The organism is Acidovorax sp. (assembly GCF_047607405.1).
GTDB lineage: Bacteria > Pseudomonadota > Gammaproteobacteria > Burkholderiales > Burkholderiaceae_C > Acidovorax.
In genome coordinates this window covers 55,020-110,878 of the sequence record NZ_JASGDA010000109.1, presented here as the reverse complement: position 1 = coordinate 110,878, position 55,859 = coordinate 55,020, and the positions used below count along the sequence as shown (strand labels likewise).

Here is a 55,859-nt window from a genome sequence, read left to right as displayed (position 1 = left end):
GGCTCGTGGTGCTTGCGCTCGGCCTTCGCCCGCTGCTTGTCTTCCTTCTTCTGCTTCTTGGCCAGCTCGCGCTGGCGCTTTTCGTATCCGTAGTTGGGTGTTGCCAAGGTGTTCGCTCTTTCTGTAAATAGAGGCCCACTGTAACAGTCACCCGAAGGCGTGTTCCAGGGCCTGCTGCAGGTCGCACCGCAAGTCTTCCACCGCTTCCAGCCCGATGGAAAAGCGCACCAGGGTGCCCGGCTTGAGGTGCGCCGCAGGGCGGCTGCGCATGCTCGCCAGGTCGTAGGGAACCACCAGGCTCATCGGGCCGCCCCAGCTGTAGCCCAGCTTGAACAGGCGCAGGCCGTCGCAGAACGCATCCACCTGCCGCTGGCCATGGCGCGCGTCGATGACCACGCTGAACAGGCCCGCCGCTGCGGTACACAGCGCCTGCCAGTGTTCGTGCCCAGGCGAGCTCTCCAGCGCCGGGTGCAGCACCTGCGCCACGGCGGGCTGATCGCGCATCCACCGCGCCAGGCTGCGCGCGGCCTCGTCGTGCGCGTGGTAGCGCAGAGCGATGCTGGGCAGGGCGCGCAGCAGGGCCTCGGCATCGTTGGCTGCCACGCCCAGGCCCAGGCGCATGTGGGTGAGCTTGATCTTCATGTGCAGGCCCACGTCACGCGTGATGACGCTGCCCATCAGCACGTCCCCGCCGCCACTGGGGTATTTGGTGAGCGCGTGGGCCGAGATGTCCACGCCCAGGCTGCCGTCCCCGAGCAGGTCGAAGGGCGCGAACGCCAGGCCCGCGCCCCAGGTGTTGTCCAGTGCGGTGGTCACGCCGCGCGCGCGGCAGATGCGCACCTGCTCGCACAGGTCGGGGAATTCCATGGTCACGGAGCCCGCCGCTTCGAGCCACACCAGCCGCGTGGCGGGCGTGATGCGCGCGGCCAGGTCGGCGGGGTCCAGGGGGTCGTAGAACACGGTGCGCACGCCAAAGCGCCGCAGCTCGACCTGGGCGAAGTCCTTGCCCGGGCCATAGGCGTTGTCGGGGATCAGCACCTCGTCGCCCAGCTGCAGCAGCGCCAGCCCCACGTTGGCGATGGCCGCCAGGCCGCTGGGCAGCAGCACGCACTGCAGGCCGCCTTCCAGCGTGCACAGGCGTTCTTCCAGCGTGAAGGTGGTGGGTGTGCCGTGCAGGCCGTAGGTGTAGCCGCTCTTGTCCTTCCAGTCGCGCGCGCGCATGGCCGCGACGTTCTCGAAGATGACGGTGGAAGCCTTGTGGACGGCTGGCTGGGGTGCCGCGAACCCCGCCGGGGGTTCGTAGCCGTGGTGGACGATGCGGGTGGAAAGCCGGGATGCGTCGTGTTGCGTCATGCGGCCATGGTAGCCGCATGACGACGCGATCAACCGGCGGTGACCACGAGCTCGTTCTTCACCGAGGTCACCCCGGCCACGCCCTTGGCGATGCTCTCGGCCCGCTCGCGCGCCACGGCGGACGGCGCGGGCCCTTTGAGCGTGACGGCGCCGTTCACGGTGTCCACGTTGATCTTGAGTGCGCTCAGGTCGGGGTCCTTGGCCAGCCCGGCGTTGACCTGGGCCGTGATGGCGGCGTCGTCGATGGCGCCCTTGGCCGTGGCGGCGCCCTGCTCCACCTTGTTTTCCGCGTTCTTCACCAGGCTCTCGGTCTTGGCGCGGGCCTCGGCCGCAGCCTGCTCGGTCTTCTCGACTGCGGAGTCCAGGCGCTGGCCCACGGTCGGCTCCTCCTTCTTGCCGCAGGCGGACAGGCCCAGGGCCAGGGCGCTCACGGCAAGGGCGCCGACGATGCGGCGGGCGGGGCTCTGCGAATGCTTCAGGGTGTTCATGGCTCAAACTCCTTGCGATGAAAGATGGACGGCCTTCACTGTAGGCAGCGCCGCGTCCGCCCCGGGTCGGACATTGCCGAAGCTGCTGTAGGACCGTGCCGCCCGCCCCCGCGCGACAATCGGCGCATGCTGCCGCTTCGACACTCCCCGCTGGCCCGGCGACTTCCGTTCCTGGCCTGGCCCCGCCCCAGCCGCGAACTGATCCGGGGCGAGTTCTGGGCGGGCATCACCGTGGGGCTGATGCTGGTGCCGCAGGGCGTGGCCTATGCGCAGCTCGCGGGCATGCCGCTCATCACGGGCATCTATGCGTCGCTGGTACCCGCGCTGGTCGCCGTGCTGTTCAGTTCGTCCACGCGCCTGGGCGTGGGCCCCACGGCGCTGACCAGCCTGCTGATCGGCGCCTCGCTCACGGGCCTGGCGCAGCCGGGCAGCGCGCAGTGGGTGGCGATGGCGGCATGGATGGCGCTGCTGTCGGGCCTGCTGCAACTGGCCATGGGGCTGGCACGCTTCGGCTGGCTGCTCAACCTGGTCACGTCGCCCGTGCTCAACGGGTTCACACAGGCGGCGGCGCTGCTGATCCTGGGCTCGCAGCTCGCAGCGCTCACGGGGTTGCGCGCGGACTGGGGCGCCCTGCTGTCCACGCCCTCGCCCGGGCTGTTCGACCTCACGGCTGCGGCGTTCGGCCTGGGCAGCCTGGCGCTGCTGATGCTGGCGCGCCGCTGGCGGCCAAGCTTTCCCGCCGCCATCGTGGTCATCGGCGCCGCCGGGGCGCTCAGTTGGGCGCTGGGATACGCCGACGCGGGCGGCGCGGTGATCGGCGCACTGCCCGCCGGGCTGCCCGCGCCCTACTGGCCGGGCCTGCTGGCCTGGCCGGAGTTCGCGGCGCTGGTGATGCCGGTGCTGGTGGTCACGCTGGTGAGCTTTCTGGAAACCGCGTCCAGCGCCAAGGTGGAAAGCCAGCGCTCGGGCGAGCGCTGGAACGAGAACCAGGACCTCATCGGCCAGGGCCTGGCCAAGATCAGCAGCGGCCTGTGCGGCAGCTTCGCCACCAGCGCCTCGTTCTCGCGCTCGGCCCTCAACCTGTACGCGGGCGCCCAAAGCGGCTGGGCCACGCTGTTCGCCGTGGCCCTGGTGCTGGTGTCGCTGCTGTGGCTGACGCCCGCGCTCTACCACGTGCCGCAGTCGGTGCTGGCCGCCGTGGTGGTGACGGCCATCACCAGCCTCATCAAGCCCCGCTCGCTGCTGCGCCTGTGGCGCGTGTCGCGGGTGGAGGCGGTCATCGGCGGCGTGACCTTCGCGCTCACCCTCGCCACCGCGCCGCGCATGTACTGGGGCGTGCTGGTGGGCCTGCTGATGAACCTGAGCCACTTTCTGTACCAGCGCCTGCACCCGCGCATCATCGAGGTGGGCCTGCACCCCGACGGCAGCCTGCGCGACCGCCACCTGTGGCAGCTGCCCGCGCTGGCGCCCCGGCTGCTGGCGCTGCGTATGGACGCGGAGCTGGACTTCGCCTCGGCCAGCGCGCTGGAGAGGCGCGTGACGGAGGACCTGGCGGCCCGCCCGGAGCTGCTGCACCTGTGCCTGCTGGCCCAGCCCATCAACCGCATCGACGTGACGGGCGTGGAAACCTTCGCCAGCCTGCTGGCCCTGCTGCGGCAGCGCGGCGGCACCCTGCACCTGAGCGGCCTGAAGTTGCCCGTGGAACGGGTGCTGCGCCAGGCCGGGCTGCTGGAGCCCGACCCGGCCCTGGCGATGTACCGCACCGATGCCGAGGCGCTGGCCGCGCTGCAGCAGTTGCCACGGGCCGCATAGCGCGGAGGCACTGGTACACTGAGCGTACTCTTTCTCACAATTTCCGTGTCTGATCCTGCGGCCCCCCACCTGGTAGATCTGCGCGACCTGCGCCTGGACACCGCCCACGCGCTGGTGGCCCAGGCCGGTGGCGCCGAGGCCCTGGCAGCGCCGGGGGACGGCCCGTCGCGCTACCTGCAGGACCTGATCGACGGCCTGTGCGAGCTGTCCCTCAAAGACCCCTTGACCGGCCTGGCCAACCGCCGCCACTTCCGCGCCGTGCTGGAGCGCGAGATCGACCGCGTCACGCGCTCCGGCGAGGCCGCACTGCTGCTGATGCTGGACATCGACCACTTCAAGAGCGTGAACGACACGCACGGCCATACGGTGGGCGACCTGGTGCTGCAGTCGGTGGCACGCACGCTGAGCGCCTGCGTGCGCCCCATGGACACCCTGGCGCGCTACGGCGGCGAGGAGTTCGCGGTGGTGCTGCCCGCCTGCCAGGCCGCCTTTGGCCGCGCGGTGGCCGAGCGCATCCGCCGCGCGGTCGCCGCCACGCCCGTGCAGGTGCCCGGCGCGGGCGCGCTGAACGTCACCGTGAGCATCGGCGGCGCCTTCGCCATGCAATGGATCCGCTCCACCACCCTGCTGTGGACCGACCGGGCCGACCACCAGCTCTACCAGGCCAAGGCAGCGGGCCGCAACTGCGTCAGCATCGAGGAGCAGCCCGACAGCACCGTCAGCGCCGAAGAGAAGAGCCTGTTGTTCGGCCCGCTCTACACCCCATCGAGCTGGGGCGACCTGCCCCCGCTGGACCCGTCTTCCCCCCCAGGCGGCGCCTACTGAAAGTTAGCAAGAAGATGAGCGACGCGCTGTCACCCCCCACCACACCATCGTCGGCCACCCCCGCTGCGCAGCCGCAGGGCGCCCGCATCATTGCAATCACCAGCGGCAAGGGCGGCGTGGGCAAGACCTTCGTATCAGCCAACCTGGCCGCCGCCCTCACCCGCCGGGGCCAGCGCGTGCTGGTGCTCGACGCCGACCTGGGCCTGGCCAACCTGGACGTGGTGCTCAACCTGCACCCCAAGGTCACGCTGCACGACGTTTTCACCGGCAAGGCCGCGCTCGAAGATGCCGTGATCCAGGCGCCCGGCGGCTTCGACGTGCTGCTGGCCGGTTCGGGCATGGTGGAATATTCGCGCCTCACGCCCGAGGTGCGCAGCCAGTTCCTGAGCGTGATCCAGGCGCTCACGCCGCGCTACGACGTGGTGCTGCTGGACACCGGCGCGGGCATCTCCGACGTGGTGCTGTTCTCCATCTCGCTGGCGTCCGAGGTGCTGGTCGTGGCCACGCCCGAACCCACCTCGCTGACCGACGCCTACGCCGCCATCAAGGTGCTGGCCATGCAGCAAAAGCGCCAGCACGTGCGCATGGTCATCAACCAGGCCGCGCGTCCGGGCGACGGGCGCGCCATCACCAGCCAGCTGCAGCAGGTGCTGGACCGCTTCGTGAGCACGGAATCCGCACGCCCCATGCGCCTGGTCCACCTGGGCGACATACCCGCCGACACCTCGGTGCGCGACGCCGTGATGCGCCGCCAGCTGCTGCTGCTGCAAATGCCCGGCTGCCCTGCGGCGCTCGCCATAGCGCAGCTCGCCAACAAGGTCGAGACCACGCTGCTGGCTGCCCCCTGACTGCGGTGGATACCAGCGTTCTCAACGTCTCCTGCTACAAGTTCGTGCCGCTGCCCGACGCGCCAGCGCTGCGCGAGGTGCTGCACGCGCGCGCCGTGGCCGCCGGGCTCAAGGGCACCGTGCTGCTGGCCGAGGAAGGCATCAACTTCTTTCTGGCAGGCCCGGCAGGGGCCGTGCGCGGCTTCGTCGATGCGCTGCGGGCCGACCCGCGCTTTGCCGACCTGGCCCCGAAGGAAAGCTGGTCCGCCGCCGTGCCCTTCCGCAAGATGCGGGTCAAGGTCAAGCGCGAGATCATCCGCATGGACCACCCCGCCATCCGCCCTGCAGCGGGCCGCGCGCCCTCGGTGGCGCCCGCCACCCTGCGCCGCTGGCTGGCCCAGGGCCGCGACGACGAAGGCCGCGAAGTGGTCACGCTGGACACGCGCAACGCCTTCGAGGTGCAGCACGGCACCTTCGCCAACGCCATCGACTGGGGCATCGCCAAGTTCACCGAGTTCCCGCCCGCGCTGCGCGCGCACAAGGACGAGTTGAAGGGCAAGACCGTGGTGAGCTTCTGCACCGGCGGCATCCGCTGCGAGAAGGCCGCCATCCTGATGCGCGAGGAAGGCGTGGAGCACGTCTATCAGCTCGAAGGCGGCATCCTCAAGTACTTCGAGGAAACCGACGGCGCGCACTACGGCGGCTGCTGCTTCGTGTTCGACGAGCGCGAGGCGCTGGACGCGGGCCTGAACGCAGCAGCCCAATCACTACCAAAAGAATAGCTGCCTGCGCTTGCTGGATAAGCGCTAGAGGCCGATTTGACCATTATTGCGGCAGACGCTGCACCGAGGTGCTGATCTGCGTCGCCACCGTGGTCATGAGCTTGTGGACGGGGCACTTGTGCGCCACCGCTTCCAGCTCGGCGATCTGCGCGTCGGTGAGGTCGCCGCTGACCTGCAGCCGCGCCGCCAGCCGGTAGGTGCCCGCGCGCTCGGCCGAGGCGTCGCGCTCCACCACCGTCTGCACGTCCTGCACCGCCCAGCCCTTGCGGCGCGCGTACCACAGCACCGTGAGCGCCTTGCAGGCGCCCAGGGCCGCGTCGTACAGGTCGTGCGGGTTGGGGCCGCCGTCGCCGCCGCCCTCGTCGGCGGTGCCGTCCACCACGAATTCATGGTGGCGGATGCGCACGGTCTGCGCCATGGGCGTGCCGGGAACGCGCTGCAGTTCAGTGGTCGTCATGCTTGTCTCTCCTTCGGGTTTCACCAGCCGGTCAGGCGGCCAGGTCGAACACCAGCACCTCGGCGTCGCGGCCCTGCGCCAGCGACAGGGCGGATTCGCCCTCGATCCGCGCCGCGTCGCCACCCGAGAGCAGGGCTCCGTTGACCTGCAGCTCGCCGCGCACCAGGTGGACGTAGGTCTTGCGCGCAGGGTCCAGCGCCAGCGTGGCGGCTTCGCCCGCGTCGAACAGCCCGGCATACAGGGCCGCGTCGGCATGGATCAGGACGGAGCCCTGCGCGCCGTCCGGCGAGGCCACCAGGCGCAGCGTGCCGCGCTTGTCGGCGTCGGTGAAGGTCTTCTGCTCGTAGCTGGGCGCAATGCCGCGCACGTTGGGCTCGATCCAGATCTGCAGGAAGTGCGTGGACTGGCCCTGGGCGTGGTTGAACTCGCTGTGCATCACGCCGCTGCCCGCGCTCATGCGCTGCACGTCGCCGGGCGGTATGCCTTTGACGTTGCCCATACTGTCCTTGTGCGCCAGCTCGCCCGACAGCACGTAGCTGATGATCTCCATGTCCCGGTGCCCGTGCGTGCCGAAGCCCGTGCCGGGCGCAATGCGGTCCTCGTTGATGACGCGCAGGTTGCCAAAGCCCATGTGCTCCGGGTCGTAGTAGCCAGCGAACGAGAAGCTGTGGAACGAGCGCAGCCAGCCGTGGTCGGCATGGCCCCGGTCCTGCGATTTGCGAACGGTCAGCATGGGGGCAATTCTTTCAACTGAGGGCCTCCACTGTAAGGTGCCGCCTTGGCGCATGGGCGCTGCGGGCTTGATGGCATCATTCAAACGAATTGAATCAACACCGCATGACCATGCAGAACGCCCGCGATGTCCTGACCCCCGACGCCCTGTCCATGCTGCAGGTGATCGCCGAGTCCGGCAGCTTCGCCGCCGCCGCGCGGCACCTGGGCCTGGTGCCCAGCGCCCTGACCTACCGCGTGCGCCAGATCGAGGACGCGCTGGACGTGCTGCTGTTCGACCGCAGCGCCCGCCAGGCCCGCCCCACCGAGGCCGGGGCGGTGCTGCTGCGCGAGGGCGTGCGGCTGCTGGAAGACATCGACGCCGTGGCCCACCGCGTGCGCCGCGTGGCCACGGGCTGGGAGCCGCAGATCACCCTGTCGGTGGACGGCATCATCTCGCCCCACACCCTGCTGGAGCTGGCGGAAGCCTTCTACGCCCTGGGCGTGCCCACGCGGCTGAAGCTGCTGGGCGGCATCATGAACGGCACCCTGGAGGCCCTGACCTCGGGCCGCGCCGACCTGGCCCTCGGCGTGGCCGTACCCGGCGCCAACGTGGCGGGCCTGCAGCAGCTGGCGCTGGGCGATTTGCTCTTCATCTACGTGGTGGCGCCGCACCACCCGCTGGCGTCCGCGCCCGAACCGCTGACCGACGCCACCCTGCGGCAGCACCGCGCCGTGGCCGTGGCCGACTCCGCCACGCGCGGCGGCGCCACCATGGGCCTGCTGGGCGGGCAGGACGTGCTGACCGTGGACACCATGCAGGCCAAGCTGCACGCGCAGCTGCGCGGCCTGGCGGGCGGCTTCCTGCCCGAGCCCATGGTGCGCCCCTACCTCGAAGCCGGCCAGCTGGTGGCGCGCCGCGTGGCCCGGCCCGAGCGCAACGTGCGCGTGTACTGCGCCTGGGGCGGCCCAGGCTTCAGCGCGCCGGGGCGGGCGCTGCAATGGTGGCTGGACCAGCTGCAAAGCCCCGCCACGCGCCGCGCCCTGCTGGAAAACCATCCCGCCTTCTGACCCACGTCCGCGCACCGCGTGTAGAGTGGCGCCAAGCCACCACCGAAAGCCCCCCATGCACCCCACCGCCCCCCTCACCGCCCACCGCAAACACTTCGCCGTCATCGGCGCGGGCATGGCGGGCATCGCCTGCGCCCGCACGCTGGCGCAGGCCGGGCACCGCGTGACGGTGTTCGAGAAGGCCGACCAGCCCGGCGGTCGCACCGCCACCATCGACAGCCCCTTCGGCAGCTTCGACGCGGGCGCGCAGTACTTCACCGTGCGCGACCCGCGCTTCGCCCGCGCCATCGACACCGTACCCGGCGTGTGCAGGCGCTGGAGCGCCAATTCCGTGCGCGTGCTCGACGCTACGGGCCGCGTGGCCGCCGCGGGGCTGGCCAACGGCGAGGCGCACTGGGTCGCCAGCCCCGGCATGCAGTCGCTGGCGGCGGCCTGGGCCGCGCCGCTGGCGCAGGCGGGGCAGCTCGTCACCGGCACCCGCGTCACGCGCATCGAACGCGACACGCTCGACGCGCAAGGCTGGCAGCTGCGCACCGAGGGCGCGGGCGGCGCGCAGCAGGTCTATGCGGGCTTCAGCGCCGTGCTGCTGGCCCAGCCCGCCGTGCCCGCGCAGGCGCTGCTGGTCAGCTCCGCGCTGGACACGCCGCTGGCCGACGCCCTGGCCACCGTCGCCATCGCCCCGTGCTGGACGCTGATGCTCGCCTACCCCCAGGCCGTGCGCCCGGGCCTGACCACCCTCGGCCCGCAGTGGAACGCGGCGCGCAGCACGCACCACCGCATCGCCTGGCTGGCGCGCGAGTCGTCCAAGCCGGGCCGCAGCATCGTCGAGCGCTGGACGGTGCAGGCCAGCCCCGCCTGGTCGGCCGAGCACCTGGAAGACGACGCGGCCCGCGTGCAGGCCAAGCTGCTCAAGGCGTTTGCCGAGGTCACCGGCATCCGCGCCGAGCCCGCCTTCGCCGACACGCGCCGCTGGCGCTACGCCCAGACCACCCACCCCCTGGGCAAGAGCCACCTGTGGGACGCCGCCCTGGGCCTGGGCGCCTGCGGCGACTGGTGCCTGGGCCACCGCGTGGAAGACGCCTTCGTCTCGGGCCTGGAGCTGGCGCTGGCCGTGGCGTGAGCAACTACGCAGGCCGCTTCGCCCCCTCGCCCACCGGCCCGCTGCACGCGGGCTCGCTGGTGGCCGCGCTCGCCAGTTGGCTGGACGCCCGCGCGCGCGGGGGCCGCTGGCTGGTGCGCATCGAAGACGTGGACACGCCGCGCTGCATCCCCGGCGCGGGCGAATTCATCCTGCACCAACTGGCCACCTGCGGCCTGGTACCCGACGCGCCGCCCGTGTGGCAGTCCGCGCGCGGCGCGCTGTACCAGCGGGCGCTGGACCATCTCATCGCGCACAACCACGCCTACCCCTGCGCCTGCTCGCGCAAGGACATCGAAGACGCCCAGGCCGCGCTGGGCCACCCCCGCGAGCGCCACGCCGCGCTGCCCTACCCCGGCACCTGCCGCCACGGGTTGCACGGGCGCGCGGGCCGGTCCTGGCGCTTCAATGTGGCGGATTTCAAGCCAAATCGGCCTCCAGCGCTTGCTGGACAAGCGCAGGCAGCTACATTTTCGATAGTGAAATGCACCGTGGCCTGGCACGACCGCCGCCTGGGCGCACAGCAGCAGGACGTGGCCCAGGCCGTGGGCGACTTCGTGCTGCGCCGCGCCGACGGCCTGTGGGCCTACCAATTGGCCGTGGTGGTGGACGACGCCGAACAGGGCATCACCCACGTGGTGCGCGGCGAAGACCTGGCGGACAACACGCCGCGCCAGATCCTGCTGCAGCAGGCCCTGGGCCTGCCCACGCCCCGCTACCTGCACACGCCGCTGGTGTGCGGCGCCAACGGCGAGAAGCTGTCCAAGCAGAACGGCGCCCAGGCGCTGGACCTGGCGGACCCGCTGCGCGCCCTGTGCGACGCGGCGCAGGCGCTGGGGCTGCCGCCGCCGGAACACCCGTGCGACACGCCCCTGGCGCACGCCCTGTCCGGCTGGGTTGCCGCGTGGCGGCGAACCTACAATGCCGCATCGTGACCGAACAACCCCTTGCTCCCCCCGCCTCTGCCGCCGCGCCCGCTGGCGTGGCCTACCCCAAGACCATCAAGAGCTTCGTGCGCCGCGCGGGCCGCACCACCACCGGCCAGGCCAAGGCGTTCGAGGACTTCGGCCCCCGCTTCGTCCTGCCCTACGCCCCCGCCCCGCTCGATGCCGCCACGGCCTTTGGCCGCAGCGCGCCGCTGGTGCTGGAGATCGGCTTCGGCATGGGCGAGGCCACGGCCCACATCGCCCGCGTGCGGCCTGGCGACAACTTTCTGTGCTGCGAGGTCCACGAGCCCGGCGTGGGCGCGCTGCTCAAGCGCATCGGCGAGCAGGGCATTACCAACATCCGCATCCTGCAGCACGACGCCGTGGAGGTCATCGACCACATGCTGCCCGAGGGCAGCCTGGACGGGGTCCACGTGTTCTTCCCCGACCCCTGGCACAAGAAGAAGCACAACAAGCGCCGCCTGATCCAGCCGCCGCTGGTCGCCAAGCTGGCCGCGCGCCTGAAACCCGGCGGCTACCTGCACTGCGCCACCGACTGGCAGCCCTACGCCGAGCAAATGCTGCAGGTGCTGGGCGCCGAGCCGCTGCTTGCCAACACCGCCGAGGGCTTTGCCCCCCAGCCCGCCTACCGCCCGCTGACCAAGTTCGAAAACCGCGGCCTGCGGCTGGGCCATGGCGTGTGGGACGTGGTCTTTTTGCGGCGCTGATTCATCAAAAATGATAGCGTCTGGCGCTTTACTGCCAAGGGCTAGAGGCCAAAAAGATTTGAAAAAATAGCGCAGGCTATTTTGACGACATGAAATCCAAGGGATAACATTGTTGCAACAGAAGCCCTCGCCATGCACGTCACCATCCGAACCATTGGAAACAGCAAGGGCATCGTTTTGCCCAAACCCCTACTGGCCCAAGCCGGGCTGGAGGGATGCAAAACCGCCGACATCACCTTGGAAAACGGCACCATTGTGCTGCGCAAGCCCGCCACAACACCACGCAGCGGCTGGGCCGAAGCCGCTGCCGCATTGGGCGAAAGTGAATTGCTGATAGGCGAATTTGGCAACCAAGGCGACGCGGAACTGGTCTGGTGAAACGCGGTGACATCTGGCTGGTGAATCTGGCCCCCACCATAGGCAGTGAGATCCAGATGTCGCGCCCCTGCGTCATCGTTTCACCGGCAGAACTCAACGACCACCTGCGCACCGTTATCGTCGCCCCCATGACATCCAAGGGCTTCGCTGCACCTTTTCGCGTGCCCGTCACCCATGCGGGCGTCAAGGGGCTGATCATGCTGGATCAACTGCGCACGGTTGACAAGGTGCGACTGGTCAAAAAGATGGGGGCGGTGTCGGCAAAGACATTAACTGCAACATTGCTGACGCTACAAGAAGTTTTTGCCGATTGAAGCCGTGCGCGCGGGGTTCACGGGCAAGTCGGATCGGCGCAGCCAGAAAATGCGGTTGTCGATTGACTCGGGGGCATTGGTTCTCAAAATCGCGAGCACTGAGAGTTTTGCACCGCGCGTGCAGCGGGCGGCCAACGAGAGTTTGAGAGAGCGCTCATCGAGGTCGGCAGTCATACGGTTCAATTTACAGTCTCGCAAATTGCGATGCCTACCGGATGATGGGGCTGGTGCAATTCCTATTGTTTCAATGACGAGCCATCCCCTCGCGCCATTCCCCAACTCAGATCAACCAGCGCCTGCAGCGCGTTGCCCCACTCCTCTTCCGTCTCCAGCCGCCGCATCGGGGGCAGCGCCGCCAGCAGCCGCTTGCCATAGCCCTTGGCGACCAGGCGCGTGTCGCCCACCACCAGGATGCCCCGGTCGGTTTCATGCCGAATTAAACGCCCCGCACCCTGCTTGAGTGCCACCGCCGCCTCGGGCAAGGCATAGGCCGTAAAAGCCTTGCCGCCCGCTTGCTCGATGCGCTGCGTGCGCGCATCCACCAACGGGTCGCCGGGCGGGGGAAACGGCAGCTTGTCGATCACCACCAGTTGCAGCGCGTCGCCGGGCACGTCGAACCCTTCCCAGAACGTGGCCGACGCCACCAGAACGCAACCCGGCCTGCCCTGCTCCGATCCTTCGCGGAAGCGCTCCATGAGGCGCCGCTTGGGCCATTCGCCCTGCACCAGCACGTCCACGGCGCCGGAAGCATCGAAGCGCTGCCGGAGCGCGTCGCCAATGGTGCGCAGCGCCTTGAGGGTCGTGGTGAGCACCAGCGTGCGCCCGCCCAGTTGCTCCACCGCCGCGCCCAGCCAGTCGGCCAGGGCCAGGCTGTGCGCCGGGTCGGCGGGCGTGGGCAGGTGGCGCGGCACGTACAGCGCGGCTTGGGCGGCATAGTCGAAGGGGCTTGCCACACGCAGGATGCGGGCGTCCTGCAGCCCGGCCCGTTCGGTGAACCAGGTCAGCGCCTCGTCGTCGCCCAGCGTGGCCGAGGTGAAGATCCACGCCTTGCCCGGCCCCGCCGCATGTTCCACGGGCCAGCCGTCGGCCTCTTGCGTTTCGGTCGGCGTGGCGAGCAGGCGCGTGTACATGGCCTCGGCGATGTCCAGCGGTGACTCGATCAGGCGCAGCTGCGTGGCACCCAGCTCCGCCCAGCGCACCGCGTCCGGGTTCGCGGGTCCCGCGAAGCGGGCCAGCCGGGCCAGCAGCCCCGAGCCGCGTTCGTACAGCCGCTCGAAGTCGGGGGCGGTCTCGCTGACCGTGTCGAGCGCTTCCTGCGCCTGGGCGCAGGCCAGTGCAACGGCGCGCAGCGCGGACTGCCATGCATCGCCGGGTACACCGTCGGGAGCCTCGCCGTTCCAGCGCAGCCGGGCTGCGCCACGCGCATCACCGACTACCAGCCTCCAATCCTGCACGGCCCGCTCCAGGGCGCGGGACAGGCCGCTCCAGTCGGCCAAGCCACGCGCATGCTGCAACCCCACGGCCAGCAGGTCGCGGCCAAAGTCCATCAACTGCCCCGTGGACAGTTGCGTGCCCAGGAACTGCACGCCGGTTTCGTTGATCTGGTGCGCCTCGTCGAACACCACCACGCGCACCGAGGGCAACAGCTCTGCCATGCCCGATTCGCGCACGGCCACGTCGGCAAAGAACAGGTGGTGGTTGATGACCACGATGTCCGCCGCCAGCGCCTCGCGCCGCGCAAGGTACACGTGGCATTCACGAAAGCGCGGGCACTGCGCGCCCAGGCAGTTCTCGCGGGTCGAGGTGACCAGCGGGATCACGGGCGAGCGCTCGTCCAGCCCCGTCAGCTCCGCCAGGTCGCCCGAGCGCGTGCCGCGCGACCAGTCCTCGACCTTGGCGAGCACCCACGCCACGCCACGGTCGTGGGCGGACGGGTCCTGGCGCGCCTGCGCCATGCGGTGCAGGCACAGGTAGCTGGCCCGCCCCTTGAGCAGGGCCGTGCGCACGGGCACGCCCAGCACCTGGGCCAGGCGCGGCAGGTCGCGCGCGAAAAGCTGGTCCTGCAGCGCCTTGGTGGCGGTGGACAGCAGCACGCGCTCGCCGCTGAGCAGCGCGGGCACCAGGTACGCATAGGTCTTGCCCACGCCCGTGCCTGCCTCCACGACCAGCGCGCCGCCTTGCTGCAGCGTTTCGGCCACCGCCACGGCCATGGCGCTCTGCCCTTCGCGCGGCGTGAAGTGCGCGTCGGCCCGTGCCAGCACACCTTCGGGCGCGAACACTTCACGCACCATCTCGGCCAGGGACATCAGGCGGGCTCTTGCGGGAGAAGCGCTCGCTCCAGCCGGGCGATGGCGTCGCGCAGCGCGAGGCGGCGTTTCTTCAGGCGGCGCAGCGCCAGTTCATCGGGCGTGCCATCGGGGGGGCAGCGGTCGATGAGGGCGTCCAGGTCGGCATGCTCGATGCGCAGGGCAATGAGCTGTCGGCTGGGAGAGTGGAGGTCGGTGGGCAAGGCAGGGGCAGCGTGGGATGGCAGAAATGCCACAGGCGGGCAGATAATAATAAGGGTTCGGCGCGCACGAGCCTTCACAATCAGCAGCATGACCAAAGCGTTTCGCCTCATTGCGTCCACGGGCATCCACAAGGGCGACCGGGAGTACCAGCAGGACCAGGTCACCCTGATCGCGCACGAACGGCACAACGGCTGCGTGCTGGGTGTCATCGCCGACGGCATGGGTGGCCGCAGCGGCGGGCGCAAGGCGTCTGACCAGGTCATGATGACCGCGCGCCAGTTGTTCGAGCGCTATTCCCCCGACTCCGATGACCCGGTCGCCATGCTCAAGAGCATGGTCGAAGAAGCGCACATCGTCATCCGCCTCACGGCCATCGCGGCCGAGCAGGAACCGCACAGCACCATCGCGGCGTTTCTCATCAACCCCCGGGGCGACTGCCACTGGGTACACGCGGGCGATTCGCGCATCTACCACTTCCAGGGCGCTCGCATGGTCACGCGCACCAGCGACCATTCGTACGTGCAGGCCCTGGTGGACCGGGGCGAACTCACCGAGGCCGAGGCCAACAACCACCCGCACTCCAACATCCTGGTGGGCTGCCTGGGCACGGAAAGCGACCCGCCCATCACCACCCACCTGATCTCGCAGCTGCAGCCAGGCGACGTGCTCATGGCCTGCAGCGACGGCGTGTGGCATTACTTCTCGCCCACCGAGCTGGGCTCCGTGGTCGATTCGCTCTCGCCGCGCGAAGCGACGGAGTTCCTGATCGAAAAAGCCCGCTCCCGCGCCCGGGGCGGCGGCGACAACCTGTCGCTGGCGATCGTGAAGATCGAGGCGCTGGTGGAAGAAAAAAAGAATGCCACCCGAGCCGCCCCAGAGGCGGACCGCGCCTGACCAGTCACTGGGTTTGTGAGCTGGCGGGCAGCGGCGCCGCAGGCTTGCGTCCTTGCGCGGCGGCAGTGGCGCGGGCTTTCTCCACACGCGCACGGTGCTCCTCGGCGGCCTTGAGCGTCTGCGCCCGGCGCTCGCGGGCCCGGGCGGCGCTTGCCGCGCTGCCGGCCTGCCGCTGGGCCTTGGCGCTGGCCTGATTGCGGATATGAGCGCGCTGCTGCTGCGCTCGCTGTGCGGCGTCACGGTCGCGCTGGGCCTGGATGGCCTGCGCATTGTGCGGCGCGGCCACGTCTGTGGATGGCTGGGCGGGCGTGGGCGGCTGCTTCTGCTCGATGGCCTTCAGGCGGTCGGCGGCCTTCTCCCGGCGCTCGGCATCGTTGAGCGCGATCTCGCGCGCGCGCAGGCGGGTCGCGGCGTCGCGCACCCCGGCGCGAACGCCCCGCAGGCAGTCCTCCACCGCGAAGCGCTGGTAACAGGCCGCCTCTTCCTTTAGCTGCCGGGCTTTGAGGGCTTCGCGCTCATGTTGGATTTGCTGGCGCTGCGCCGTGCGCTCGGTCATGGCGGCGGCATGGGGGTTGTCCGCAGCCTCTTGCGCATTGGCAAGGGACGCCGCCCACAGTGCTGCGAAGAGTGTGAAGGCCAGGCGCATCAGGTCAATCCGGTATCGACGTTGCGGCGTTCCAGCGCCAGGAATTCCTTGGACTGCATTTCGTTCAGGCGCGACACCGTGCGCGGGAACTCGTGCGCCAGCGGCCCTTCGGTGTAGAGCTGCTCCGGCGGCACCTCGGCGGACAGGATGAGTTTGACACGCCGGTCATACAGCACGTCCACCAGCCAGGTGAAGCGCCGCGCAGGCGAGGCCATGCTGACGGGCATGTAGGGCACGCCAGACAGCAGCACGGTGTGGAACTGCGTGGCGATCTCCAGGTAGTCGTTCTGCGAGCGCGGGCCGCCGCACAGTTCGCGAAAGTCGAACCACACCACGCCGCCCGCACGCCGCCTGGCGCGAATCTCGCGCGCCTCGATGCGCAGCAACGGGTCTTCGTCGCGGGCCTCGGCGAGTTGGTTGAAGGTTTGCTCCATGGCCGCATCGGCCTCGGGCCCCAGGGGTGTGTGGTAGAGCCGGGCGCTCTCCAGCGTGCGGCGGCGGTAGTCGGTGCCGTTGTCCACGTTGACCACTTCCATGCGCTCGTTGAGCAGCGCGATGGCGGGCAGGATGCGGTCGCGGTGCAGGCCGCCGGGGTACAGCCCGTCGGGCTCGAAGTTCGAGGTGGTGACGAAGCCCACGCCGTTGTCGAACAGCGCCGCCAGCAGGCGGTGCAGGATCATGGCGTCCGTGATGTCCGCCACGTGGAACTCGTCGAAGCAGATGAGCTTGTAGCGCTTGGAGATGCGCTCGCCCAGCACATCCAGCGGGTTTTGCGTGCCCTGCAAGGCCGCCAGCTCACGATGCACCTCGCGCATGAACTCATGGAAATGCAGGCGCACCTTGCGCTTCAAGGGCACGGCGTTGAAGAAGCAGTCCATGAGAAAGCTCTTGCCGCGCCCCACCCCGCCGTACATATAGACGCCGCGCGGAATGTCAGGACGGTTGATGAGCTTCTTGAGCGCGTTGGAGCGCTTGTCCTTGTATGCCGCCCAGTCATCGGCACAGCGCTGCAAGGCGTCCACTGCGCGCAACTGGGCGGGGTCGCTCTGGAAGCCCTTGGCGGCCAGTTCGGCCTGGTATGCCTGTTTGACAGTCGTCACGTCGCGGACCTCCGATACTATGAATTTAATAGCTACCAGCGCTTATCCAATAAGCGCTGGAGCCCATTTTTATTCAAAATATCAGAAGTTCAGCGTGCGCTTGTCCACGGCCAGGGCCGCTTCCTTGGTGGCTTCGCTCAGGGACGGGTGCGCGTGGCAGATGCGCGCGATGTCCTCGGCGCTGGCCTTGAACTCCATCGCAACCACGGCTTCGGAAATCAGCTCGCTCGCCATGGGGCCAACGATGTGTACGCCCAGGATCTCGTCCGTGGCCGCATCCGCCAGGAACTTGACCATGCCCGTGGTGTCGCCCAGCGCGCGCGCGCGACCGTTGGCGAGGAACGGGAAGGTGCCGGCCTTGTACTTCACGCCATCGGCTTTGAGCTGCTGCTCGGTGCGGCCCACCCAGGCGATCTCGGGGCTGGTGTAGATGACCCAGGGAATGGTGTTGAAGTTGACGTGCCCGTGCTGGCCCGCGATGCGCTCGGCCACGGCCACGCCCTCTTCCTCGGCCTTGTGCGCCAGCATGGGGCCGCGCACCACGTCGCCCACGGCCCACACGCCCTTCAGGTTGGTCTTGCAGTCGGCATCCACCACGATGGCGCCGCGCTCGTCCAGTTGCAGGCCCACGGCCTCGGCATTGAGGCCGATGGTGTTGGGCACGCGGCCGATGGAGACGATGAGCTTGTCAGCGTCCAGCGTCTGGCCTTCGCCCTTGGCGTTGGTGTAGGCGATGCTCACGCCCTTCTTGCCGGTCTTGACCTCGCCGACCTTCACGCCCAGCTCGATCTTCAGGCCCTGCTTGTCGAAAGCCTTCTTGGCCTCCTTGGCGATCTGCTCATCCACCGCGCCCAGGAAGGTGGGCAGACCCTCCAGAATGGTCACGTCCGCGCCCAGGCGGCGCCAGACGGAGCCCATCTCCAGCCCGATCACGCCCGAGCCGATCAGTGCGAGCTTCTTCGGCACCGCGCCGATGCGCAGCACGCCGTCGTTCGACAGCACGTTGACCTCGTCGAACGGCACGCCGGGCAGCGCGCGGGCGTTGGAGCCGGTGGCGACGATGATCTGCTTGCCCACCAGGGTCTCGTCGCCCGCCTTGATCTCGTAGCCGCCTTCGACGGCCTTGGAGAACGAACCCCGGCCATGGAAGAAGCTGACCTTGTTCTTCTTGAACAGGTACAGGATGCCGTCGTTGTTCTGCTTCACCACGGCGTCCTTGCGGCCCAGCATCTTCGCCACGTCGATCTTCACGCCCGTGGCAGTGATGCCGTGCTCGGCGAAGTGCTTGTTGGCGTGCTCGAAGTGCTCGCTGGATTGCAGCAGCGCCTTGCTGGGAATGCAGCCCACGTTGGTGCAGGTGCCGCCAGGAGCAGGGCCGCCCTTGTCGTTCTTCCACTCGTCGATGCAGGCCACGTTGAAGCCCAGCTGCGCGGCGCGGATGGCGGCGATATAGCCGCCGGGGCCGCCGCCGATGACGATCACATCAAATTGCTTGCTCATGAGAAATCTCGCTCCGGTCAGATGTCGAACAGCAGGCGCGAGGGGTCTTCCAGCGCATCCTTCATGGCGACCAGGCCCAGCACGGCCTCGCGACCGTCGATGATGCGGTGGTCATAGCTCATCGCCAGGTAGTTCATCGGGCGCACCACGACCTGGCCGTTCTCGACCATGGCGCGGTCCTTGGTGGCGTGCACGCCCAGGATGGCCGACTGCGGCGGGTTGATGATGGGGGTGGACATCATCGAGCCGAAGGTGCCGCCGTTGCTGATGGAGAAGGTGCCACCGGTCATCTCCTCGATGCCCAGCTTGCCTTCGGCAGCCTTCTTGCCGAATTCGGCGATCTTCTTCTCGATGTCGGCAAAGCTCATCTGGTCGGCATTGCGCAAAATGGGCACCACCAGGCCACGCGGCGAACCCACGGCGATGCCGATGTCGAAATAGCCGTGATAGACGATGTCGTTGCCGTCCACCGAGGCGTTGAGCACCGGAAACTTCTTGAGCGCATGCACGGCAGCCTTCACGAAGAAGCTCATGAAGCCCAGCTTGGTACCGTGTTCCTTGGTGAAGCTGTCCTGGAACTTCTTGCGCAGCTCCATCACCGGGGCCATGTTCACTTCGTTGAACGTGGTCAGGATGGCGTTGGTGGACTGCGATTGCAGCAGGCGCTCGGCCACCCGGGCGCGCAGGCGGCTCATGGGCACGCGCTGCTCGGGGCGGTCGCCCAGGTCGTCCTTGGGTGCGGGGGCTGCCACTTGCGGCAGGGCCTTGGTGGGCACGCCGGTGGGGATCACGCTGGGGGCTGCGGCAGCGGCCTTGGCACCACCGGCCACGGCGGCCAGCACGTCGCCCTTGGTCACGCGGCCATCCTTGCCCGTGCCGACCACGGCGGATGCGGAAAGGTTGTTCTCGGCCAGCAGCTTGGCGGCGGCGGGCATGGCCACGTCGCCCTTGGATGCAGCCGCAGCCGCCGGAGCTGCGGCAGGCGCAGGCGAAGCAGCAGCCGGGGCGGCAGCCGAAGCAGCGGCGCCCGCCACAGCCTCGGTGTCGATCTTGGCGATGAGCTGCTCGGCCACCACGGTGGCGCCGTCGCCCTGGATGATTTCGGCCAGCACGCCTGCGGCAGGCGCAGGCACTTCAAGCACAACCTTGTCGGTTTCGATTTCGATCAGGATTTCGTCCACCGCCACGGCTTCGCCCGCCTTCTTCTTCCAGGTGAGCATGGTGGCTTCGGCCACGGATTCGGACAACTGCGGGACTTTGACTTCTACGATTGCCATTTTGAATTCTTTCGGTAGGGGTTCTGTTCTGTGTTCGTTCGGGTTTCCGGCCTTACTTGGTCAGGACAAAACCCTTGAGCTTGGCGAAGGCGGCATCGACCAGGTTCTTTTGCTGTTCCTGGTGCAGGTGTGCGTAGCCCACAGCGGGAGATGCCGAGGCGGCGCGGCCCGCGTAGCCGAGCTTTTGGCCATCGAGCATGTTTTCGTGGATGTAGTGCTGCACGAAGAACCAGGCACCCTGGTTCTGCGGCTCGTCCTGGCACCAGACAACGTCGGCGGCGTTGGGATACTTCTTCAGCTCGGCGGCAAACGCCTTGTGCGGGAACGGGTAGAGCTGCTCCACGCGCAGGATCGCCACGTCCTCGGCCTCGTTCTCGGCGCGCTTCTTCACGAGGTCGTAATAGACCTTGCCCGAGCACGCGATCACGCGCTTGACCTTGGCGGCCTTCTTGGCGATGGCCTCGTTCTGCTCGGGAATCACCGTCTGGAAGCTGCCCTTGGTGAACTCCACCAGCGGCGAGGTGGCGTCCTTGTTGCGCAGCAGCGACTTGGGCGTCATGATGACCAGCGGCTTGCGCAGGTTGCGCACCATCTGGCGGCGCAGCACGTGGAAGATCTGGCTGGCCGTGGTGGGCTGCACGATCTGCATGTTGGTGTCTGCCGCCAACTGCATGAAGCGCTCCAGGCGGGCCGAGCTGTGCTCGGGGCCTTGCCCCTCATAGCCGTGCGGCAGCAACAGCGTGATGCCGTTGACGCGGCCCCACTTCACTTCACCAGAGGCGATGAACTGGTCGATCACCACCTGCGCGCCATTGGCGAAGTCGCCGAACTGGGCTTCCCAGATCACCAGGGTGTTGGGGTCGTTGGAGGCATAGCCGTACTCAAAGGCCAGCACGGCCTCTTCGGACAGGATCGAGTCGATGACGACGAACGGGGCCTGGTTCTCGGCCACGTTTTGCAGCGGGATGTAGGTGCCTTCGTCGTACTTCTCGCGCTTCTGGTCGTGGATGACCGCGTGGCGGTGCGTGAAGGTGCCGCGCCCGCAGTCCTCGCCCGACAGGCGCACCGGGTAGCCCGAGGCAACCAGCGACGCGAACGCCATGTGCTCGCCCATGCCCCAGTCCACGGGAATGTCGCCCCGGCCCATGGCTGCACGGTCGTCATAGACCTTCTTGACGAGTTGGTGCGGCGTCACGCTCTCAGGGATGGTGGAGATCCTTTCAGCCAGGCGCTTCCACTCGGCCAGCGGAATGGCGGTGTCGCCCGCGTCCGTCCACTTCTTGCCCAGGAAGGGGCTCCAGTCCACGGCGTACTGGCTCTTGAAATTGGTCAGCACCGGGTCCACCGTGTGCTTGCCCGCGTCCATGGCGGCGCGGTAAGCCTTGGCCATGTCGTCGCCCAGCGTTTCACCCAGCCCTTGCGTTGCCAGCTTGTCGGCGTACAGCTTGCGCGTGCCCGGATGCTGGCCGATCTTCTTGTACATCAGCGGCTGGGTGAGCGCGGGGGTGTCCTGCTCATTGTGGCCCAGCTTGCGGAAGCAGATGATGTCCACCACCACGTCCTTGCGGAACTCCATGCGGAACTCCAGCGCCAACTGGACGGCCAACACCACGGCCTCGGGGTCATCGCCGTTGACGTGCAGCACGGGCGATTCGACCATCTTCACAATGTCGGTGCAGTACAGCGTGGAGCGCGCATCGCGCGGGTCGGACGTGGTGAAGCCGATTTGGTTGTTGATGATGAGATGCACCGTGCCGCCCGTGGAGTAGCCACGGGTCTGCGCCAGCGCCAGCGTCTCCTGGTTCACGCCCTGGCCCGCAAAGGCCGCATCCCCATGCACCAGCACGGGCAGCACCTGCTTACCCTGCGGGTCGGCGCGGCGATCCATGCGAGCGCGCACCGAGCCTTCGACCACAGGGTTCACGATTTCAAGGTGCGAGGGGTTGAAAGCCAGCGACAGATGCACCGGCCCGCCGGGCGTGGTCACATCGGAGCTGAAGCCCTGGTGGTACTTCACGTCGCCAGCAGGGAGATCTTCAGGCGCGGTATGGTCGAATTCGGCGAACAAATCCTTGGGCATCTTGCCCAGGGTGTTGACCAGCACGTTCAGGCGGCCCCGGTGGGCCATGCCGATCACGATCTCCTGCACGCCCTTGGCGCCGGCAGACTGGATCAGTTCGTCCATGGCGGCGATGAAACTCTCGCCGCCCTCCAGGGAAAAGCGCTTCTGCCCCACGTACTTCGTGTGCAGATAACGCTCCAGGCCCTCGGCTGCCGTCAGACGGTCAAGGATGTGCTTTTTCTTGTCGGCGTCGAAGTTGGGCTTGCTGCGGATGCTTTCAAGCTTTTCTTGCCACCAGCGCTTCTGGTTCTGCTCAGTGGCATACATGTATTCGGCGCCGATGGAGCCGCAGTAGGTTTCGCGCAGCGCGTTGATCAGCTCGCGCAGCGTCATCGACTCTTTGCCGAAGAACGTGTTGCTGGTGTTGAACACGGTTTCCTGGTCGGCATCGGTGAAGCCGTAGAACGACGGCTCCAGCTCGGGAATTACCGGGCGCTCAGTGCGCTTGAGGGGATCGAGGTCTGCCCAGCGCTGACCCACGTTACGGTATGCGGCGATGAGCTGCTGCACGGCGGTGCGCTTGCGGCCCAGTTCTGAATCGGCCCCCGTGGCAACGACGACCTTGGTGCCGCCCTGCTTGGCGCGTTCAGCGAAGGCGTTGATGACAGGAAGGTGGGGAACGTCCTTGGCATTGCTGCCGTCCACCGCGGGCACATGCTGAAGCGCGTCAAAGTATTCGCGCCACGAGTCGGGCACGCTGCCGGGGTTGGCAAGGTAGTTTTCGTACATCTCCTCGACATAGGGCGCGTTGCCGCCGAAGAGATAGGTATTGCCTTGATAGGCTTGGTAGACGGACGTTGTCTCGCTCATATTCCGCTGACCTCCGCTTTCCTTGGGAAAGCATTAGCTGGTTGAGAAACCTTCCGCGACACGGCTGAACCGGTTGGCGGATGCGACTGTGGCTGGGAAGGGCCTGGGGTTGCATCCGCCATTGTGCCACCGAATGCAAGGGCATAGGTCGGACGGCATGGCTCGCTTACAGTGCAAGGTCATCCATTGCCGCGCCACAACAACACATGATGCCCGCCAATCTCCAGTCCAAAGCCTTCCTGCTGCTGCTGGCCCTCGTCACCATCGCCTTCGGGGCCATCCTGTGGCAGTTCCACGGAGCCGTGTTCTGGGGCGTCATCCTCGCCATCCTGTTCACCCCCCTGCACCGCAGGCTGCTGCAGCGCATGCCCAGGCGCCACACCCTGGCCGCGCTGTGTACCTTGGGGATTTGCCTCATCATCGTGATCCTGCCGATGACGGCCATCACGCTCTCGCTGATCCAGGAAGCCACGGCCATCTACGAGCGCATGCGCTCCGGGCAGCTCAATTTCGGCCTGTATCTTCAGCAAGTGATCGCCGCCCTGCCCGCCTGGGCGGCCCACCTGCTCGACCGGCTGAACCTCACGTCCATCGCGGACCTGCAGGAAAGGTTCTCGTCCGTGGCGGTGCAGGCCAGCCAGTTCGTGGCCGGGCAGGCCCTGAACATCGGCCAGAACACGCTGCAGTTCCTCGTGAGCTTCGGCATCATGCTCTACCTGCTGTTCTTCCTGCTGCGCGACGGTCCCAGCCTCGCCCTGCGCATAGGTCAGGCCATCCCGCTGGAAGACTCCCACAAGCGCCAGCTGGTGGATAAGTTCACCACCGTGATCCGCGCCACGGTCAAGGGCAACATCGTGGTCGCTGCCTCGCAAGGAGCGCTGGGCGGGCTGATCTTCTGGATCCTGGGCATCCAAGGGCCCGTGCTGTGGGGCGTTCTGATGGCCTTCCTGTCGCTGCTGCCCGCCGTGGGGGCCAGCCTCATCTGGGGGCCCGTCGCCATCTATTTCTTCGCCACAGGCGCCATGTGGCAAGGGGTAGTACTCGCCGCCTTTGGCCTGTTCGTGATCGGCCTAGTGGACAACGTTTTGCGCCCCATCCTGGTGGGCAAGGACACCAAGATGCCCGACTATGTGGTGCTGATCTCCACCCTGGGCGGAATGGCCTTGTTCGGTCTGACGGGCTTCGTGATCGGTCCCGTGATCGCCGCGCTGTTCATAGCCACCTGGGACCTGTTCGCGTCAGGGCAGGTCAGCAAACCTGCAGAGTAATTTGAGCAGGCAAAAGACGCTATAATTCAAGGCTTTGCAACCACCCGCCAGGTGGCCTGCAACAGGTTGGGACGTTAGCTCAGTTGGTAGAGCAGCGGACTTTTAATCCGTTGGTCACAAGTTCGAATCTTGTACGTCCTACCAAGCCTCACAATGAAAGCCCGCTATCAGTACGATAGCGGGCTTTTCTTTTTCTGTTCGATATAACGGTGGATGCAAGGGAACCGCTGATCAACGCTGCATCCAGCACCATCGTACACGAGTTGGCGAGCTGATTTCACGATGCGGCAAGCTCAGCGTCGATTCGTCTGGTTTGCGGGCTCTTCGACCCGGTTTTGATGCCCTTGCCGATGCGGAATCTGGCGGCAATGTGGCGGACGCTGCATCCCGCCGAGCGGCATCGGCCCGGCAGCTTCGGCGCGGAATTGCAGGAACTGGAAGCGGTGGGCGTATGAAGAACAAGCCCAAGATCAAGGCCACGGGCTGAGCGGCCACGCTCGAGCGGCGCGACGGCAACGGAATCCGGCTGACGACCTTCTTCCTGATCAAAATCAGGAAGCGTGGTGGACGCACCTTGGTGGCGCGACCTTCGGTGGCGGAAGTGAAGGCCAAGACCGCCACCGTCCACGACAAGCCCTTGCTGATGGCGCTGTCGCGGGCGTTCTACTGGCAACAATTGCTCAACGATGGTGTGGCTGAAACTGGGAGTGAGATCGCCAAGCGCGAAGGACTGCGCCATTCCACGGAGAACGAACTGCTGCAGCTTGACGAGGTCTTGCGCTAGGACTTGCCCACAGGCTTTTTTGCGACACGCACGCCGTAGTCCTTCTTCAGCACGTCCACCACGGCTTCGAAGAACTTGGCTCTCTCTTGCGCTTGCTCAAGCTGCACCTGCAGCGACTTGATCTGCTGCTGCGGCGTCAGCGGCTTGGGGGTCTTGTCTATGGGCATCACTGCCGATGATGCCGTACGCCCCCATCCCTGGCGACCGTGCTTGCGCATCCACGTCAGAACCGTCGTGCGCCCCTGAATGCCGTACTTGGCTTGGGCCTGTTTGTACGTCAGCTCGCCTTTTTCCACCTGCTCGACCACCGCCAGCTTAAAAGCCATCGTGTAGTCGCGCTGTGTTCGCTTGACCCTTGTATCCATCGCACATGCCCATTCTCGGAGGCAAATGTGTCAACGCAGGTCAGGACGGGGCATCCCAAAGAGAAAGGGCGTCCGCCGGATGTTGGCGGACGCCCTTGGATGTTGATGTGGTGGAGCTGGCGGGAATTGAACCCGCGTCCGTAAGCCTTCACCGGGCAGATCTACATGTTTAGCGGTCTGTTTTGAATCTCGCCGCCGGTGTCGCGCAGTCGCACGCTACACAGGCCGCCAGCACCCTTTTTTCTCGCCCCGACCCAAGGTACCCGGATCGGAGCCAGCCCATGTAATTATCCTTGCAGCCGGGAGGTGCTGATTGCTCAGAACCCCCTTGCCCAGCCCATCGGCCAACTGTTGCAAGGCTCACTGGCAATTAAGCAGCGAGTGCGAAACGTTCGTCGTTTGCAGTTAGTTTGTTAAATCGAGATTTACGAGCGTGACTCAAGCTCGACATGCACCACACCGATTCCGAACCCACGTCGAAACCAGGACAGCCCCAGGCCCTCTATTTTAGGCGCACCCAAGCAATTGCAAGAGCTCCGAGGGGGATTTAATTGCCGCATGCGCGCCCCAATCCATCGGGTCGGCCTTGGCGCCCAGGTAGCCGTAGGTGGCGGCCACCGTTCCCATCCCAGCGGCAAGCCCTGCCGCGATGTCCCGCTCATCGTCCCCCACGTAGATGCATTGTTCTGGGGGCAGGCCCAGGCGCAAGGCAGCTTCCAGCAACGGGGCAGGATGCGGCTTGGCGTGGGGCGTGGTGTCTCCGCTCACGACGGCTCCCGCCGTGGCGAATAAGGGGATCGCGCGAGTCAGGGGTTCTGTGAAACGCGCTGCCTTGTTAGTGACGACGCCCCACGCCAGATTGCGTTGCAGGATTTGATCGACCAACTCGGGAACGCCGTCGAAGATGCTGGTGCGCTCTGTCATGCGCGACTCGTAGTTCACGAAGAACTCCTCTCGCATGCGCGGGAAATCCGGGTGGTCGGGCTCCATGCCGAACGCTTCCCCGAGCATGCCACGGGCACCAGCGCCCGCCATGGGGCGGTAACGCTCCAGGGGCAGCGAGGGCAGGCCCCGGTCGGTGCGCATCTTGTCGGCGGCGGCGCCCAGGTCGGGGGCACTGTCGATGAGCGTTCCGTCCAGGTCGAAAAGCACGGCGCGGATGTCGTGGAACATGGGTGATGCTCTCAGGCTGTGCGCTGCGTCGCGAAAAGATAGTTCACGCTGGTATCCGCGCTCAGGCGGTAGCGCTGGGTCAGCGGGTTGTATTCCAGTCCCCGGGTGCCTTGGACATCCAGGCCCGCCTGGCGGCAGCTGGCCGCCAGTTCGTTCGGGCGGATCATCTTGGCGTATTCGTGCGTTCCCCGAGGCAGCATGTTCAGCACGTATTCGGCGCCCACGATCGCCAGCATGAAAGCCTTGGCGTTACGGTGGATGGTGGAGAAGAACACCCAGCCACCCGGCTTGACCAGTGCAGCGCAAGCACGTACCACCGATGCGGGGTCGGGCACGTGCTCCAGCATCTCCATGCAGGTGACCACGTCGAAGCTCGCTGGCTGCTCCTGGGCCAAGGCTTCCGCGCTGACTTCGCGGTACTGTATCTGGCTGGTCTGGGCTTCCAGCGCATGCAGCTGGGCCACCCGCAGGGCCTTGGATGACAGGTCGATGCCCGTAACGTGAGCGCCTTTGCGGGCCATAGAGTCCGCCAGGATGCCCCCGCCGCAACCCACGTCCAGGACGCGCTTGCCCGCCAGAGGGCACAGCCCGTTGATCCAGTCGAGCCGCAAGGGGTTGATCTGGTGCAAGGGGCGGAACTCGCTGTCCGGGTCCCACCAGCGGTGGGCCAGTTCGGAGAATTTGGCCAATTCGGCCGGGTCTGCATTGACGACGGTTTCTTCACTCATGCCAGTGATTGTCCACATTGAAAATGTCCCAGACGCAAAAAAGCCCCGTTGCCGGGGCTTTTTTTGAAGTAATCCAAAGATGGATTAGTTGGCGCGGGTACCAACCACTTCGATTTCCACGCGACGGTTCTTGGCGCGGCCTTCGGCGGTCTTGTTGTCGGCCACGGGTTGCTTTTCACCCTTGCCTTCGGTGTACACGCGGTTCTTTTCGATGCCCTTGGACACCAGGTAAGCCTTCACGGCTTCGGAACGGCGCACGGACAGCTTCTGGTTGTAGGCGTCGGTACCGATGGAGTCGGTGTGACCCACGGCGATGATCACTTCCAGGTTGATGCCCTTGACCTTGGAAACCAGGTCGTCCAGCTTGGCCTTGCCTTCGGGCTTGAGCACCGACTTGTCGAAGTCGAAGAATGCGTCAGCAGCGTAGGTCACCTTGGTGGCCACGGCGGGAGCCGGAGCAGGGGCGGGAGCAGGTGCTGCGGCAGGAGCCGGAGCAACAACCGGGGCCGGAGCAGCAGCGGCGGGAGCAGGTACGACCAAGGCACCATCGCAGCCAGGAGCAGCCGTTGCGGGCGTCCAGAAGGCATCGCGCCAGCAGTATTCGTTGGTGCCGTTCTTCCAAACGGTAGCGCCATCGGCAGCGCGCCAGTTGTCAACGGTTTGTGCGCCAGCGGCGGTTGCGAGCGCTGCAGAGGCAAACAACATCGCCACTTTGTTCAGTTTCTTCATGGTTCTCCTCTTGGGGAAAAAGCCGCAGCCGCGCTGCGAATCAGGACGCTTTGGATGACCACCACCCTAAGCGTTCAGTCGATTGTGCCATACGTAACAGGGCAAAAGCGGCGGCAGGGTACCGGGGCCCGTAGGACAAAACCTGAATTGCCGCGATATGTTGCCAAAGCGCTACACAGCCTTGCCCCTAAAATGATTTCCCTTTGCCGCCACCGCCGTGCCCAATGACCCAGTTTGCCAAAGAAACCCTGCCGATCAGTCTTGAAGAGGAGATGCGGCGCAGTTACCTCGATTACGCCATGAGCGTGATCGTGGGCCGCGCCCTGCCCGACGCGCGCGACGGCCTCAAGCCCGTGCACCGGCGCGTGCTGTTTGCCATGCACGAGCTCAACAACGACTGGAACCGGCCCTACAAGAAGTCGGCCCGTATCGTGGGGGACGTGATCGGTAAATACCACCCGCACGGCGATTCGGCGGTGTACGACACCATCGTGCGGATGGCGCAGGACTTTTCGCTGCGCCACATGCTGGTGGACGGCCAGGGCAATTTCGGCTCGGTGGACGGCGACAACGCCGCCGCCATGCGGTACACCGAAATCCGCCTGGCCAAGATTGCCCACGAAATGCTGGCGGACATCGACAAGGAAACCGTCGATTTCGGCCCCAATTACGACGGCAGCGAAAAAGAACCGCTGGTTTTGCCCAGCAAACTGCCCAACCTGCTGGTCAACGGCTCGGCGGGCATTGCAGTGGGCATGGCGACGAACATTCCGCCGCACAACCTCAACGAAGTGGTGGATGCCTGTCTGCACATGCTGCGCAACCCGGAAGCGTCCATTGACGAATTGATGGAGATCATCCCCGCCCCCGACTTCCCCACCGCCGGGATCATCTACGGCATCAACGGCGTGAAGGACGGCTACCGCACCGGGCGCGGCCGCGTGATCATGCGCGCCAAGTGCCATTTCGAGGACATCGACAAGGGCCAGCGCCAGGCCATCATCGTGGACGAGCTGCCCTACCAGGTCAACAAGAAGACGCTGCAGGAGCGCATGGCCGAGTTGGTCCATGAGAAGAAGATCGAGGGCATCAGCCACATCCAGGACGAATCCGACAAGTCCGGTATGCGTCTGGTGATCGAACTCAAGCGCGGCGAGGTGCCCGAGGTGGTGCTCAACAACCTGTACAAGCAGACGCAGTTGCAGGACACCTTCGGCATGAACATGGTGGCGCTGGTGGACGGCCAGCCGCGCCTGTGCAACCTCAAGGACCTGATCGTCGTCTTCCTGCAGCACCGCCGCGAAGTGGTGACGCGCCGCACGGTGTTCGAGCTGCGCAAGGCGCGCGACCGGGGCCACGTGCTCGAAGGGCTGGCCGTGGCGCTGGCCAACATCGACGACTTCATCGCCATCATCCGCAACGCGCCCACGCCGCCGGTCGCCAAGGCCGAGCTGATGAGCCGTTCCTGGGACAGCAAGCTGGTGCGCGAAATGCTCACCCGCACGCGCGAGGACGGCGGCGTGGTCAACGCCGACGACTACCGCCCCGAGGGCCTGGAGCGCGAATTCGGCATGGGCCAGGACGGCCTGTACCGCCTGTCGGACACCCAGGCGCAAGAAATTTTGCAAATGCGCCTGCAGCGCCTGACCGGGCTGGAGCAGGACAAGATCGTGGCCGAGTACAAGGAAGTCATGGCGGTCATCGAGGACCTGCTGGACATCCTTTCCAAGCCCGAGCGCGTCTCGACCATCATTGGCGACGAGCTGACTGCCATCCAGCAGGAGTTCGGCCAGCACAAGCTGGGCGCGCGCCGCAGCATCGTCGAATACAGCGCGCAAGACCTGTCCACCGAAGACCTGATCACGCCCACCGACATGGTGGTCACGCTCAGCCACACGGGTTACATCAAGAGCCAGCCGCTCTCCGAATACCGCGCCCAGAAACGCGGCGGGCGCGGCAAGCAGGCGACGAGCACCAAGGAAGACGACTGGATCGACCAGCTCTTCATCGCCAACACGCACGACTACATCCTGTGCTTCTCCAACCGGGGCCGCCTGTACTGGCTCAAGGTGTGGGAGGTGCCCGCGGGCTCGCGCGGATCGCGCGGCAGGCCCATCGTCAACATGTTCCCGCTGGCCGAGGGCGAGAAGATCAACGTGGTGCTGCCACTCACGGGCGACATGCGCAGCTTCCCGGCCGACCGCTACGTGTTCATGGCGACCAGCATGGGCACGGTCAAGAAAACTGCGCTGGACGAATTCAGCAACCCGCGCAAGGGCGGCATCATTGCCGTCAACCTGGACGACGGCGACTACCTGATCGGCGCGGCGCTGACGGACGGCAAGCACGACGTGATGCTGTTTTCCGACGGCGGCAAGGCCGTGCGCTTTGACGAGAACGACGTGCGCCCGCTGGGCCGCCAGGCGCGCGGCGTGCGCGGCATGATGCTGGAAGATGGCCAGAGCGTGATCGCCATGCTGGTGGCCGAGGACGAGACGCAAAGCGTGCTGACCGCCACCGAGAACGGCTACGGCAAGCGCACCAGCATCACCGAATACACGCGCCACGGTCGCGGCACCAAGGGCATGATCGCCATCCAGCAAAGCGAGCGCAACGGCAAGGTCGTCGCCGCCACGCTGGTGCATGCGGACGACGAGATCATGCTCATCACCGACAAGGGCGTGCTGGTGCGCACCCGGGTGAGCGAGATCCGCGAACTGGGCCGCGCCACGCAGGGCGTCACGCTGATCGCGCTGGACGAGGGCGCGCAACTGAGCGGCCTGCAGCGCATCGTGGAGAACGACGCCAACGGGGCCGACGACGGCGACGCCGCAGCAGACACCGCACCCGACGCTTGATGGCTGCGGCGCATTGCGCCGCAGCATTTCGCTACCAAACTAATAGCTATAAGCGATTGCTGCATAAGCGCTAGATGCCAATTTGATTCATATTCCATGAACCGCCCCTACAACTTCTCCGCAGGCCCCGCCGCCATTCCCACCGAGGTGCTGGAGCGCGCCGCCGCCGAAATGCTGGACTGGCACGGCAGCGGCATGGGTGTGATGGAGATGAGCCACCGCGGCAAGGAGTTCCTCGCCATCTACGAGCAGGCCGAGGCCGACCTGCGCGAGCTGCTGGCCGTGCCCACGCAGTTCAAGATCCTGTTCATGCAGGGCGGCGGCCTGGCCGAGAACGCCATCGTGCCGCTGAACCTGTCGCGCGCGGGCGTGGTGGACTTCGTGGTTACGGGAAGCTGGAGCCAGAAGTCGCACAAAGAAGCACGCAAGTACGCATCCGAGGTGAACGTGGCGGCTTCGGGCGAGGACAGCGGTTTCACCACCCTGCCCGACCCGGCCAGCTGGAAACTCAGCCGGGGCGCGAGCTACCTGCACCTGTGCAGCAACGAGACCATCCACGGCGTCGAGTTCCACGAGCTGCCCGACCTGAAGGCGCTGGGCAGCGATGCGCCGCTGGTCATCGACTTCTCGTCCCACGTCGCTTCGCGCCCCGTGGACTGGAGCCGCGTGGGCCTGGCTTTTGGCGGTGCGCAAAAGAACATCGGCCCGGCGGGGCTGACCATCGTCATCGTGCGCGAAGACCTGCTGGGCCACGCCCTGCCCGCCTGCCCCAGCGCCTTCGATTACAAGACCGTGGCCGACAACCAGTCCATGTACAACACCCCGCCCACCTGGGGCATCTACGTGGCGGGCCTGACCTTCCAGTGGCTGAAGGCGCAGCGCGAAGGCGCGCTGACCGGCGTGGCCGCCATGGAGCAGCGCAACATCGCCAAGGCCAAGCTGTTCTACGACTACGTGGACGGCTCGCAGCTCTACGTGAACAAGGTGGCGGCCCACTGCCGCTCGCGCATGAACATCCCGTTCTTTTTGCGCGATGAAAGCCGCAACGACGCCTTCCTGGCAGGCGCCAAGGAGCGCGGCCTGCTGCAGCTCAAGGGCCACAAGTCGGTGGGCGGCATGCGGGCCAGCATCTACAACGCCATGCCGCTCGCGGGTGTGCAGGCGCTGGTGGACTACATGCGAGAATTTGAACAAAAACACGCCTGAAATCGCACGACCGAGCGCATTCCGCCCCCTCATGAACAATCCGCAAGCCTCCCCCGACCTCGCCAGCCTGCGCGTGCAGATCGACAGCATCGACCAGCAACTGCTCACGCTGCTGAACCAGCGTGCGCTGGTGGCCGAGCAGGTGGGCGAGGTCAAGAAGCGCGAGGGCACGCCCTTCTTCCGCCCCGACCGCGTGGCCCAGGTCATCGACAAGATCACCACCGCCAACCCCGGCCCGCTCAAGGGGGCGCACGTGGCCGCCATCTGGCGCGAGATCATGTCCGCCTGCCTCGCGCTCGAATCGCCCCAGCGCGTGGCGGTGCTCGGCCCCGAGGGCACGTTCTGCGAGCAGGCGGCCATCGAATACTTCGGCGGCGCCGCCGACCTGATGTTCTGCAACAGCTTCGACGAGGTGTTCCACGCCACGGCGGCAGGCAGCGCGCAGTACGGCGTGGTGGGTGTGGAGAACTCGAACGAAGGCGTGGTCACGCGCTCGCTCGACATGTTTTTGCACACGCCCTGCCACGTGGTCGGCGAAGTCAGCCTGCTGGTGCGCCACAACCTGCTGCGCACCAGCAATTCGCTCGACGGCATCGAGGCCGTGCTGGCCCACCCACAGGCGCTGGCGCAGTGCCACGCCTGGCTGGCCAAGCACCTGCCGCACGCCGAACGCCGCCCGGTATCGAGCAACGCCGAGGGCGCGCGCCTGGCCGCCGCCAACCCGGCCTGGGCGGGCATTTCGAGCGAGCGCGCGGCGCAGCAGTACGGCCTGCACGTGGTGGCCCACGCCATCCAGGACGACGCCTACAACCGCACGCGCTTCGTCGTCATCTGCCTGCCCCACACGCTGCAGACGCCGCCGCCCACGGGCAAGGACTGCACCAGCCTCGTGGTGTCGGTACCCAACCGGCCCGGCGCGGTACACGACCTGCTGGTGCCGCTCAAGACCCACGGCGTGTCCATGACGCGCTTCGAGTCGCGCCCCGCGCGCACCGGCCAGTGGGAGTACTACTTCTACATCGACCTCGACGGCCACCCCGCCCAGCCCCACGTGGCGCGGGCGCTGGAAGAACTGCGCAGCCTGTGCGCGTTCTACAAGGTGCTGGGCACCTACCCTGTCTCGCCCTAAGGAGCCGTCGCCATGTTTGAACAATTGGGACTGATCGGCTGCGGGCTCATGGGCGGCTCGTTCGCCCTGGCCATGAAGCAGGCTGGGCTCGTCAAGCGCGTGGTGGGCTACAGCAAGTCGCCGTCCACCACCGACCGCGCGCGCCAGCTCGGCGTGATCGACGTGGAAGCCCCCTCGGCCCTGCTGGCCGTGGCAGGCGCCGACATCGTGCTGCTGGCCGTGCCCGTGGCCGCCACCGAAGCCACGCTCAAGGCCATCAAGCACCTGGTCACGCCGCAGATGCTCATCATGGACGTGGGCTCCACCAAGGCCGACGTGGTGCAGGCCGCGCGCCGCGCGCTGGCGGGCAACGTGGGCTCGTTCGTGCCCGCGCACCCCATCACGGGGCGCGAGGTGTCGGGCGTGGAGCATGCCGAGGCCGACCTGTACAGCGGTCGCCAGGTCATCCTGACCCCCATCGAGCGCACCCTCACCGCCCAGCTGCAAAAGGCCGAGGAAGTCTGGACGGCCCTGGGCTGCCGCGTGAGCAGCATGTCGCCCGAGTCGCACGACGCCGCCTTCGCCGCCGTCAGCCACCTGCCGCATTTGCTGGCATTTGCCATGATGAACAGCATCACGGGCCAGACCACGGGCGACGAATTCCTGTCGCTGGCGGGCCCGGGGTTCCGGGACTTCACGCGCATCGCGGCCAGCGACCCCAAGATGTGGCGCGACATCCTGCTGGCCAACCGCGAGGAACTGCTCGCACAGTCCCGGCTGTTCCAGCAGGCGCTGGCCACCATCGAGCAGGCCATGCAAAAGGGCGACGCCCAGGCGCTCGAAGACATGCTGACCCTGGCGAGCGAAACCCGCGCCCACTGGCGCATGGGTGCGCAGAGGAAGAAGTAACCCCCCTGAGTCGCCTGCGGCGCCTTCCCCCGAGGGGGACGCCCCCAGTGGCCTGGCGAAGCCAGTCCCACGGGTGCCCTGGCCTGGAGCGCGTCAGTTTTTCAGGCCAGGAGCCTTAACGATGTACAGCACTGCATTTCTCGACCTCCCCCCGCTCGACGGCGCTGCGGGCACCGTCACCCTGCCCGGCTCCAAGAGCATCTCCAACCGTGTTCTGCTGCTGGCCGCCCTGAGCCACGGCACCACCGCCGTGCATGACCTGCTCGCGTCGGACGACACGCGGGTGATGCTCGACGCGCTGCGCCAGATCGGCTGTGGTGTGGAAGAAAACGGCAGCACCGTACACATCACTGGCCTGGGCGGCTATGCGCCGCGTTCGCCTGCGAAACTGTTCCTGGGCAACGCGGGCACGGCCATGCGCCCGCTGACGGCAGCACTGTCGCTGCTCGGCGGCGAGTTCGAGCTGTCCGGCGTGCCGCGCATGCACGAGCGCCCCATTGGCGACTTAGTGGATGCCCTGCGCCAACTGGGCTGCCGCATCGACTACCTGGGCAATGACGGCTACCCGCCTTTGCGCATCGCCCACGCGGGCGGTGTGCCTGCGCTGGCGCTTTCCGCGCCGATTCGCGTGCGCGGCGACGTGTCCAGCCAGTTCCTGACTGCGCTGCTGATGGCGCTGCCGCTGGCGGCAGGCCAGCAGGACGTGGCGATCGAAGTGGTGGGCGAGCTGATCTCCAAGCCCTACATCGCCATCACGCTGGCGCTGCTGGAGCGTTTCGGCATCGTGGTGGCGCACGACAACTGGCAGCGCTTCACCATCCCCGCAGGCAGCCGCTACCAGTCGCCGGGCAGCATCCATGTCGAGGCCGATGCCTCATCCGCTAGTTATTTCATAGCACTTGGTTCAATTGCAGCAAGCGCTGGCGGCCAAAAAGGCATCAAAATCCAGGGCGTGGGGCTGGACTCGATCCAGGGCGACATCCGCTTCGTCGAAGCCGCGCGCGCCATGGGTGCCGCCATCACGGGCGGGCCGAATTGGCTGCACATCGAGCGCGGCGCGTGGCCGCTCAAAGCCATCGACCTGGACTGCAACCACATCCCCGACGCCGCGATGACGCTGGCCGTGATGGCGCTCTACGCGCAGGGCACGACGGTGCTGCGCAACATCGCCAGCTGGCGCGTGAAGGAGACCGACCGCATCGCCGCCATGGCGGCCGAGCTGCGCAAGCTGGGCGCTGCGGTGGACGAAGGCGCGGACTTCATCCGCGTCACGCCGCCTGCACAGCCAGGGGGCTGGAAGGCCGCCAGCATCCACACCTACGACGACCACCGCGTGGCGATGTGCTTCTCGCTTGCGGCCTTCAACCCTGCCGGGCTGCCGATTCGCATCGAAGACCCGAAGTGCGTCGCCAAGACCTTTCCGGACTACTTCGAGGCGCTGTTTTCCGTCGCCCAGGCGGCCACCGAACGCATCCCCGTGATCTGCATCGACGGCCCCACGGCCTCGGGCAAGGGCACGGTGGCCGCAGCCGTGGCGCAGCGGCTGGGCTACCGCTTTCTGGATTCGGGCGCCATGTACCGCATCACCGCGCTGGCGGCGGTGCGTGCGGGCCTTTCCATCGACGCGGAGAACGAAGCCCGCATCGCGGAGATGGCGCAGACCCTGCCCGTGCGCTTCGAGGACGGCCACGTGCGGCTGGGCGGCGACGACGTGACCGAGGCCATCCGCACCGAGGAGGCAGGCATGAACGCATCCCGCGTCTCCGCCCTGCCCGCCGTGCGCACGGCGCTGGTCGCGCTGCAGCACAGCTTCCGCCGCCTGCCGGGGCTGGTGGCGGACGGGCGCGACATGGGCACGGTGATCTTCCCCGGGGCCCCCTTGAAGGTCTATCTCACGGCCAGCGCCGCCTGCCGCGCCGAGCGCCGTTATAAACAGTTGATTTCAAAGGGTTTTTCTGCTAGCATCGACAGTCTTCGCGCGGACCTGGAAGCCCGCGACGCAAGGGACAGCTCCCGCAGCGTTGCGCCGCTCAAGCCCGCAGAGGACGCTCTGGTCCTGGACAACTCCGATTTGACGATTGATGAAGCCGTCGAGCAGGTATTGAACTGGTGGCAAGAGCGGCAGCCCTTCGCAACCATTGCACGGGGCTGAACCGGCCCACCCGGCCCCCTTCGCGCCGTCAGGCGCACGGCCAGGTGGTTCATTAACTTAAACCCTGCGGAACCCCCGCAAAACCACCGCAAGCAGCTATAAAAACGACAGCAACGGTGCTGCCGGAATCCTGTTTGTGGCAAGGAAACACATGTCCGAATCTTTTGCCGCCCTTTTTGAAGAATCCCTGCAGCGCACCGAAATGCGTCCGGGCGAAGTCATCACCGCCGAAGTCGTGCGCGTGGAACACAACTTCGTCGTGGTCAACGCCGGCCTCAAGTCCGAAGCCTACGTGCCGCTGGAAGAGTTCAAGAACGACAAGGGCGAAGTCGAAGTCCAGGTGGGCGACTTCGTGTCCGTGGCCATCGGCTCCATCGAAAACGGCTACGGCGACACCATCCTGTCGCGCGACACCGCCAAGCGCCTGGCTTCGTGGATGAGCCTGGAAAAGGCCCTGGAATCCGGCGAATTCGTCACCGGCACCACCAGCGGCAAGGTCAAGGGCGGCCTGACCGTGCTGGTCAACGGCATCCGCGCCTTCCTGCCCGGCTCGCTGATCGACACCCGTCCGATCAAGGACCTGACTCCGTACGAAAACAAGACGATGGAGTTCAAGGTCATCAAGCTTGACCGCAAGCGCAACAACGTGGTGCTGTCGCGCCGCGCCGTGGTCGAAGCCTCGATGGGCGAAGAACGCGCCAAGCTGATGGAAACCCTGAAGGAAGGCTCCATCGTGCAGGGCGTGGTCAAGAACATCACCGAATACGGTGCGTTCGTGGACCTGGGCGGCATCGACGGCCTGCTGCACATCACCGACATGGCATGGCGCCGCGTGCGTCACCCGTCCGAGGTGGTCACGGCCGGTCAAGAAATCACCGCCAAGATCCTCAAGTTCGACACCGAGAAGAACCGCGTCAGCCTGGGCCTCAAGCAAATGGGCGACGACCCCTGGATGGGCGTCAACCGCCGCTACCCCCAAGGCACCCGCCTGTTCGGCAAGATCACGAACATCGCCGACTACGGCGCGTTCGTCGAGCTGGAACCCGGCATCGAGGGCCTGGTTCACGTCTCCGAAATGGACTGGACCAACAAGAACATCGCTCCCTCCAAGCTCGTGTCGCTGGGTGACGAAGTCGAAGTCATGGTTCTCGAAATCGACGAAGACAAGCGCCGCATCAGCCTGGGCATGAAGCAGTGCAAGGCCAACCCCTGGCAAGAGTTCGCGCAAGAGACCAAACGCGGCGACCGCGTGAAGGGTCCCATCAAGTCCATCACCGACTTCGGCGTGTTCGTGGGCCTGGCTGCCGGTATCGACGGCCTGGTACACCTGTCCGACCTGTCCTGGAACGAACCCGGCGAATCCGCCGTGCGCAACTACAAGAAGGGCCAGGAAGTCGAAGCCATCGTGCTGGCAGTCGATGTGGACCGCGAGCGCATCAGCCTGGGCATCAAGCAGCTCGACGGCGACCCGTTCACCACCTTCGTGACGGTGAACGACAAGGGCCAGACGGTGACCGGCAAGGTCAAGTCGGTGGACGCGCGTGGTGCCGAGATCGACCTGGGCGAGGACATCGTGGGCTACCTGCGCGCTTCGGAAATCTCCCGCGACCGCGTGGAAGACGCCCGCAACGTGCTCAAGGAAGGCGACGAAGTCACGGCCGTGGTGGTGAACGTCGATCGCAAGACCCGCAACATCCAGCTGTCGATCAAGGCCAAGGACGCCGCCGACCAGCAGGAAGCCATGGCTTCGCTGTCGCAGCAATCGGCCCGCGAAAGCGCTGGCACGACCAGCCTGGGCGCCCTGCTGCGCGCCAAGCTGGACACGTCGGAAAAGTAAGACCGGTTGACGGTTGAACGGCGGGCGCTTCATGCGCCCGCTCTTCTTTGGAAAGCACCATGCCCCAAGACTCCATGACCCGTTCGGACCTCGTCGAAGAACTGGCAGCGCGTTTCAGCCAGCTCACGCACCGCGACGCCGAGTTCGCCGTCAAGACCATTCTGGACGCCGTGGGCGAGGCCCTGGTGCGCGGGCACCGCATAGAGATTCGGGGCTTCGGCAGCTTCTCGGTCAACCGCCGCCCACCGCGCATGGGCCGCAACCCGCGCAGCGGCGAGGCCGTCGCCATCCCTGAAAAGCGTGTGCCCCACTTCAAGCCCGGCAAGGCCCTGCGCGAAGCGGTGGACAGGCGCACGGCGGAGATGGAAGACGAAAAAACTCAAAATTGATAGCTGCTTGTGCTTATCTGGTAAGCGCTAGAGGCCAATTTGATTCATATTCCACCCGCTAACGCTTAGAATCGCCCCACCACCGGGGAGACCGATGAAATACTTCCTGTGGCTGCTCAAGGCAGCCATTTTTTTTACCCTGTTCGCCTTCGCCCTGAACAACCAGCAGGACGCCACCGTGCATTTCTTCTTCGGCACGCAGTGGCGCGCGCCGCTGGTGCTGGTGGTACTGACCGCCTTTGCGCTGGGGCTCATCGTGGGCGCACTGGGCATGGTGCCGCGCTGGTGGAAGCACCGCAGCGCCGCCCGCAAGGCGCAGCAAGCGGTCGCCAAGGCGCCTACACCCGCGCCTGCAGCGACCACCGCCGCGCCACCCCCGCCGCCCGACCTGCCCTCCATCCATGGAATTTGACCCGACCTGGATCCTGCTGGGTCTGCCCCTGGCCTTCGCGCTGGGCTGGCTGGCCTCGCGCTTCGACCTGCGCCAGCTGCGCGCCGAGAACCGCCGCGCACCCAAGGCGTACTTCAAGGGCCTGAACTTCCTGCTCAACGAGCAGCAGGACCAGGCCATCGACGCCTTCATCGAGGCCGTGCAGAACGACCCGGACACGTCCGAACTGCACTTCGCCCTGGGCAACCTGTTCCGCCGCCGGGGCGAGTACGACCGCGCCGTGCGCGTACACGAGCACCTGCTGTCACGCGGCGACCTGTCGCGCACCGACCGCGAGCGCGCCCAGCACGCGCTGGCGCTGGACTTCTTGAAGGCCGGTCTGCTCGACCGCGCCGAGGACGCTCTGCAGCGCCTGGAAGGCACACCCTTCGAGGCCCAGGCGCGGCTGGCGCTGCTGGCCATCTACGAGCGCTCGCGCGACTGGCCGCACGCCGCCGCCATCGCCCGCAGGATGCATGACGACGCCCAGGGCGACTTCAGCACCCGCCAGGCGCATTACCTGTGCGAGCAGGCGCAAGCCCTTTCCGCCCAGGGCGACCTGCCCGGCGCGCAGGCACTGCTGGAGCAGGCGATTGCCGCCGCACCCGGCGCCGCGCGCGCCCGCATCGACATGGCGCGGCTGCAGCGCCTCATGGGTCAACCCGCCGACGTGCTGGCAACGCTCAAGACCCTGGGCGAGCGCAACCCTGCCGCCCTGCCCCTGGCCGCGCCCCTGCTGGTGGAAGCCGCCACCGCCGCGGGCCGCGCGCCCGAGGCCCATGCGCTGTTGCTGGACCACTATGCGCAATCGCCGTCGCTGGACGTGCTCGAGAGCATCGTCGCGATGGAATCCGCCGACGAGGCCACGCGCGCCACCGCCCGCCAGCGCTACGTGCAGCACCTGGACAAGGAGCGATCCCTGACCGCCGCGGCCAAGTGGCTCGCCAACGAGAAGCTGGAGCATGAGGAGTTCCACCCCCAAATCCAGCGCACGCTGGAGCATGCCGTCAAGCCGCTGACGCGCTACCGCTGCGCCGCCTGCGGCTTCGAGGCGCGGCAGCACTTCTGGCAATGCCCGGGCTGCCAGACCTGGGACAGCTATCCGGCGCGGCGGGTCGAGGAGTTGTGATGAAGAAATTCCTGACCCTCGTCGCCACGCTGTACGCCGCTGCATCGTTCGCGGCGCTGGACGTGAACCAGGCCACCGAGGCGCAGCTCGACGGCATACGCGGCATCGGCCCGGGTCTGTCGTCGCGCATCCTGGATGAACGCCAGCGCCACGGCGCATTCCAGGACTGGGCCGACCTGATCCGCCGCGTACCCGGCGTGGGCGCAAAAAGCGCCGCGCGGCTCTCCGCCGAGGGGGTCACGGTGAACGGCGAGGCGTTCGGCACGCCACCCGCCTCTGCTACCAAAAACTAAGCGCACTTCGCAGCAGCCGCGCCGCGTGGGGTCATTGGTGGTGCCCTCTAAAATGGGCCGCGCATGGATCTCATCACGCTCATCCTCCTACCTTTCATCGGCAGCCTGCTGGCGGCAGTGCTGCCCTCGAACGCGCGCAATACCGAATCCACGCTGGCCGGGCTGATCGCGCTGTTCTGCACCGTGCAGGCGGCCCTGTACTTCCCGCAGGTCGCGGACGGCGGCGTGGTCCGCCAGGAATTTCTCTGGCTGCCCGCCTTCGGCCTGAACTTCGTGCTGCGCATGGACGGCTTTGCGTGGATGTTCTGCATGCTGGTGCTGGGCATCGGCTCGCTGGTGGTGCTGTACGCGCGCTACTACATGTCGCCCGCAGACCCGGTGCCGCGCTTCTTCTCGTTCTTCCTGGCCTTCATGGGCGCCATGGCAGGCGTGGTGCTGTCGGGCAACATCATTCAACTGGCCTTTTTCTGGGAGCTGACCAGCCTGTTCTCGTTCCTGCTGATCGGCTACTGGCACCACAACAAGGACGCGCGGCGCGGCGCGCGCATGGCGCTCACGGTGACGGGCACGGGGGGGCTTGCCATGCTGGGCGGCATGCTGCTGGTGGGCCACATGGTGGGCAGCTACGACCTGGACCACGTGCTCGCGGCGGGCCAGCAGGTCAAGGACCACCCGCTGTACCTCACGGCCCTGGTGCTGGTGCTGCTGGGCGCGTTCACCAAGAGCGCGCAGTTCCCCTTCCAGTTCTGGCTGCCGCAGGCCATGGCCGCGCCCACGCCGGTGTCGGCCTACCTGCACTCGGCCACCATGGTGAAGGCGGGCGTCTTCTTGCTGGCGCGCATGTGGCCGGTGATGGGCGGCACCGAGCCGTGGTTCTGGCTGGTGGGCGGCGCGGGGCTGGCGACGCTGCTGGTGGGCGGCTACGCGGCCATGTTCCAGCACGACCTGAAGGGGCTGCTGGCGTACTCCACCATCTCGCACCTGGGCCTCATCACCCTGCTGCTGGGGCTCAACAGCCCGCTGGCCGCCGTGGCCGCCGTGTTCCACATCATGAACCACGCCACGTTCAAAGCCTCGCTGTTCATGGCGGCGGGCATTGTCGATCACGAAAGCGGCACGCGCGACATCCGCCGCCTGTCGGGCCTGCGCACCATGATGCCCATCACCGCCACGCTGGCCATGGTGGCCAGCGCCGCCATGGCGGGCGTGCCGCTGCTCAACGGTTTCTTGTCCAAAGAAATGTTCTTTGCCGAGACGGTGTTCCTGCACACCACGCCGCTCGTCGGCACGGTGCTGCCGATTGCCGCCACGGTGGCGGGCATGTTCAGCGTGGCGTATTCGCTGCGCTTCGCGGTGGACGTGTTCTTCGGCCCCCCGGCCACCGACCTGCCCCACACGCCGCACGAGCCGCCGCACTGGATGCGCGTGCCGGTCGAATTGCTGGTGCTGGCCTGCCTGGTGGTGGGCACCCTGCCCGCGTGGGCGGTGGGCAAGTACCTCAACGCCGCCGCGCTGCCCGTGGTGGGCGGCGAGCTGCCCGTGTTCAGCCTGGCCGTATGGCACGGCTTCAACACCCCGTTCGTGATGAGCCTCGTCGCGCTGGGCGGCGGGGTTGCGCTGTACCTGCTGCTGCGCTCGCTGCGCAGCGCGGGCAAGGTGGACGCGCCGCCCGTCATGCACCGCATCAGCGGCCTGCGCGCCTTCCAGGCCACGCTGGCCGTGGTCACGCGCACCGGGCGCGCGGGCCGCCGCCTGCTGTCCACGCAGCGCCTGCAATGGCAGATGCTGTGGCTGGTGTGCGCCGCCCTGGTCGCGGGCGTGCTGCCGCTGTACAAGCAGGGCCTGACGCTGGGCGACCGGGGCACGCTGCCGCTGTCGCCCGCCTTCGTGCTGCTGTGGGGCCTGGGCATCGTCTGCGCCGTGGCAGCCGCCTGGCAGGCCAAGTACCACCGGTTGGCTGCGCTCACGCTGCTGGGCGGCGCGGGGCTGTGTACCTGCATCACCTTCCTGTGGTTCTCGGCGCCCGACCTGGCGCTGACGCAGATCGTGGTGGAGATCGTCACCACGGTGCTGATTCTGCTGGGCCTGCGCTGGCTGCCAAAGCGCGACGAAAGCCTGCGCCTGCCCACGCTGGCCGAGCGGCGCACCACGCAACTGCGCCGCACCCGCGACATGGCGCTGGCCCTGACGGCGGGCGCCAGCATGGCGTGGCTGGCCTTCACCATGATGAGCCGCCCCTTCCCCGAGAGCACATCCACCTTCTTCCTGGAGCGCGCGCTGACCGAAGGCGGCGGCACCAACGTGGTCAACGTGATGCTGGTGGACTTCCGCGGCTTCGACACCTTCGGCGAGATCGTGGTGCTGGGCATCGTGGCCCTCACCGTGTATGCGCTGCTGCGGCGCTTTCGCCCCGCGCGCGAGAGCATGGACCTGCCCGAGCAGCAGCGCAACCTGCCCGCCGACCTGGCGACCGACCTGCTCAACCCGCGCCACGCCGCCGACACCGCCGTGGGCTACCTGATGGTGCCCGCCGTGCTGGTGCGCCTGCTGCTGCCCTTTGCCGTGCTGGTGGCGTTCTACCTGTTCATGCGCGGCCACAACGAGCCGGGCGGCGGCTTCGTCGCGGGGCTGGTGTTCGCGGTGGGGCTGCTGCTGCAGTACATCATCTCGGGCACGGAATGGGTCGAGGCGCACCTGCCGCTGTACCCGCGCCGCTGGATCGCCGCCGGCCTGCTGTTCGCGCTGGGTACGGGCCTGGCCGCCATCGCCGTGGGCTACCCCTTCCTGACGAGCCACACCTTCCACTTCAGGCTGCCCTTGGTGGGCGAGGTCCACGTCGCCAGCGCCATGTTCTTCGACATCGGCGTGTTCGCGCTCGTGGTCGGCTCGACCCTGCTCATCCTCACCGCCATTGCCCACCAGTCGGTGCGCGGGCACCGTTACCACGCGCGGCTGGCCGAGGAGACCGCCGAACGCGCCGCCCGAGCCGAAGGAGGCGCCGCCTGATGGAAATCGTCCTCGCCATCGCCATCGGCGTGCTGACCGGCGCGGGCGTGTGGCTGCTGCTGCGGCCCCGCACCTTCCAGGTCATCATGGGGCTGTCGCTGCTGTCCTACGCCGTCAACCTGTTCATCTTCAGCATGGGGCGGCTGGGCCTGGCCATCGACAAGGAGCCCGTGCTGCGCCCCAACCGCCCGCAAGATCTGCTGCACTATGCCGACCCCATGCCCCAGGCGCTGGTGCTGACAGCCATCGTCATCGGCTTTGCCATGACGGCGCTGTTCCTGGTGGTGCTGCTCGCGTCGCGCGGCATCTCGGGCACCGACCACGTGGACGGATCGCATTCCAACGACGCCCAGGAGATGCCATGAACCTGGTGCTGGACATCGTCTCGCCCTGGATGCCGCACCTGATGCTGGCGCCCATCGCCCTGCCCATGCTCACCGCCGCGCTGATGCTGCTGCTGCGCGAGGAGCGCCAGCGCCTGAAGCTCACGCTCAACATGCTGTCCACGCTGCTGGGGCTGGTCGTCGCCATTGCCCTGCTGCTGTGGGCCCACCAGCCGGGCACGGCCAGCGCCATGGGCGTGTACCTCGCGTCCAACTGGCAGGCGCCGTTCGGCATCGTGCTGGCGCTCGACCGGCTCTCGGCCATGATGCTGGTGCTGAGCAGCACCGTGGCCCTGGCGTCCATCGTGTTCGCGGCGGCGCGCTGGCACCGGGCGGGGGTGCATTACCACCCGCTGTTCCAGTTCCAGTTGATGGGCCTGTCGGGCGCGTTCCTGACCGCCGATCTGTTCAACCTGTTCGTGTTCTTCGAGATCATGCTCGCCGCGTCCTACGGGCTGCTGCTGCACGGCTCGGGGCGGCAGCGCGTGCAGTCGGGCCTGCACTACATAGCCATCAATCTCGCGGCCTCGTCGCTGTTCCTGATCGGCGTGTCCATGCTCTACGGCATCACGGGTACGCTGAACATGGCCGACCTGGCGCGCAGCATCGCGCTGGTGGCCGACGCCGACCGGGGCCTGCTGCACGCGGCGGCGGCCATCCTGGCGACGGCCTTTCTCATCAAGGCGGCGGTGTGGCCGCTCAACTTCTGGCTGGTGCCCGCCTACGGCGCGGCCACCGCGCCCGTGGGCGCGCTGTTCGCGCTCATGACCAAGGTGGGCATCTACACCATCCTGCGGCTGTGGACGCTGCTGTTCGGCAGCGAGGCCGGGGCGTCGGCGCTGTTCGGCAGTGCGTGGCTCATCGGCGGGGGCATGGTGACGATGGCGTTCGGCGCCATCGGCATGCTGGGATCGTCGCGCCTCACGCACATGGCGGGCTTCGCGGCCATTCTGTCGTCGGGCACGCTGCTGGCGGCCACGGGCTTCGGCCAGAACCTGCTGACAGCCAGCCTGCTGTACTACCTGCCCAGCTCCACGCTGGCCGTGGCCGCGCTCTTTCTGGTGGCCGACCTGGTGGAGCGCTGGCGCAGCGAGGACGCCCGCCACGCCGCGCCGGACGATGACGACGACGACGCCCCCTTCCTCGCCCCCGACCTGAAGACCTACGTGGGCCTGCGGCTGGACGTGAGCGACGAGGTGCTGATCGGCCGCGCCATCCCCGCCGCCGCCGCGCTGCTGGGCCTGGGCTTCATGGTGTGTACGCTGGTCATCGCCGGGCTGCCGCCGCTGTCGGGCTTCGTGGGCAAGCTGGCCATGCTCACGGCCCTGCTCAACCCGCTGGGCCTGGGCTCGTCGGCAGGCCACCAGCCCGGGGCGCAGGGCTGGATGCTGTTCGGCCTGCTCATCGCCACCGGCCTGCTGGCGCTGATCGCCCTCACCCGCGCGGGCATACGCACCTTCTGGGCCGAATCCGGCCGGGGCACACCCCAGCTGCGCGTGGCCGAGGGCCTGCCCATTGCCGTGCTGCTGTGTGCCTGCGCCGTGCTGGCGGCCCAGGCCGACCCTGTGATCCGCTACACCCAGGCCACGGCCAACGCGCTGCACGCGCCCGCCACCTACATCGACGCGGTGATGTCCGCCGCGCCCAAGCCCGGCCCCGTGACACCCGCGCCGGAGGACGCGCAATGATCCTCAAGCGCCTGTTCCCCGCCCCCCTACTGTCCGCCGGGCTGTTCGCGGTGTGGCTGCTGCTGAACCAATCCGTCAGCGCGGGCCAGATCGTCATGGGCGTGCTGGTGGCGCTGGTGGTGCCCGCACTCACCGCCGGGCTGCGCCCGCGCCGGGTGCGCGTGCGCCACCCGCTCACCGTGCTGCGCCTGGCGCTGACGGTGGCGGCCGACGCCACCCGGTCGAACCTGCAGGTGGCGCGCTTTCTGCTGCTGCCGTCTCAGCGCAGGCACGCGGCGGACTTCGTCACCATCCCGCTGGAGTTGCGCGACCCCAACGCGCTGGCTGCGCTGGCCGTCATCGTCTGCATCACCCCCGGCACGGCCTGGGCCGAACTGTCGCTGGACCGCTCCATGCTGATGCTGCACGTGCTGGAAGTGGACGACCGCCAGGCCCTCATCGACCACGTCAAGCAGCGCTACGAGCGCCCCCTGATGGAGATCTTCGAGCCGTGAACCACCCCATCCTCTCCTGGGCGCTGCCCATCGCCCTGTGCCTGCTGGCGCTGGCCATGGCCTGCTGCCTGGTGCGCCTGCTCAAAGGCCCCTCGGCGCAAGACCGCGTGCTGGCGCTGGACTGCATGTACTTGAACGGCATGCTGCTGATGCTGGTGCTGGGCATCGTCTATGGCAGCAGCAACTACTTCGAGGCCGCGCTGCTGATCGCGCTGTTCAGCTTCGTCGGATCGACGGCCATGGCCAAGTTTTTGCTGCGCGGCGAGGTGATCGAATGAGCGGCCAGCCCATGGCTTTGTGGATCGAGATCATCGTCGCCGCCCTGGTGCTGCTGGGCGCGGGCATTGCGCTGCTGGGCTCGCTGGGGCTGCTGCGCCTCCAGAGCTACTTCGAGCGCGTACACGCCCCCTCCATCATCGCCACCATGGGCTGCTGGAGCATCATGCACGCCACCTGGGTCTATTTCTCGGTGCAGGGGCACGGGCTGGCGGTGCATGTGCTGCTGATCGCGCTGTTCATCGCCATCGCCGTGCCGGTGACCAATATCTTCCTGATGCGCGCCGCCCTGTTCCGCGCCCGCCGCGCGGCGCGCGACGTGCCGGGAAGCCTGAGCAACAACATCACCGCGCCGGGCAAGGACTCCTGAATTAATAGCTATCTGTGCTTGATGGACGGGCGCTGTAGCCATATTTCACTATTAATCCATGATGACAAATACCATCGGTACCGACGATCTGGCCGCATCCGCTGTGCAAAGCATCGGACTGGCGATCGTCACGCTGCGCGGGCAGCGGGTGATCATGGACAGCGACCTGGCAGCGCTCTATGGCATACCGACCAAGCGCTTCAATGAAGCCGTCAAACGCAATTCCGCGAAGTTTCCAGAGGACTTCATGTTCCAACTCTCCCCCGAGGAATGGGTCATCTTGAGGTCGCAAATTGCGACCTCAAGTCTGGCGACTCCTCAGCATGGCGGCAGACGCTATTCGCCCCGTGTATTTACCGAGCATGGAGCGCTGATGGCAGCGATGATCCTGAACAGCCCGCGCGCGGTACAAGTGTCGGTGTATGTAGTGCGCGCCTTCGTGCGGCTGCGCGAGGCAGCTTTGCAGCATGAGGATTTGGCCCAACGGCTTGATGCCCTGGAAGACAAGACCGAACGCCTGTCCATCGGCCACGAGCAGTTCAGCCGCAATACCCGCGCCCAGCTCAAGCAAGTATTCGATGCCCTGCGCGAACTCATGACTCCGCCCGTGCCACCCAGGCGACCCATTGGGTTTGTCACGCCCGAGGACAAGAAAGACGACGCACCCGACCGTGGGAAGAAACTCTCAAAAGAATAGCTGCCAGCGCTTGATGGACAAGCGCTAGCGGCCATTTTGACCATTATTCCGGTTGGCCAAACCCGCCGCCCCCGGGTGTGTGAATCTCGAACACGTCGCCCGGCTGCATCTCGGCCTGGCCGATGTGTTCCAGCAGCTCGGTTCGTCCATCGGCCCGCACCACGCGGTTGATGCCCACGGCCCCCGGCTGACCGCCTGCCATGCCGAAGGTGCCGTGGATGCGCCCGTTCGAGAGGATGCTGGCCGTCATCGGCTCCAGGAAGCGCACGCGGCGGATGCCGCCGTCGCCCCCCTTCCACCGCCCAGCGCCGCCCGAGCCCTTGCGGATTTCGTAGCCGTCCAGCCGCACGGGGAAGCGGAACTCCAGCACCTCGGGGTCGGTCAGGCGCGAGTTGGTCATGTGGCACTGCACCACGCTGGTTCCGTCGAAGCCCCCGACGACGCGGCCCGCGTCGTCCGTCAACACCCCTGCGCCGCTGCCGCCGGAGATGGTTTCGTAGTACTGGTGGCGCGCGTTGCCGAAGGTGAAGTTGTTCATGGTGCACTGGCCCGCGCCCATGAGGCCCAGCGCGCCGTACAGCGCATTGGTGATGCAGGTGGAAGTCTCCACGTTGCCCGCCACCACCGACGCGGGCGGGTGGGGGTTGAGCATGCTGCCGGGCGGGATGATGACCTTGAGCGGCTTCAGGCACCCGGCGTTCAGTGGAATGTCGTCATCCACCAGCGTGCGGAACACGTACAGCACCGCCGCCATGCACACGGCCGTGGGCGCGTTGAAGTTGTTGGTCTGCTGCGCGCTGGTGCCGGTGAAGTCGATGGTGGCGCTGCGGCTTTGCGCATCCACCCGCACGGCCACGCTGATCTGCGCGCCGTTGTCCAGCGGCAGGGTAAAGCGGCCGTCCTTCAGGCGCGTGATGACGCGGCGCACGGATTCTTCGGCGTTGTCCTGCACGTGGCGCATGTACGCCTGCACCACGTCCAGGCCGAACTCGGCGGCCATGCGGCGCAGCTCCTGCTGGCCTTTTTCGTTGGCCGCTATCTGCGCCTTCAGGTCCGCCAGGTTCTGCTGCGGGTTGCGGCTGGGGTATTCGCCGCTTTGCAGCAGGGCGATCATCTCGGCCTCGCGCAGCACACCGCGCTCCACCAGCTTCACGTTGTCGATCTGCACGCCCTCTTGCTCGATGCGCGTGGAGAACGGCGGCATGGAGCCGGGCGTGGTGCCGCCCACGTCCGCGTGGTGGCCCCGGCTGCCTACGTAGAACGTGGGCGCGGCTTCATCGGCCAGATAGACGGGCGTGATGACGGTGATGTCCGGCAGGTGTGTGCCGCCGTGGTAAGGGTCGTTGAGCACGTACACGTCGCCGGGCTGCATGCTGCCCGCGTTGCGCTGGATGACGGTCTTGATGCTCTCGCCCATGCTGCCCAAATGCACGGGCATGTGCGGCGCGTTGGCGATGAGGTTGCCCTCGGCGTCGAACAGCGCGCAACTGAAATCCAGCCGCTCCTTGATGTTCACCGAATGCGCCGTGTTCTGCAGTTGCAGCCCCATCTGCTCGGCGATGTTCATGAACAGGTTGTTGAACACTTCGAGCAGCACGGGATCGACGGTGGTGCCCACGGCGTGCTGCACGGCGCGGGCAACGCGGCGGTTCAGGAACAGGTGATCCAGCTCCGTCAGCTGCGCATCCCAGCCGGGCTCGACGACGGTGGTGGCATTCTTCTCGGCAATGATGGCCGGGCCGGGGACCACGTCGCCGGGGCGCAGGTCTTCGCGCACCACCAGCGCGGCGCCGTGCCAGGCGGGCATGCCGTCCACGCCGCCGGTGTACATGCGCACGGTGCCACGGCGCGGCACGTCCCGCGCGGGGTGCAGCGCGTGGCGCGGCTCCTTGGGGGCGTCGCCGGGCAGCACGGCCTCGACCGAGACGGCCTCCACCACCAGGCCCTTGCCTTGCATCAGAAAGGCGAAGCGCTGGCGGTAGGCGGCCTCGAAGCTGGCGGTGATCTCGGCCAGCGTGCCAAAGGGGACGATCAGGGCCGAGTCGCTGCCCGCGTAGCGCACGTGGATGCGGCGATGCACCCAGGCGGCGCTGCCCGCGTGCTGGCGCTCCAGGTCGGTGCGCGCCGTGGCGGCCAGCGCGTTCAGCGTGGACTCGATACCGGGCAGCGCATCGGGCGTCAGCGCGGCTTCCACGGCCTGCTCGCGGATCACGCTCTGGTCGGCCAGGCCCATGCCGTAGGCGCTCAACACGCCCGCCAGCGGGTGGACGAAGACCCGCGTCATGCCCAGCGCATCCGCCACCAGGCAGGCGTGCTGCCCGCCCGCGCCGCCAAAGCATTGCAGCGTGTAGCGCGTCACGTCATAGCCCCGCGCCACGCTGATCTTCTTGATGGCGTTGGCCATCTGCTGCACGGCGATCTGGATGAAGCCGTGGGCCACGTCCTCGGCACTGCGGCCCGTCTGCGCGGCCATCTCGCCAAACCTGGCCGCCACCACGGCGTGGTCCAGCGCCTCGTTGGCGGCGTGGCCGAACACCTGGGGGAAGTGCGCGGGCTGGATCTTGCCCACCATCACGTTCGCGTCCGTCACGGCCAACGGGCCGCCGCGCCGGTAGCTGGCGGGGCCGGGGTTGGCGCCCGCGCTCTCGGGGCCGACGCGAAAGCGCGCGCCGTCGAAGCCCAGGATGGAGCCGCCCCCCGCCGCCACGGTGTGGATGCTCATCATGGGCGCGCGCATGCGCACGCCCGCGACCTGGGTCTCGAACTCGCGCTCAAACTCGCCCGCGTAGTGGCTCACGTCGGTGCTCGTGCCGCCCATGTCGAAGCCGATGACCTTTCCGTGCCCCGCAAGCTGCACCGTTCGCGCCATGCCCACGATGCCGCCCGCCGGGCCGCTCAGGATCGCGTCCTTGCCCTGGAAGGCACCGGCGTGCGCCAACCCGCCCGAGGACTGCATGAAGAACAAGGGCACGCCCGGCATCTCGCCCGCCACCTGGTCCACGTAGCGGCGCAGGATGGGCGACAGGTAGGCGTCCACCACGGTGGTGTCGCCCCGGCTGACGAACTTCATCATGGGGCTGACGGCGTGCGAGGCGCTGACCTGGGTGAAGCCCACATCGCGGGCGATGCGCGCGGCGGCCTCCTCGTGCGCCGTGTAGCGGTAGCCGTGCATGAAGACGATGGCGACGCTGCGCAAGCCCGCATCATGGGCGGCCCACAGGCGTTCCTTGAGATGCGCCTCGTCCAGCGGTTCGATCACCTCGCCCTGCGCGCCCATGCGCTCCTGCGCCTCGATCACGCGGCTGTACAGCAGCTCGGGCAGCACGATGTGGCGGTCGAACAGGCGCGGGCGGTTCTGGTAGGCAATGCGCAGCGCGTCGCGGAACCCGCGTGTGGTGACGAGCAAGGTCGGCTCGCCCTTGCGCTCCAGCAGCGCGTTGGTGGCCACCGTGGTGCCCATCTTCACGCACTCCACCAGCTCGGGCGTCACCGGCTGGCCGGGCGCCAGGCCCAGCAGGTGGCGGATGCCCGCCACGGCGGCGTCCTTGTACTGCCCGGGGTTCTCGCTCAATAGCTTGTGCGTGACCAGGCTGCCGTCGGGCCGCCTGCCGACCACGTCGGTGAAAGTGCCGCCGCGGTCGATCCAGAACTGCCAGCGGGGAGTGGATGTGGGGGCCATGGCCTGGGTCTCGTTTACTATCATTTAAATAGCTAATGGTGCTTATCAGATAAGCGCTGGAGGCCGATTTGATTGAATTTTCAAAGCGAAGCCGCCGAGCGCGCCGCCTGGTCGTACATGCCCGAGAGCACACGCAGCAAACGGGCCAGCTCGCCAATGTCGCGGTTGAGGGCGTCGTCGGCGTGCAGCGCGTCGATGAGGCAGCTTTCGCGGATCTCGCGGTAGCGCTGCACATGGGCACGGCCAGCCTCGGTGGCGGCATAGGTCACCTCCTTGCCGTTCTTCTGCGACGCCACCACGCCCAGGTTCAGCAGTTTCTTGAGCGCGTAGTTCACCAGATGGGTGTCCTCCACGTTCATGATGAAGCAGATGTCGGCCAGCCGCTTGTCACGCGCGCGGTGCGTGACGTGGTGCAGTACCAGCACGTCGAGCGGCGTGAGGTCCTTGAGCCCCGCCGCAGCCATGCAATGCACCACCCAGCGGTGAAAGGCATTGCCCGCCACGATCAGCCCGAACTCGAACTCGCTCATCTCCGCACTCTGCGCCGACACCAGGTGCGCAGACGACACGATGGGGCCGGAGTCGCCCTTGGCCACGGCCTTGGCCCGAGGTTTCGTCATGAACACCACCTTTGCAACAGTCGAATCTGGCACGGAATATGCATGTGCGATTGTAGGCAAGTCGGCGATGATTTGTTGGCAATTTGTCAGCATTCAGGCAAAACACCTAGGGCGCCACGGGTCGTTTTCTATACAGTCGCCGCCAGCCCCATCCACCCACGCCACCTATTTGCGGAGCATTCCATGAAGCGTCGAATCTTTCCCGTCACTGCGCTGGCCCTGGCGCTGGTCTGCGGCTTCAGCGCCACGTCATCCCTGGCCCAGGCCAGGTGGGACCTGGCGACGGCCTACCCGGCGGGCAACTTCCACACGGAAAACCTCGCGCAGTTCGCCAAGGACGTGGACGCCGCCACCGGCGGCAAGCTCAAGATCACCGTGCATGCCAACGCCTCGCTGTTCAAGGCCAACGAGATCAAGCGCGCCGTGCAGGGCGGGCAGGCACCGGCCGGCGAGGTGCTGCTGGGCAACTTCGAAAACGAGAACCCGCTGTACGGCGTCGATGGAATCCCCTTCCTGGCCGCCTCGTACGCGGAGTCCCGGCGCCTGTACGAAGCGCAGAAGGCTTCGCTGGACAAACTGCTGGGCACCCAGGGCATGAAGCTGCTGTACGCCGTGGCCTGGCCGCCCCAGGGCATCTACGCCAAGAAGGAGCTCGGCTCGGTGGCGGACCTGCGCGGCATCAAGTGGCGCGCCTACAGCCCCGCCACGGCCAAGATCGCCGAGCTGATCGGCGCCCAGCCCGTGACCATCCAGGCGGCCGAACTGTCGCAGGCGCTGGCCACCGGCGTCGTCGAGGCCACCATGACCTCTGGCTCGACAGGCTATGACAGCAAGATCTACGAGAGCATCAAGTACTTCCACGACACCCAGGCTTGGCTGCCCAAGAACGCGGTCATCGTGAACAGGAAGGCGTTCGACGCGCTGGACAAGCCGACGCAGGACGCGCTGCTCAAGGCATCGGCCGAGGCCGAGTCGCGCGGCTGGAAGGTCAGCGAAGAAAAAGCCGAGTGGTACAAGAAGGCGCTGGCCGAGAAGGGCATGAAGATCGTGCCGCCCTCGGCCAAGCTCATGTCCGACATGCGCCAGGTGGGCGAGATCATGCTGGCCGACTGGCTCAAGAAAGCCGGGCCTGAGGGCGAGGCCATCGTCGCCAGCTACCGCAAGAGCAGCCCCACCGCCAAGAAGTGAGAAGACGGCACGATGCTGCGCCGCTGGCTTGACCGCATCTACCTGGCCGCCGGAGCCCTGGGCGCCGCGTTCATCGCGCTGATCTGCATCCTGATGGTGGCGCAAAGCATCATGCGCGAGGCGGGCCTGCGCACCGGGGCCATCAACGACGTTGTGGCCTGGTTCTGTGCGGCGGCGGCGTTCTTCGCCATGGCCCACGCCTTCAAGCACGGCGACTTCGTGCGCGTGACGCTGCTGCTGGAGAAGCTGCCCCCGCGCCGCTGCCGCCAACTGGAGGCGGTGGCGCTGGCCATCGGCGCCGTGGCCGTGGGCTACCTCACGTGGGCCGCGTGCAGCTACACCTACGAAAGCTGGGAGTTCAACGACATCGCGCAAGGGCTGCTGCCCCTGCCACTGTGGATTCCGCAACTGAGCTTTGCCATCGGCTCGGTGCTGCTGTGGGTGGCGGTGGTGGACGAACTCGTCATCGTGCTGCGCGGCGGCGTGCCCACCTTCGTGCGCGCCGTCCAGGAACGCCACGCCATGGGCGACTTCTCCTCCGACATCTGAGAGCACGACATGGACATCCTGACGGTGGGCGGCATCCTGCTGCTGCTGATGCTGGTGCTGCTCTCGGGCGGCGTCTGGATCGCCATGACGCTGGCGATCTGCGGCTGGGTGGGCCAGGCGTTTTTCACCTCCACGCAGCCGGCCAAGAACCTGTTCTCGGCCTTCTGGGAAAGCAACGCAAGCTGGGAATTGGCGGCGCTGCCACTGTTCATCTGGATGGGCGAGATCCTGTTTCGCACCAAATTGAGCGAGGAGATGTTCGAGGGCCTGCGCCCCTGGCTCAACCGCGTGCCAGGGCGGCTCATGCACACCACCATCCTGGGCTGTGGCATCTTCGGCTCGGTCTCTGGCTCGTCGGCCGCCACCTGCGCCACCATCAGCAAGGTCGCCCTGCCCGAGCTGATGAAGCGCGGCTACGACGAGCGCCTGGCGCTGGGCTCGCTCGCCACGGCGGGCACGCTGGGCATCCTGATCCCGCCCTCCATCACCATGGTGGTGTACGCCGTGGCGGCGGACGCCTCCATCATCCGCATCTTCCTGGCGGGCTTTCTGCCCGGGCTGCTGCTGATGGGGCTGTTCTCTGGCTACATCGGCTGGTGGAGCCTGCGCAACCCCGGCAAGGTGCCCGCCGCCGACCCGCCCTCCACGCTGCGCGAGAAGATCCGCACATCGGGCAACCTGATCCCCGTGGGCGCGCTCATCGTCTTCATCGTGGCCGTGCTCGTCACCGGCTACGCCACGGCCACCGAATGCGCGGCATACGGCGTGCTCGGCTCGCTGGGCCTGGCGCTGTGGAGCCGATCGCTCACCTGGCAGAACTTCAAGGACGGGCTGATGGGTGCCACGCGCACCAGCTGCATGATCATGTTCATCCTGGCGGGCGCGGCCTTCCTCACCAAGACCATGGCCTTCACCGGCATACCGCGCGAGCTGGCCGAATGGGTGAACGCCATGCACCTGTCGCCCTTCGCGCTCATCAGCGTGCTGGTGATGGTGTACCTGGTGCTGGGCACGGCGCTGGACGGCATCAGCATGATCGTGCTGACCAGCGCCGTGGTGCTGCCCATGATCCAGCAGGCCGGGTTCGACCTGGTCTGGTTCGGCATCTTCATCGTCCTGCTGGTGGAGATCGCCGAGGTCACGCCGCCCGTGGGCTTCAACCTGTTCGTGCTGCAGAACATGACGGGCAAGGACAGCAACACCATCGCGCGCGCGGCCATCCCGTTCTTTCTGTGCCTGGTGATCTGCATCGCCATCATCACCGCCCTCCCGCAGATCGTGACCTTCCTGCCAGACCTGGTGATGGGCGCCGAGAAATAGCCCCTCCGTGGGCCACAATAGCGCCCGCAACCATATTTTTCGGGGGTCTGAACGCACATGCTCGCCGTCGTCACCATATGCATCGGGGCCTGCGTGGGGGCCCTGGCCCGTTGGCGCATGGGCCTGTGGCTCAACGCCCCAGGCGCCCTGCTGCCCTGGGGCACGCTGGCCGTCAACCTCATCGGCGGCTACCTCGTGGGGGTCTGCGTGGCCGTCTTCCAGGCGCTGCCGCAGCTCGATCCCCTGTGGCGCCTGGCATTGGTCACGGGCTTCCTGGGCACGCTCACCACCTTCTCCAGCTTCTCGGCCGAAGTCGTGAACATGCTGCTGCAACAGCGCTACCTGCTGGCGCTGGGCACCACGGGCCTGCACCTGATCGGCTCGCTCGCGCTGACCATCGTCGGCATGCAAACTGCTACATTTTTCATAGCTTCTCGTGCCTGATGGCAAAGGGCTGGAGGCCAATTTCATTCAAAAAAATTTCATGGACGCCAACACCCAACTCAACGAACGCCGCCTGGCCGACGCCTGGGCCGAACTGCAAAGCCACGCCGCCAGCGGCAATCCGCTGCATGCCGACGCCTACCGCCTGGCCTTTGCCGACCCCGAATTCATGTTCCGCCGCGAGACGCGCGGCATCCGCTTCCAGCTCGAAATGCTCAAGCCCGACCTGGGGCAGATGGAGCAAGGCATCGAGAGCACCATCGTCGTCTATGGCAGCGCCCGCTTCCTGGCGCCCGACGAGGCCCAGGCCCAGCTTGCCGAGGCCGAGGCCAGCGGCGACGCAGTGCGCCTGACCCGCGCGCGCCTGGCCGTGCGCAACGCCCGCTACTACGACCTGGCCCGCCAGTTCGCCCGCCTGGTGGCCGAGCACAGCGAGCGCCAGCCCGTGGCCGACCGCATCTACATCTGCACCGGCGGCGGCCCGGGCATCATGGAGGCCGCCAACCGGGGCGCGCACGACGTGGGCGCGCTCAACGTGGGCCTGAACATCGCCCTGCCCCACGAGCAAAGCGGCAACCGCTTCATCTCGCCCTCGCTGTGCTTCAAGTTCCACTACTTCGCGCTGCGCAAGATGCACTTCATGATGCGCGCCAAGGCGCTGGTGGCCTTCCCCGGCGGCTTCGGCACGCTGGACGAACTGTTCGAGGTGCTCACCCTGGTGCAGACCAAGAAGGCCAAGCCCGTGCCCATCGTGCTGTTCGGCACGGACTACTGGAAGCGGCTCATCAACTTCGAGCTGCTGGTGGAAGAAGGCACGATCTCGGCGCAGGACCTGGGCCTGTTCCACTACACGGACGACCCCGCCGAAGCCTGGGGGCTGATCAAGTCGTTCTACGGGCTGTAACGGGGCGCCGACGCCGCCCTGGTCAGTCCTGTCCAGGGGCCGCCTGGAGCCGCCAGGCAATGCGCGCGCCTGCCCCGACGATGGCGCCCACCACCCAGAACAGCCCGCCCACGCCGATCACCGCCCCGGCGGAGCCGAACAGCATGGGCATGAGCACGCTGGACGCGTTGATCGACATCAGCCGCAGCCCCAGGGCCTCGCCGTGGCGGTGGGG

At 67.1% G+C, this 55,859-nt stretch carries 54 protein-coding genes, 1 tRNA gene, 1 other RNA gene and 1 pseudogene (2 of these 57 cut by a window edge); 36 read left to right on the top strand and 21 right to left on the bottom strand.

Annotated elements, in window-relative coordinates; translation table 11 throughout:
- The 3 genes in view from QM569_RS13585 to QM569_RS13575 are tightly spaced (at most 40 nt apart) and all read right to left on the bottom strand, a layout consistent with a single transcriptional unit that may run on beyond the window.
- Positions 1 to 107 carry the 5' portion of a hypothetical protein gene (locus tag QM569_RS13585; RefSeq protein WP_414987760.1) on the bottom strand. It extends 55 nt beyond the left edge of the window, so only the first 107 of its 162 coding nucleotides appear in the window; the start codon lies at positions 105 to 107; its stop codon lies off the left edge, out of view.
- Positions 108 to 147: 40 nt separating this feature from the next.
- Positions 148 to 1,353: a PLP-dependent transferase gene (locus QM569_RS13580; protein ID WP_414987759.1), complete on the bottom strand. Its 1,206-nt coding sequence runs from the start codon at positions 1,351 to 1,353 to the stop codon at positions 148 to 150.
- 29 nt (positions 1,354 to 1,382) lie between these two features.
- Positions 1,383 to 1,841, bottom strand: coding sequence for a BON domain-containing protein (locus QM569_RS13575; protein WP_414987758.1), 459 nt, complete (start codon positions 1,839 to 1,841; stop codon positions 1,383 to 1,385).
- 126 nt (positions 1,842 to 1,967) lie between these two features.
- Here QM569_RS13575 and QM569_RS13570 point away from each other — a divergent pair, with 126 nt between their 5' ends.
- From QM569_RS13570 to QM569_RS13555, 4 genes are read left to right on the top strand one after another with little or no spacing between them, the layout of a single operon-like run.
- Positions 1,968 to 3,653, top strand: coding sequence for a SulP family inorganic anion transporter (locus QM569_RS13570; protein ID WP_414987757.1), 1,686 nt, complete (start codon positions 1,968 to 1,970; stop codon positions 3,651 to 3,653).
- Positions 3,654 to 3,698: 45 nt separating this feature from the next.
- Entirely contained in the window at positions 3,699 to 4,478 is a 780-nt protein-coding gene (locus QM569_RS13565; protein ID WP_414987756.1) for a GGDEF domain-containing protein, read from the top strand.
- Between the two features lie 14 nt (positions 4,479 to 4,492).
- The gene (locus QM569_RS13560; RefSeq protein ID WP_414987755.1) at positions 4,493 to 5,326 is read left to right on the top strand and encodes a MinD/ParA family protein; all 834 of its coding nucleotides are present in this window, start codon (positions 4,493 to 4,495) and stop codon (positions 5,324 to 5,326) included.
- Between the two features lie 5 nt (positions 5,327 to 5,331).
- Positions 5,332 to 6,087, top strand: a complete 756-nt coding sequence (locus QM569_RS13555) for a sulfurtransferase (RefSeq protein WP_414987754.1) — start codon at positions 5,332 to 5,334, stop codon at positions 6,085 to 6,087.
- A gap of 43 nt (positions 6,088 to 6,130) precedes the next feature.
- Here the strand turns inward: QM569_RS13555 and QM569_RS13550 are convergent, their stop codons facing one another.
- Positions 6,131 to 6,544, bottom strand: coding sequence for an OsmC family protein (locus QM569_RS13550; RefSeq protein ID WP_414987753.1), 414 nt, complete (start codon positions 6,542 to 6,544; stop codon positions 6,131 to 6,133).
- Positions 6,545 to 6,575: 31 nt separating this feature from the next.
- On the bottom strand, positions 6,576 to 7,277 hold the full coding sequence (locus QM569_RS13545) for a pirin family protein (protein WP_414987752.1): 702 nt from the start codon (positions 7,275 to 7,277) through the stop codon (positions 6,576 to 6,578).
- A gap of 110 nt (positions 7,278 to 7,387) precedes the next feature.
- On the opposite strand from QM569_RS13545, the gene QM569_RS13540 reads away from it, so the two are divergent.
- From QM569_RS13540 to QM569_RS13515, 6 genes are all read left to right on the top strand, one after another.
- The gene (locus tag QM569_RS13540; protein ID WP_414987751.1) at positions 7,388 to 8,326 is read left to right on the top strand and encodes a LysR family transcriptional regulator; all 939 of its coding nucleotides are present in this window, start codon (positions 7,388 to 7,390) and stop codon (positions 8,324 to 8,326) included.
- 55 nt (positions 8,327 to 8,381) lie between these two features.
- The gene (locus tag QM569_RS13535; RefSeq protein WP_414987750.1) at positions 8,382 to 9,446 is read left to right on the top strand and encodes an NAD(P)/FAD-dependent oxidoreductase; all 1,065 of its coding nucleotides are present in this window, start codon (positions 8,382 to 8,384) and stop codon (positions 9,444 to 9,446) included.
- A complete protein-coding gene (gene gluQRS, locus QM569_RS13530) occupies positions 9,443 to 10,399 on the top strand; it encodes a tRNA glutamyl-Q(34) synthetase GluQRS (RefSeq protein ID WP_414987749.1) in 957 nt (318 codons plus the stop codon). Before QM569_RS13535 ends, gluQRS begins: the two co-directional genes overlap by 4 nt.
- Positions 10,396 to 11,118 (top strand): tRNA (guanosine(46)-N7)-methyltransferase TrmB, encoded by a 723-nt coding sequence (gene trmB, locus QM569_RS13525; RefSeq protein ID WP_414987748.1) that lies wholly within the window; start codon positions 10,396 to 10,398, stop codon positions 11,116 to 11,118. The genes gluQRS and trmB overlap by 4 nt, the downstream gene beginning before the upstream one ends.
- 132 nt (positions 11,119 to 11,250) lie before the next feature.
- Positions 11,251 to 11,496: an AbrB/MazE/SpoVT family DNA-binding domain-containing protein gene (locus tag QM569_RS13520; RefSeq protein ID WP_414987747.1), complete on the top strand. Its 246-nt coding sequence runs from the start codon at positions 11,251 to 11,253 to the stop codon at positions 11,494 to 11,496.
- On the top strand, positions 11,490 to 11,810 hold the full coding sequence (locus QM569_RS13515; protein WP_414987766.1) for a type II toxin-antitoxin system PemK/MazF family toxin: 321 nt from the start codon (positions 11,490 to 11,492) through the stop codon (positions 11,808 to 11,810). The genes QM569_RS13520 and QM569_RS13515 overlap by 7 nt, the downstream gene beginning before the upstream one ends.
- Here QM569_RS13515 and QM569_RS13510 read toward each other — a convergent pair.
- The 3 genes from QM569_RS13510 to QM569_RS13500 form a co-directional block, all read right to left on the bottom strand.
- Complete coding sequence (locus QM569_RS13510) at positions 11,787 to 11,984, bottom strand: hypothetical protein (RefSeq protein WP_414987746.1); 198 nt, start codon at positions 11,982 to 11,984, stop codon at positions 11,787 to 11,789. The two genes, QM569_RS13515 and QM569_RS13510, sit on opposite strands and share 24 nt — an antisense overlap.
- Before the next feature lie 62 nt (positions 11,985 to 12,046).
- The gene (locus tag QM569_RS13505) at positions 12,047 to 14,116 is read right to left on the bottom strand and encodes an ATP-dependent DNA helicase (protein WP_414987745.1); all 2,070 of its coding nucleotides are present in this window, start codon (positions 14,114 to 14,116) and stop codon (positions 12,047 to 12,049) included.
- Positions 14,116 to 14,319: a YdcH family protein gene (locus QM569_RS13500; RefSeq protein WP_414987744.1), complete on the bottom strand. Its 204-nt coding sequence runs from the start codon at positions 14,317 to 14,319 to the stop codon at positions 14,116 to 14,118. Before QM569_RS13500 ends, QM569_RS13505 begins: the two co-directional genes overlap by 1 nt.
- 88 nt (positions 14,320 to 14,407) lie before the next feature.
- On the opposite strand from QM569_RS13500, the gene QM569_RS13495 reads away from it, so the two are divergent.
- Positions 14,408 to 15,214 carry a PP2C family protein-serine/threonine phosphatase gene (locus QM569_RS13495; RefSeq protein WP_414987743.1) on the top strand — a complete coding sequence of 269 codons (807 nt, stop codon included), beginning with the start codon at positions 14,408 to 14,410 and terminating at the stop codon, positions 15,212 to 15,214.
- Between the two features lie 4 nt (positions 15,215 to 15,218).
- Here the strand turns inward: QM569_RS13495 and QM569_RS13490 are convergent, their stop codons facing one another.
- The 5 genes from QM569_RS13490 to QM569_RS13470 form a co-directional block, all read right to left on the bottom strand.
- Positions 15,219 to 15,860 carry a hypothetical protein gene (locus tag QM569_RS13490; RefSeq protein WP_414987742.1) on the bottom strand — a complete coding sequence of 214 codons (642 nt, stop codon included), beginning with the start codon at positions 15,858 to 15,860 and terminating at the stop codon, positions 15,219 to 15,221.
- Positions 15,860 to 16,960, bottom strand: a complete 1,101-nt coding sequence (gene zapE / locus QM569_RS13485) for a cell division protein ZapE (RefSeq protein WP_414987741.1) — start codon at positions 16,958 to 16,960, stop codon at positions 15,860 to 15,862. Before zapE ends, QM569_RS13490 begins: the two co-directional genes overlap by 1 nt.
- A gap of 81 nt (positions 16,961 to 17,041) precedes the next feature.
- The gene (gene lpdA / locus QM569_RS13480) at positions 17,042 to 18,460 is read right to left on the bottom strand and encodes a dihydrolipoyl dehydrogenase (RefSeq protein WP_414987740.1); all 1,419 of its coding nucleotides are present in this window, start codon (positions 18,458 to 18,460) and stop codon (positions 17,042 to 17,044) included.
- A gap of 17 nt (positions 18,461 to 18,477) precedes the next feature.
- Positions 18,478 to 19,737: a 2-oxoglutarate dehydrogenase complex dihydrolipoyllysine-residue succinyltransferase gene (odhB, locus tag QM569_RS13475; protein WP_414987739.1), complete on the bottom strand. Its 1,260-nt coding sequence runs from the start codon at positions 19,735 to 19,737 to the stop codon at positions 18,478 to 18,480.
- A 52-nt stretch (positions 19,738 to 19,789) separates the two neighbouring features.
- Positions 19,790 to 22,669, bottom strand: a complete 2,880-nt coding sequence (locus QM569_RS13470; RefSeq protein ID WP_414987738.1) for a 2-oxoglutarate dehydrogenase E1 component — start codon at positions 22,667 to 22,669, stop codon at positions 19,790 to 19,792.
- Between the two features lie 206 nt (positions 22,670 to 22,875).
- Between QM569_RS13470 and QM569_RS13465 the strand changes: the two genes are divergently transcribed.
- From QM569_RS13465 to QM569_RS13455, 3 genes are all read left to right on the top strand, one after another.
- Positions 22,876 to 23,937: an AI-2E family transporter gene (locus tag QM569_RS13465; RefSeq protein ID WP_414987737.1), complete on the top strand. Its 1,062-nt coding sequence runs from the start codon at positions 22,876 to 22,878 to the stop codon at positions 23,935 to 23,937.
- Between the two features lie 68 nt (positions 23,938 to 24,005).
- Positions 24,006 to 24,081 (top strand) — tRNA-Lys (locus tag QM569_RS13460).
- Between the two features lie 433 nt (positions 24,082 to 24,514).
- A complete protein-coding gene (locus QM569_RS13455) occupies positions 24,515 to 24,721 on the top strand; it encodes a hypothetical protein (RefSeq protein WP_414987736.1) in 207 nt (68 codons plus the stop codon).
- 14 nt (positions 24,722 to 24,735) lie between these two features.
- Here QM569_RS13455 and QM569_RS13450 read toward each other — a convergent pair.
- The 5 genes and pseudogenes from QM569_RS13450 to ompA form a co-directional block, all read right to left on the bottom strand.
- Positions 24,736 to 25,086: pseudogene (locus tag QM569_RS13450) on the bottom strand (helix-turn-helix domain-containing protein); the annotation flags it as partial.
- 108 nt (positions 25,087 to 25,194) lie between these two features.
- Positions 25,195 to 25,581, bottom strand: a transfer-messenger RNA (tmRNA) gene (ssrA, locus tag QM569_RS13445).
- Between the two features lie 12 nt (positions 25,582 to 25,593).
- On the bottom strand, positions 25,594 to 26,259 hold the full coding sequence (locus QM569_RS13440) for an HAD-IA family hydrolase (protein WP_414987735.1): 666 nt from the start codon (positions 26,257 to 26,259) through the stop codon (positions 25,594 to 25,596).
- 11 nt (positions 26,260 to 26,270) lie between these two features.
- On the bottom strand, positions 26,271 to 26,987 hold the full coding sequence (gene ubiG, locus QM569_RS13435) for a bifunctional 2-polyprenyl-6-hydroxyphenol methylase/3-demethylubiquinol 3-O-methyltransferase UbiG (protein ID WP_414987734.1): 717 nt from the start codon (positions 26,985 to 26,987) through the stop codon (positions 26,271 to 26,273).
- A gap of 84 nt (positions 26,988 to 27,071) precedes the next feature.
- Positions 27,072 to 27,716 carry an outer membrane protein OmpA gene (gene ompA / locus QM569_RS13430; protein WP_414987733.1) on the bottom strand — a complete coding sequence of 215 codons (645 nt, stop codon included), beginning with the start codon at positions 27,714 to 27,716 and terminating at the stop codon, positions 27,072 to 27,074.
- A gap of 224 nt (positions 27,717 to 27,940) precedes the next feature.
- Between ompA and gyrA the strand changes: the two genes are divergently transcribed.
- The 17 genes from gyrA to QM569_RS13345 all read left to right on the top strand — a co-directional run bounded on the left by gyrA (position 27,941) and on the right by QM569_RS13345 (position 46,941).
- Entirely contained in the window at positions 27,941 to 30,574 is a 2,634-nt protein-coding gene (gene gyrA, locus QM569_RS13425; protein WP_414987732.1) for a DNA gyrase subunit A, read from the top strand.
- A gap of 96 nt (positions 30,575 to 30,670) precedes the next feature.
- Entirely contained in the window at positions 30,671 to 31,780 is a 1,110-nt protein-coding gene (gene serC / locus QM569_RS13420) for a 3-phosphoserine/phosphohydroxythreonine transaminase (protein ID WP_414987731.1), read from the top strand.
- Between the two features lie 31 nt (positions 31,781 to 31,811).
- Positions 31,812 to 32,909 (top strand): prephenate dehydratase, encoded by a 1,098-nt coding sequence (pheA, locus tag QM569_RS13415; protein ID WP_414987730.1) that lies wholly within the window; start codon positions 31,812 to 31,814, stop codon positions 32,907 to 32,909.
- Positions 32,910 to 32,921: 12 nt separating this feature from the next.
- On the top strand, positions 32,922 to 33,797 hold the full coding sequence (locus tag QM569_RS13410) for a prephenate dehydrogenase (protein WP_414987729.1): 876 nt from the start codon (positions 32,922 to 32,924) through the stop codon (positions 33,795 to 33,797).
- 121 nt (positions 33,798 to 33,918) lie between these two features.
- Positions 33,919 to 35,949, top strand: a complete 2,031-nt coding sequence (locus QM569_RS13405) for a bifunctional 3-phosphoshikimate 1-carboxyvinyltransferase/cytidylate kinase (protein ID WP_414987728.1) — start codon at positions 33,919 to 33,921, stop codon at positions 35,947 to 35,949.
- A gap of 136 nt (positions 35,950 to 36,085) precedes the next feature.
- Complete coding sequence (gene rpsA, locus QM569_RS13400) at positions 36,086 to 37,786, top strand: 30S ribosomal protein S1 (RefSeq protein WP_414987727.1); 1,701 nt, start codon at positions 36,086 to 36,088, stop codon at positions 37,784 to 37,786.
- Positions 37,787 to 37,845: 59 nt separating this feature from the next.
- Positions 37,846 to 38,175, top strand: a complete 330-nt coding sequence (locus QM569_RS13395) for an integration host factor subunit beta (RefSeq protein WP_414987726.1) — start codon at positions 37,846 to 37,848, stop codon at positions 38,173 to 38,175.
- A gap of 94 nt (positions 38,176 to 38,269) precedes the next feature.
- Positions 38,270 to 38,587 carry a LapA family protein gene (locus QM569_RS13390; protein ID WP_414987725.1) on the top strand — a complete coding sequence of 106 codons (318 nt, stop codon included), beginning with the start codon at positions 38,270 to 38,272 and terminating at the stop codon, positions 38,585 to 38,587.
- Positions 38,577 to 39,734 (top strand): lipopolysaccharide assembly protein LapB, encoded by a 1,158-nt coding sequence (gene lapB, locus QM569_RS13385; RefSeq protein ID WP_414987724.1) that lies wholly within the window; start codon positions 38,577 to 38,579, stop codon positions 39,732 to 39,734. The genes QM569_RS13390 and lapB overlap by 11 nt, the downstream gene beginning before the upstream one ends.
- Complete coding sequence (locus QM569_RS13380) at positions 39,734 to 40,027, top strand: ComEA family DNA-binding protein (RefSeq protein WP_414987723.1); 294 nt, start codon at positions 39,734 to 39,736, stop codon at positions 40,025 to 40,027. The genes lapB and QM569_RS13380 overlap by 1 nt, the downstream gene beginning before the upstream one ends.
- A gap of 63 nt (positions 40,028 to 40,090) precedes the next feature.
- Positions 40,091 to 43,033: a monovalent cation/H+ antiporter subunit A gene (locus QM569_RS13375; RefSeq protein WP_414987722.1), complete on the top strand. Its 2,943-nt coding sequence runs from the start codon at positions 40,091 to 40,093 to the stop codon at positions 43,031 to 43,033.
- The gene (locus tag QM569_RS13370; protein ID WP_414987721.1) at positions 43,033 to 43,398 is read left to right on the top strand and encodes a Na+/H+ antiporter subunit C; all 366 of its coding nucleotides are present in this window, start codon (positions 43,033 to 43,035) and stop codon (positions 43,396 to 43,398) included. Before QM569_RS13375 ends, QM569_RS13370 begins: the two co-directional genes overlap by 1 nt.
- Positions 43,395 to 45,104 (top strand): monovalent cation/H+ antiporter subunit D, encoded by a 1,710-nt coding sequence (locus tag QM569_RS13365; protein ID WP_414987720.1) that lies wholly within the window; start codon positions 43,395 to 43,397, stop codon positions 45,102 to 45,104. The genes QM569_RS13370 and QM569_RS13365 overlap by 4 nt, the downstream gene beginning before the upstream one ends.
- Positions 45,104 to 45,598 carry a Na+/H+ antiporter subunit E gene (locus QM569_RS13360; RefSeq protein WP_414987765.1) on the top strand — a complete coding sequence of 165 codons (495 nt, stop codon included), beginning with the start codon at positions 45,104 to 45,106 and terminating at the stop codon, positions 45,596 to 45,598. Before QM569_RS13365 ends, QM569_RS13360 begins: the two co-directional genes overlap by 1 nt.
- Positions 45,599 to 45,654: 56 nt before the next feature.
- Positions 45,655 to 45,876, top strand: coding sequence for a K+/H+ antiporter subunit F (locus QM569_RS13355; protein ID WP_414987764.1), 222 nt, complete (start codon positions 45,655 to 45,657; stop codon positions 45,874 to 45,876).
- Positions 45,873 to 46,244 (top strand): monovalent cation/H(+) antiporter subunit G, encoded by a 372-nt coding sequence (locus tag QM569_RS13350; RefSeq protein ID WP_414987719.1) that lies wholly within the window; start codon positions 45,873 to 45,875, stop codon positions 46,242 to 46,244. Before QM569_RS13355 ends, QM569_RS13350 begins: the two co-directional genes overlap by 4 nt.
- A 61-nt stretch (positions 46,245 to 46,305) precedes the next feature.
- Complete coding sequence (locus tag QM569_RS13345; RefSeq protein WP_414987718.1) at positions 46,306 to 46,941, top strand: ORF6N domain-containing protein; 636 nt, start codon at positions 46,306 to 46,308, stop codon at positions 46,939 to 46,941.
- A gap of 43 nt (positions 46,942 to 46,984) precedes the next feature.
- Here QM569_RS13345 and QM569_RS13340 read toward each other — a convergent pair whose 3' ends face one another.
- Both QM569_RS13340 and QM569_RS13335 read right to left on the bottom strand, forming a co-directional pair.
- On the bottom strand, positions 46,985 to 50,620 hold the full coding sequence (locus QM569_RS13340; protein ID WP_414987717.1) for a hydantoinase B/oxoprolinase family protein: 3,636 nt from the start codon (positions 50,618 to 50,620) through the stop codon (positions 46,985 to 46,987).
- An 80-nt stretch (positions 50,621 to 50,700) separates the two neighbouring features.
- A complete protein-coding gene (locus QM569_RS13335; protein WP_414987716.1) occupies positions 50,701 to 51,240 on the bottom strand; it encodes a winged helix DNA-binding protein in 540 nt (179 codons plus the stop codon).
- 183 nt (positions 51,241 to 51,423) lie between these two features.
- Here QM569_RS13335 and QM569_RS13330 point away from each other — a divergent pair, with 183 nt between their 5' ends.
- The 5 genes from QM569_RS13330 to QM569_RS13310 are packed head-to-tail and all read left to right on the top strand — an operon-like array spanning position 51,424 to position 55,645.
- Positions 51,424 to 52,428, top strand: coding sequence for a TRAP transporter substrate-binding protein (locus QM569_RS13330; RefSeq protein ID WP_414987715.1), 1,005 nt, complete (start codon positions 51,424 to 51,426; stop codon positions 52,426 to 52,428).
- 12 nt (positions 52,429 to 52,440) lie between these two features.
- Complete coding sequence (locus QM569_RS13325; RefSeq protein ID WP_414987714.1) at positions 52,441 to 52,977, top strand: TRAP transporter small permease; 537 nt, start codon at positions 52,441 to 52,443, stop codon at positions 52,975 to 52,977.
- A gap of 9 nt (positions 52,978 to 52,986) precedes the next feature.
- Positions 52,987 to 54,297, top strand: a complete 1,311-nt coding sequence (locus tag QM569_RS13320; RefSeq protein ID WP_414987713.1) for a TRAP transporter large permease — start codon at positions 52,987 to 52,989, stop codon at positions 54,295 to 54,297.
- Positions 54,298 to 54,354: 57 nt separating this feature from the next.
- A complete protein-coding gene (gene crcB, locus QM569_RS13315; protein ID WP_414987712.1) occupies positions 54,355 to 54,741 on the top strand; it encodes a fluoride efflux transporter CrcB in 387 nt (128 codons plus the stop codon).
- 40 nt (positions 54,742 to 54,781) lie between these two features.
- On the top strand, positions 54,782 to 55,645 hold the full coding sequence (locus tag QM569_RS13310) for a TIGR00730 family Rossman fold protein (protein ID WP_414987711.1): 864 nt from the start codon (positions 54,782 to 54,784) through the stop codon (positions 55,643 to 55,645).
- Between the two features lie 22 nt (positions 55,646 to 55,667).
- Here the strand turns inward: QM569_RS13310 and QM569_RS13305 are convergent, their stop codons facing one another.
- Positions 55,668 to 55,859 carry the end of an MFS transporter gene (locus tag QM569_RS13305; protein WP_414987710.1) on the bottom strand. The gene runs 996 nt beyond the window's last position, so 192 of the gene's 1,188 nt are visible here — the last part of the coding sequence; its start codon lies beyond the right edge, outside the window; it ends in the stop codon at positions 55,668 to 55,670.

Bases quoted from the DNA above. Each gene is read 5' to 3' on its own strand.
- QM569_RS13580 (WP_414987759.1), bottom strand. From the start codon at position 1,353: ATGACGCAACACGACGCATCCCGGCTTTCCACCCGCATCGTCCACCAC.
- QM569_RS13575 (WP_414987758.1), bottom strand. From the start codon at position 1,841: ATGAACACCCTGAAGCATTCGCAGAGCCCCGCCCGCCGCATCGTCGGC.
- QM569_RS13570 (WP_414987757.1), top strand. From the start codon at position 1,968: ATGCTGCCGCTTCGACACTCCCCGCTGGCCCGGCGACTTCCGTTCCTG.
- QM569_RS13560 (WP_414987755.1), top strand. From the start codon at position 4,493: ATGAGCGACGCGCTGTCACCCCCCACCACACCATCGTCGGCCACCCCC.
- QM569_RS13550 (WP_414987753.1), bottom strand. From the start codon at position 6,544: ATGACGACCACTGAACTGCAGCGCGTTCCCGGCACGCCCATGGCGCAG.
- QM569_RS13545 (WP_414987752.1), bottom strand. From the start codon at position 7,277: ATGCTGACCGTTCGCAAATCGCAGGACCGGGGCCATGCCGACCACGGC.
- QM569_RS13540 (WP_414987751.1), top strand. From the start codon at position 7,388: ATGCAGAACGCCCGCGATGTCCTGACCCCCGACGCCCTGTCCATGCTG.
- QM569_RS13535 (WP_414987750.1), top strand. From the start codon at position 8,382: ATGCACCCCACCGCCCCCCTCACCGCCCACCGCAAACACTTCGCCGTC.
- QM569_RS13520 (WP_414987747.1), top strand. From the start codon at position 11,251: ATGCACGTCACCATCCGAACCATTGGAAACAGCAAGGGCATCGTTTTG.
- QM569_RS13510 (WP_414987746.1), bottom strand. From the start codon at position 11,984: ATGACTGCCGACCTCGATGAGCGCTCTCTCAAACTCTCGTTGGCCGCC.
- QM569_RS13505 (WP_414987745.1), bottom strand. From the start codon at position 14,116: ATGTCCCTGGCCGAGATGGTGCGTGAAGTGTTCGCGCCCGAAGGTGTG.
- QM569_RS13495 (WP_414987743.1), top strand. From the start codon at position 14,408: ATGACCAAAGCGTTTCGCCTCATTGCGTCCACGGGCATCCACAAGGGC.
- QM569_RS13490 (WP_414987742.1), bottom strand. From the start codon at position 15,860: ATGCGCCTGGCCTTCACACTCTTCGCAGCACTGTGGGCGGCGTCCCTT.
- lpdA (WP_414987740.1), bottom strand. From the start codon at position 18,460: ATGAGCAAGCAATTTGATGTGATCGTCATCGGCGGCGGCCCCGGCGGC.
- odhB (WP_414987739.1), bottom strand. From the start codon at position 19,737: ATGGCAATCGTAGAAGTCAAAGTCCCGCAGTTGTCCGAATCCGTGGCC.
- QM569_RS13470 (WP_414987738.1), bottom strand. From the start codon at position 22,669: ATGAGCGAGACAACGTCCGTCTACCAAGCCTATCAAGGCAATACCTAT.
- QM569_RS13465 (WP_414987737.1), top strand. From the start codon at position 22,876: ATGATGCCCGCCAATCTCCAGTCCAAAGCCTTCCTGCTGCTGCTGGCC.
- QM569_RS13440 (WP_414987735.1), bottom strand. From the start codon at position 26,259: ATGTTCCACGACATCCGCGCCGTGCTTTTCGACCTGGACGGAACGCTC.
- ubiG (WP_414987734.1), bottom strand. From the start codon at position 26,987: ATGAGTGAAGAAACCGTCGTCAATGCAGACCCGGCCGAATTGGCCAAA.
- ompA (WP_414987733.1), bottom strand. From the start codon at position 27,716: ATGAAGAAACTGAACAAAGTGGCGATGTTGTTTGCCTCTGCAGCGCTC.
- gyrA (WP_414987732.1), top strand. From the start codon at position 27,941: ATGACCCAGTTTGCCAAAGAAACCCTGCCGATCAGTCTTGAAGAGGAG.
- serC (WP_414987731.1), top strand. From the start codon at position 30,671: ATGAACCGCCCCTACAACTTCTCCGCAGGCCCCGCCGCCATTCCCACC.
- pheA (WP_414987730.1), top strand. From the start codon at position 31,812: ATGAACAATCCGCAAGCCTCCCCCGACCTCGCCAGCCTGCGCGTGCAG.
- QM569_RS13410 (WP_414987729.1), top strand. From the start codon at position 32,922: ATGTTTGAACAATTGGGACTGATCGGCTGCGGGCTCATGGGCGGCTCG.
- QM569_RS13405 (WP_414987728.1), top strand. From the start codon at position 33,919: ATGTACAGCACTGCATTTCTCGACCTCCCCCCGCTCGACGGCGCTGCG.
- QM569_RS13395 (WP_414987726.1), top strand. From the start codon at position 37,846: ATGCCCCAAGACTCCATGACCCGTTCGGACCTCGTCGAAGAACTGGCA.
- QM569_RS13390 (WP_414987725.1), top strand. From the start codon at position 38,270: ATGAAATACTTCCTGTGGCTGCTCAAGGCAGCCATTTTTTTTACCCTG.
- lapB (WP_414987724.1), top strand. From the start codon at position 38,577: ATGGAATTTGACCCGACCTGGATCCTGCTGGGTCTGCCCCTGGCCTTC.
- QM569_RS13380 (WP_414987723.1), top strand. From the start codon at position 39,734: ATGAAGAAATTCCTGACCCTCGTCGCCACGCTGTACGCCGCTGCATCG.
- QM569_RS13375 (WP_414987722.1), top strand. From the start codon at position 40,091: ATGGATCTCATCACGCTCATCCTCCTACCTTTCATCGGCAGCCTGCTG.
- QM569_RS13370 (WP_414987721.1), top strand. From the start codon at position 43,033: ATGGAAATCGTCCTCGCCATCGCCATCGGCGTGCTGACCGGCGCGGGC.
- QM569_RS13365 (WP_414987720.1), top strand. From the start codon at position 43,395: ATGAACCTGGTGCTGGACATCGTCTCGCCCTGGATGCCGCACCTGATG.
- QM569_RS13355 (WP_414987764.1), top strand. From the start codon at position 45,655: ATGGCCTGCTGCCTGGTGCGCCTGCTCAAAGGCCCCTCGGCGCAAGAC.
- QM569_RS13350 (WP_414987719.1), top strand. From the start codon at position 45,873: ATGAGCGGCCAGCCCATGGCTTTGTGGATCGAGATCATCGTCGCCGCC.
- QM569_RS13345 (WP_414987718.1), top strand. From the start codon at position 46,306: ATGACAAATACCATCGGTACCGACGATCTGGCCGCATCCGCTGTGCAA.
- QM569_RS13340 (WP_414987717.1), bottom strand. From the start codon at position 50,620: ATGGCCCCCACATCCACTCCCCGCTGGCAGTTCTGGATCGACCGCGGC.
- QM569_RS13335 (WP_414987716.1), bottom strand. From the start codon at position 51,240: ATGACGAAACCTCGGGCCAAGGCCGTGGCCAAGGGCGACTCCGGCCCC.
- QM569_RS13330 (WP_414987715.1), top strand. From the start codon at position 51,424: ATGAAGCGTCGAATCTTTCCCGTCACTGCGCTGGCCCTGGCGCTGGTC.
- QM569_RS13325 (WP_414987714.1), top strand. From the start codon at position 52,441: ATGCTGCGCCGCTGGCTTGACCGCATCTACCTGGCCGCCGGAGCCCTG.
- QM569_RS13320 (WP_414987713.1), top strand. From the start codon at position 52,987: ATGGACATCCTGACGGTGGGCGGCATCCTGCTGCTGCTGATGCTGGTG.
- crcB (WP_414987712.1), top strand. From the start codon at position 54,355: ATGCTCGCCGTCGTCACCATATGCATCGGGGCCTGCGTGGGGGCCCTG.
- QM569_RS13310 (WP_414987711.1), top strand. From the start codon at position 54,782: ATGGACGCCAACACCCAACTCAACGAACGCCGCCTGGCCGACGCCTGG.